This is a genomic window from Facklamia sp. 7083-14-GEN3, from assembly GCF_024742075.1.
GTDB lineage: Bacteria > Bacillota > Bacilli > Lactobacillales > Aerococcaceae > Facklamia.
In genome coordinates, this window is the sequence record NZ_JANSGD010000001.1 from 864,853 (window position 1) to 922,523 (window position 57,671).

Genomic DNA, 57,671 nt, shown 5'->3' on the forward strand with positions numbered 1-57,671 from the left:
ATTTGGCAAGAATTGTTGCGGTATAATCAATATCTTTTACGGTTTCACCTTCTGCCCAATCACCATCTAAAACAGCGTACATAGAATAAGAAGTAGTATCTATTGCAATCGGCTGACCATATTGATCATAAATCGTGCCTCTTTTTGCTTTAGCAATACTACTTCTATTATCTACTTGCATTTCTTGATTAGTTAAAGTAACACCATTTACTTTTTTTAATAGTCCTATTTGTGCCATTCGGCCAATCATTAACAAGCCTACTATTATTACAATGATGGCTAAAAAAAATAAGTTCAAACCTTGATTATTTTCTACTTTGTTATTATTCTTCATTTTGATCGATATCCTTTACGCGATCCATTTCTGTCTTCATCCCATTTGCTTCTGCTACAGCTTCAATATTTTCATACTTTAAGTTTTCAGCCTTTTCAACTATTAACATTTCAGTTTCTTTAACCAGTTCAGACTCTTCAAATTGGATTTTTTGAATCTTTTGGTTGACCTGATTGACTTGCCAGTTAACATAGAGGCTAGCAAAACAACAGCTAACTATTATAAAAATTAAAAGTATTGCAAAAATCCGATTCGTTTTAATCGGTTTTCTTATTAATTTTCTATCTTCATGATTATTTCTATATGAGTGATGGGAGGGTTCCCACTCTTCTAATTTCCGAACAGCTGACCCATCAAACATATTAGTAGATTGACCGGATAGCGATTGGTTTTGGTTTTTCTTGTAAATGTTTTTTCTATGATAATTCTCAGTCACAATTGCTACCCTCCTTAATATCTACATACTAACTCTTTCAATAATTCTTAATTTTGCTGATCTCGATCGATTATTACTCTCTAATTCTTCTTTTGAAGGGAGTATTGGTTTTCGGTTAATTAATCGATATTCTGCTTGTTGGTTGGTTAATACAGGTAAATTTCTAGGTGTTTCTGGTAAAGTGGATACTTGTTTAAACATCTGCTTTACCAGCCGATCTTCTAAAGAATGAAAGGTAATGACAGCCATCCTGCCACCTACTTTTAATAGTTTTAAACCCTGTTCAATCGAACTCTCTACTGCACCCAATTCATCGTTAACAGCTATTCGAATAGCTTGGAAGGTTCGCTTAGCTGGATGACCACCGGTACGACGTGTCGCAGCAGGAATTGCTTCTTTAATAATCTCTGCTAATTGAGTAGTGGTTTCAATAGCTTGTTTTTCACGGCTTTGTTCAATCTTTCTTGCAATTCTTTTAGCAAATTTTTCTTCACCGTATCGAAAAATAATCCGAACTAAGTCATTATAATCCCAAGTATTTACGACTTCATAAGCGTCTAAAGCTTGCCTTTGGTCCATACGCATATCCAGTCTTGCCTCTTGGTGATAGGAGAACCCTCTTTCTGCAATATCTAATTGCGGTGAGGATACTCCCAAATCATAGTAAATTCCATCAATTAAATCGATAGATTCCTTAGATAAGGCGGACTCTAACTCACGAAAATTTCTTTCAAAAAAAGTTACTTTTCCTTGTGATAATTCCTCTTTTAAAGTTATCTTAGCATTATTAATTGCCATAAGATCTTGATCAAATGCCAATAATTTCCCATTATCTGAAAGAAGGCTTAATAGGTATTGAGCATGACCAGCACCACCTAATGTGCAATCAACATAAACTCCATTAGGGTTCACTTCTAATCCATCAATTGTTTCCTTTAATAAAACTGTTTCGTGCTCAAAGGACATATTGTCACCTCTTTATTTTAAAATCCAAAGTCTATCATTTCTTCTGCAATACTTTCAAAATTCTCCTCAGCATCTTCTGCAAAATCTTTCCAAAGCTCACTGCTCCAAATCTCGATACGGTCTGATACGCCAATCACACGACATTCCTTATCAATCTTAGCGAACTCTATAAGATTTTTTGGTAAATTAATCCGTCCTTGCTTATCAATTTCTACTTCGGTGGCAGCCGAGTAGAAAAAACGGGTAAACTTACGTGCATCTTTTTTAGCTAGAGGTAATTGTTTCAGTTTCTCTTCAATTGTTTCCCATGAATTCATAGGATAACCAAATAAACATCCATCCAGTCCTCTGGTTACGATAAAACTAGACCCCAGTTCCGGACGAAACTTAGCAGGCATAATTAAGCGGCCTTTAGTATCAATATTATGTTGATATTCTCCCATTAACACGACTTAATCACACTCCTCTCCTAAGTTAAATTCATTCTACCACATACACCCACTTTTCACCACCTTATAACCAAAATTAGATAAAAAAATAGGCTTTGCTAAAAAGCAAAGCCTATTGAAGATTGATATTATAATGTTTTAGATATAACAAAAAAGTGGTGGGGATTTTAGAAAAAGATCGTCCACCATCTTAAAAGAATCATTCCCACTAAATGAAAAACCAATAAATAAAAAAGTAATTCACTTGCTGGTAAATAAAATTTATTAAAATAGAAACAATCGATTTCTTGCATATACTTATGCAATTGAACACCAATTGAAAAAGAAGAAAATAAAATAATAAATGGAAGAACATTAAAACCAAAAATTAGCCAACCAAACCCATATATTAAAACAAATAAAGTTGGTAATAAACAAATAGCTAATGTTATAGGCCAATTTTTAAAATACGTTAAATAAGGTCTACCATATTTTTTAATTAAAAAAATCATAGTTAGAGGAATGATATAAAGCAATAACTCAAATACAGAAAAATCACTTGTCTGCAAAGTATCCCTTCTTTCCCCTAATCGATATTTTCTTTTAAAATCATTCAATAAATGTCAATAAATGCAACCATGTATCTTGATTAAATACTTCCCAGTAATTTCCATCTCCTAAGACCGCATAACCAATAACTAAACCAATTATAAAGACAATCACTAAAAGGATGATAAGGAGAAGGACTTTAAGAAGGCCTTTCATAACTTGTTTTAATAGTGGATATTTTAAGTAATTCAACTTCTCTGTCATACATTCACCTCTAGTTTATTTCCAAATTGATCGCCACATTCTGATAAAGAAATTTGGCTTGCTAGACTTTTTATTACTTTTATTTGGGTCAATTAAGCCTGACTCTACCCAATCCATCATCATTCCTGTTCCTAAAGCCACTGCATTCATAGGCTGGTCTGAAGGAATAGCCGACACTTTTACATGTTCAGTAATTAATAAATCAAGATCTTGAATCATGGCACCACCGCCTGTAATAACCAGACCCTGACCATGGATATCTGCAATTATTTCTGGAGATGCTTGTTCAATCACTCTGCGTATTGTTCGAACAATTTGTTCCAATAAATCTTTTAACGCCCGATATAAATCATTTGAATCGACATTAATTGACTTTGGTAAACCAGTAACGAGATCTCGGCCCTTTAACTCTTGATTGTGGACATCTCGTCCTTCCACCTTTTTAGCACAAGCAAGTTGCATTTTTATTTTCTCAGCTGATTGGATGCCAATCAGTAGTTGGTAATGGTCTTTAAAATACTGAATAATTGCTTCGTCAAAATCATCTCCGGCTATCTTAATAGATTCTGAATGAAGAATTTCACCTGAAGCAATTATTGCAATATCAGTCGTCCCTCCACCAATATCTACAACCATACATCCTTTGGGAGATAAAACATCCAATCCAGACCCAATAGCTGCTACCATCGGTTCAGCCTCCACGCGAACATGACCCGCAGTAACCTTTTGAACCGCCTCGAATAGCGAAAGTTGTTCGATTTCACTCACACTTGTTGGAGTAGAAATTAAAACATTTGCTTTCCTTAAACCACGACGAATATGGGCGCGTTTAAAAAAGTGTAGCAACATAGCCTCTGTTAAGTCATAATCTGACACCACTCCACCCTTTAAGGGTTGGATAACTTCAAGAGAATCTGGTACTCTCCCACGCATTTCATATGCTTCTCGCCCCACTGCAATTACATCTTGAGTTGAACGATCCACAGTAATCACTGCAGGCTCATTTAATATGATTCCTCTACCTTTAAGATGAATTAATACATTAGTGGTTCCTAAATCGATACCTATATCTCTAGCCATTTTACTCATCCTTTCTGGATGATAATTAAGCAAACACAGCTGCTACAGCTGGCTTATTTTGAATTGATGGAATAGGTTGAATATTAACGCGTTCTATGTTTGCTCCTAAGCGAGCCAATTTTTCATGGAAGAGGTAATATCCACGGTCAAGATATTTCAATTCAGAAACTCTGGTCAATCCTTTAGCCGTAAGTCCCGCAATAATTAAAGCTGCAGCAGCCCGTAGATCTGTTGCTTTAACCTGTGCCCCTGATAATTCCGCAGGACCATACATTACTACTGTTTGGCGTTCAATTTTAAATTCTGCACTCATACGACGTAATTCTTCAAAGTGCATGAAACGATTCTCAAAAACTGTTTCAGAAAGTGCTGAGTCTCCGTTAGCCAACAATTGTGCAATTGACATTTGCGCTTGCATGTCCGTTGGAAATCCTGGATAAGGCATCGTTTTTATATCTGTAGCTTTTAAGGTCTTAGGTCCAATTACTCTTAAGGAAGAGTCGAACACTTCGAAGATAACTCCCATTTCTTGTAGCTTACTAATTAATGGTTTATTATGATGAGCGATTGCTCCTTCAATCATAACATCTCCATTGGTTACGGCAGCTGCTACCATAAAAGTACCCGCTTCAATACGATCCGGCATTATTTCATAATCTGTAGCAAAAAGTTCCGAAACACCTTCGATGCGAATTGTTTCTGTTCCAGCACCTGATACCTTAGCCCCCATTTTATTTAAAAAGTTAGCTAAGTCGACAATTTCTGGTTCTCTAGCAACATTTTCAATAACTGTTTCACCTTTGGCTAAAACAGCAGCCATCATAATATTTTCAGTGGCCCCCACACTAGGAAAATCCAAATAAATATTTGTTCCTATTAATTGGTCTGCTTTTGCTTCAACATATCCTGCTGCATTCTCAATTGTAGCTCCTAATGCTTCAAAGCCTTTCAAGTGCAAATCAATAGGACGTGTCCCGATGGCGCAACCTCCTGGCATGGCCACCCGCGCATGACCGAAACGGGCTAACATGGGACCCATTACAACGATTGAAGCACGCATCTTGCTGACAAAGTCATAATCAGCCATTGTTTTAACCTGACCTGTCGCATCGAGTGTCATCTGATTGTTTGCTTGATTAAAGTTAGTATCTAAATCAATATTTTTTAACAATTCACTCATTGTTAAAACGTCTGATAGTACAGGAACATTACTTAGTCGTGTAATTCCTTTGGACGCCAAAATAGAAGCTGCCAGAATTGGTAAAACTGCATTCTTAGCACCTTCGACCTTGACTGTACCCTCCAAACGGTTACCACCTTGTACAATAATTTCTTCCATTTTAAATAAATCCCCTTTTGAAGACTATCGCTTTGGAGTAGGCGACAGACTTAAACACATAATTAGAGAAACGCTGACATCAATAATAGACGTAAGGTTTCAATGATTGTTATAAAAAATGAACTAGTCAAATAGCCCAAGCCGATACTACATAAAATACAAAGATATCTTTCCATTGCTTGGTATTGAGGCTGTAAAATACTTCGCCACTTCACTTTTGACAAAGCCATATAGGCTAGGATGACAAAGAAAATGCGGAAAAACAGTACTGCCATACCATTTATAATTGCATACATTCAAATCACCCTTTCATGTTCGTAATCATAATAGCATAAATAAGAAGTAAGTAAAATAAATATAAAATAAAATACTGCCAAGAAGAACAGCTTTTACAGTGAAAAAGCTGTTCTAGTATTCTTTGACAGTAAGAAATCTATTTATTACATTTTTGAGTCATTTTGATGACTAATTTTTTGTTTGTAATAACGTCGATGATTATCAATTTTAGCTAAATAAAACTCTCCTTCGTGAACACTTGGATCAAATTCTATTATTCCATCACTTGTTTCAATCGATTTTAAATAAAGTTCTTCGTATTCCTCAATACTTAATTTACGTCGTTTCTGGAACATCGATTCAATTTCTTTAAAAAGAATAGCCTCTCTAAAGCCATCTTGTAACTCTCCAAAGAAACATTCAGCAACTGCACCTGAACCATATGAGAATAAGGAAATTTTATCTCCTTCTTTAAGACTTTGATCATAATTTAAAAGTGATATTAACCCTAAATAGAGAGATCCAGTATAGATATTGCCGATATTTCTTGAATATTCAATAGCATGTTCATAATGTTTCTCCCAAAGATCTAAAGCCTTCAACTTCTGATCAGTGTCACTGATTTTATCAGTCGAATTACTTAAATACTGACGATAATTTTTAATCGCTTTTCGTCCCATCTTGGTAAATGGCAAATGAAATAATTGTACTTGATAAGCATCCCAAAAATCCGGTTTACGCTCGCCCACTTCTTCCATGAGATTCAAGAAGGTCTGATTATATAAATCAGTAGAAAACTTGCCATCAACACGAGGATAAGTATCGTATTGCGGACGCCAAAAATCAAATTGGTTATCAGTATAGGCAATGCTTTCTTCTTCTATAGCTAAAATTGCTGGATCAGCAGTAATTAACATGGCCACTGCCCCTGCTCCTTGAGTCGCTTCTCCGGAAGATGCTAGACCATAACGAGCAATATCCGTCGTAACGACAAGCACTTTTCTTTTAGGCCTTAAACGTACATAATCTACTGCCGCTTGTAAGGCCGCGGTTCCTGCGTAGCAAGCCTCTTTTATTTCATATGAGCGCGCAAAACGGTTAATTTTTAATGCCTCGTGCAAATAAATCGAAGCGGCTTTAGAATAATCAAAAGACGATTCAGTGGCTACAATCACTTGATCAATTATGTCTCGATCTTCTTTTGAAATAATTGGTAATGCAGCATTAATAGCTAACGTTACAATATCTTGCTTGTAATCCGTGACAGCCATCTGACTTTGGCCGATTCCGATGGTAAACTTTGCAGGATCGATTTTCCTTGCTTGAGCTAACTCCTCCATGTCTACATATTGGGGTGGTATATAAAAATGAATACGGTCGATTCCAACTTTTGTTTTCATTAATTCCCTCCTCAGTTCTTTAATAATAATAGACATTATCTTATGAATTTCTCATTTTGTCTAGTAAATCCCTTGCAAGCTGAGAATTAAAGCCTTCAGTTGCTTTTAATAATTTAACTAATGGATCAATTTCATCTGATTTGGCTCCCACTTGAATAGCTAAACTACGAGCCTGTAGTCCCATATGACCCTTTTGTATACCTTCAGATACGATAGCTTTCAAGGCAGCAAAATTTTGAGCTAATCCGACGGATGCTATGACTTGAGCTAGCTCAATTGCTTTAGGATTCCCCATTAATTCTAAGGACCATTGGGCCATTGGATGAATAGATAAAGTTCCTCCCACTGTAGCAACGGGAAGAGGTATATCCATTTGTCCGATTAATTCAGCCTTCTTTGAATCATAAAACCACTGACTTAAGGCTCGGTAACGCCCTTCTTTACTTGCAAAAGCATGGACACTGGCTTCAACCGCGCGCCAATCATTACCTGTTGCTATCAAAACAGCATCCACTCCATTCATAATACCTTTATTGTGAGTTGTAGCACGGTAAGGATCTAATTGAGCGTACTCACTAGCCATTGCAATTTTTTCGGCCAAATGATGAGCTTTGTCTAAATTTATATTTAAGCGCTCTACAGGAAGGATCGTTTCCACTCTAACAAAATTTTTCGGATTAAAATTTGAAAGAATGGCCATCAAAATTTTACCTCCTGTATCATTTTTTATCTTAGTAGCTAAGGCTTCCAAAACGGTATTTAAAGCATTAGCCCCCATTGCTTCACATGGATCAAACAAAAGATAATAGGAGTGAAAGAGGTTCTTATCACTTGAAAAAGAAGAATATTCAATATCTAAAGGTCCGCCTCCTCTTTCTACCATTCGATAAGCCACTTTTTTAGTAAAGCTTAGCCAGTCTTCTTTATTTTCCTTCAGAGCTTGCCTCGCTTCAGCTTCAGTCAAATCGGTTAAGATAATTTGTCCTTTGATCGTTTTACGATCAAAACGCGCTTTAATATTCCCTAAATGTTTAGCCCCATTTGAGGCCGCTGCTATTACCGAAGGTTCTTCTGTAACCATTGGAACTACGTAGTCTTTTTGATTGACTCGAATAGTCGGTAATATTCCCATTGGGATTCCGTAAGTGTAAAGATAATTCTCAATCATTTGATTGGCTCTTTCTTCCTCAAGTATCGGGAAGTTCATCTTATTTTCTATATAATGGTTAATATTTAATCGTCTTTGATGAATTGTTTGTCGGTAAAATTTATCAAGTGTCATTAAATTCTCCTCATAAAAAAACACAGGTAGAAAAATCTACCTGTGCAAGTAATTTAAAATTATTTAGTCCCGAAGATACGGTCACCAGCATCACCAAGTCCTGGTAGAATATATGAATTCTCATTTAAGCGTTCATCCAAGGCAGCTGTGAAGATATCAACAGTTGGGAAAGCTTCTTGTAGAGCCTTCACTCCTTCAGGAGCAGCCACTAAACAAACAAAGGTAATGTGCTCCTTATCAACACCATACTTTTCAGTAAGTTGCTTAAGTGCTGATATTGCTGATCCTCCAGTAGCTAACATAGGATCGACTACAAATACTTGGCGATCCTTAATATCAAGAGGAAGTTTAGCAAAATATTCAACAATCTCTAATGTATCATGCTCACGATACAAACCAATGTGACCTACACGAGCAGCAGGAACCAGAGATAAAATCCCATCTACCATGCCTAATCCCGCACGAAGAATTGGAACGATTGCCATTTTCTTACCCGCAATTTGTTTTTGCTTAGTAATAGCTAAGGGTGTTTCAATTTCAACTTCTTCAAGCGGTAAATCGCGAGTAATTTCGTAAGCCATTAACATGGCTATCTCATTAGTCACTTCACGAAAAACTTTAGTTGAAGCATTCTTATCGCGAATAATGGTTAGTTTATGTTGAATTAAAGGATGATCAACTACCGTAAATTTTGCCATTCTTTTCCCTCCCGATCTAATGTATCTTAGTTATAAGCGTTAAGAGGCTTGTCAGCTACAATTGCTTCTGCCTGCTTACGTAATTCAGCAAGTTCAGACTCTTCAGCTTTAAGAGCTTTAACAATAATTTCAGCAATTTCACGTGCTTGATCTTCTTTAACACCTCTAGAAGTAATCGCTGGTGTTCCAACACGAATACCAGATGTTTCAACGAATGAACGTTGATCATTTGGAATTGAGTTCTTATTAACAGTAATTGCAACTTCTTCTAGGCGATTTTGTGCCCACTTACCAGAAACATCAAAGCTTGTTAAGTCTAACAACATTAAGTGGTTATCTGTACCACCTGAGATAACACGCAAACCACTTTCATTAAATACTTCTGCCATAGCAGCAGCATTCTTAATTACTTGTTGGGCATATTCTTTAAATTCTGGTTGTAAGGCTTCACCAAAGGCAACTGCTTTAGCTGCAATTACGTGTTCTAAAGGTCCGCCTTGAATTCCTGGGAAGATAGCAGAATTTAATTTCTTACCATATTCTTCTTTAGCAGTTAAGATCATACCACCACGAGGACCTCTCAAAGTCTTATGAGTAGTAGTTGTAACTACATCCGCATAAGGAAGTGGATTTGGATGTAAACCTGCCGCTACTAAACCAGCGATATGAGCCATGTCAACCATCAAGATAGCGCCAACTTCTTTAGCAATATTTGCAAATCTTTCGAAATCAATTGTGCGTGAATATGCAGAAGCACCAGCAATAATCATTTTTGGTTTTTCTTCGCGAGCAATTTTTTCTAAAGTGTCATAGTCTAATTGTTCATTTTCATCAAGACCATAAGCTAACATATGGTATGACTGACCTGAGAAGTTAACTGGCGATCCGTGAGTTAAGTGACCACCTTGAGATAAGTCCATACCTAATACTTTATCTCCTGGCTCTAAAAATGCACGATAAACTGCTAAGTTAGCTGAAGAACCTGAATGAGGTTGAACGTTAACATAAGTAGCTCCAAATAACTCTTTCGCGCGGTCAATTGCTAATTGTTCTAAAATGTCAACGTATTCACAGCCACCATAATAACGACGACCTGGATATCCTTCAGCATATTTATTAGTAAGGACTGAACCTTGAACTTTCATTACATCTTCAGATACAAAGTTTTCTGAAGCAATTAATTCGATACCATGCGTTTGACGTTGGCGTTCTTTTTCAATTACCTCAAAAACTTCTGCATTAATATTTGACATATATACACCCTCCAAAAAAATAGTTACAACATATAGTTGTAGTTTAATTATAACACAAATGATGACGCTTTCGTAACCCTATTCATGAAAGCGAGTGTTTTCTCATTATTTTCTAATCCTTGAACATAAATTTTTTCTGCCGGTCCTTCTTCCAAGATCCTCAGTCCAGAAAATAGATGTTGTGAAGCGCTCTTCCAGTTATTCGGTTGCCCCAATGAATAACTATCCACAACCTGAGGCAGTTTTTTTAAACCATCAACAATAGTATCATCAGCTAAAATACCTATCTTCAGCGGTTCTTTATTTACTAACTCAATCCATTCCTCTAATTTTCTAGGAAATGTTACCAAGTAAACGGGTTGCTTGGGACTATAATGGCGATATTTAACTCCTGGAGAAGCTACATTCAAGTTAGCCAATTGCGTTTTTTCAGAAACAAGCTGAACAGGACAGCCTATTTTGCTTTGAATCTGACTAGGCGTGATATGGCCCGGTCTTAAAACATCCACTCTATCACTATGGGGGTACACAACAGTTGATTCAACACCCACATCTGTTAAATCTTGCGCATTATTTATAATTCCAGCAATTTTGCCTTTAAAATCATGTAATACATGCGCTATACAAGTAGGGCTTGGTTTACCAGATAAATTTGCTGAGGGTCCTACTAGAGGAGTTCCCACCAAGCGAATTAATTCTAAGGTGAGAGGCTGATTAGGCATCCGAATAGCCACACTTTTTTTATCGCCTGTCACATTATCAGCAACCTTGCCTTTTGTAAGTGGAAAAATAATAGTTAAAGGGCCAGGCCAGAAACTATCCATCAATGATTGAGCGAGGGGAGAGATTTCCTCCACTAGTTCTTTGACTTGATCTTGATTAGCAACATGCACAATTAAAGGGTTGTCATTAGGTCGACCTTTGGCTTTAAATACTTTAGCCACTGCTTCAGAATTCGTAGCAATAGCTCCTAATCCATAAACTGTTTCAGTTGGAAAAGCAACCAGTTCCCCCGCCTTTAACAGTTCCGCCGCTTTCAGTAAATTTTCCTTATCAAAAATTACAGTATTCAATTTTTTTCCCCCTCTCGTATCAAAGATACATAGCGATCTTTAGCTGCAAAATCACGCTCAATTTTTATAAAAGCCATTGGAAAAGCGTCTTGCAATATCGTCTTAACAGCCAGACCTTGAGCAAAACCAATTTCAAAAAAAACACCCGCTCTTGGGTTTAAGCATGAAGGCAATTGTTTAGCTAAAGCTTTATAAATCGCTAAACCTTCATCTTCTGCAAACAAGGCTAGTTGTGGTTCGTATTTTTTTACAGAAGCATCCATTAAATCCAACTCACTTTGTGCAATGTAAGGTGGATTAGAAACGAATACATCGAATCGCAAATCAGGATTAACGGCTTTCATCAAGTCTGAATGAATAAATTGAATATCCACTTGATGATTATTGGCATTTTTCTTTGCCATTTTTAAGGCCGATTGAGAGAAATCACTAGCATAAACTTCCCAGGTTGGTAAAGCTTTCTTTAATTCAATAGCAATTGCGCCCGAACCGGTCCCGACATCAATTACTTTACCTGGGGGAAGTTTACGCATATAAGCCAGCGCTTTTTCAACTAATCCTGCCGTTTCTTCTCGCGGAATCAAGCAATCCGGACTTACTTGATATTTGTGGTCCATAAAATAAGTGTACCCACTGATATACTGTATCGGTTCATCCTTTACTATTCGGAATAGAGCAGCTTCAAATTGGCTGGCTTGACCTTGAGAAATCGGTTGATTTAAAGCATTCACAGTTTGACTTAAATCCCAATCATACAACTGCATCCAATAATGGCGTGCTAAATTTGCATCGTAGCCGTACTGATTCAAAAAAAATGAAGCCTTTTGGAGGGCTTCATTTAAAGTGATTTTGTTAAGATTCTTGACCATTGAGCTCCTCCAACTTTTGTGTTTGGTCATATACAACAAGTGCATCAATAATTTCATCGATATTACCTTGCATAATAGAATCGAGTTGCTGAATGGTTAAGCCAATCCGGTGATCAGTCACACGGTTTTGAGGATAATTATAAGTACGAATCCGTTCAGAACGATCTCCAGTACCTACTGCCAACTTTCTCTCAGAATCAAATGCTTCTTGCTTTTCAGACTGAAGAATATCGTAAACGCGTGTTCTTAAGACTTTCATGGCTTTTTCTCTGTTTTTTAGTTGAGAGCGCTCATCCTGCATAGCCACAACCACACCGGTTGGAATATGAGTCATACGTACTGCAGAAGCTGTTTTATTGACGTGCTGCCCACCGGCACCAGAAGCATGATAAATATCCACACGAATATCATTTTCATCTAAATCAAAATCGATTTCCTCTTGCTCGGGCATTACTACCACTGTGGCAGTAGAAGTATGTACTCGCCCTTGCGATTCTGTTTCTGGTACACGTTGTACTCTGTGTGCACCGTTTTCGAATTTTAATTTGGAGTAGACTTTTTCACCCGTAATCATTAAGGTTACTTCTTTATAACCTCCAATACCAGTAATATTAGCTGACATTAATTCGACTTTCCAACCTTGAGCTTCGGCAAACTTTGTGTACATTGTCAAAAGATCACCAGCAAATAGTTGAGCTTCATCCCCACCAGCTGCTCCACGAATTTCCATGATAATATTTTTACCATCATTAGGATCTTCCGGTAACATCATTAATTTAATTTCTTCTTCTAATTGATCTTTTTCTTCCTTCAAATCAGAAAGTTCTACCTTGGCTAATTCAACCATATCAGCGTCTAAATCACCCGCTAACATTTCTTCAGTATCTGACAGTTCTTCATTCACTTGTTTGTAACGACGAATTTTAGCTACCTTAGGTCTTAAATCGGACTCTTCTATTGATAACTCTCTTAATCGATCTGAATCGGAAATAATTTCTGGATCACTCATCATTTCGATTACTTCCTCAAAACGGAAGATTAATTGATCTAATTGTTCAAACATGACATTCTCCTCAATCTACTTATTAAAGTCTTTTTAAATTTTACCAGGATTCTTATAACACTTCCGACAAACAGGTAAGTATGCTTCATTACCCCCAATTTGGATTTGGTCACCTTCATAAACTGGTTCGCCATCAAGAAACCTTAAATTCATAGTTGCTTTTTTATGACAAAACCAACAAATCGTTTTAATCTCTTCGATTTTATCAGCGTACAGGAGCAAATATTTTGACCCTTCAAATAATTCATTGGTAAAATCATTTTTTAAACCGAAAGCCATTACTGGAATATTTAACTCATCGACAACTTGTGCCAATTCGATAATATGGTGCTTCCTTAAGAATTGTGCTTCATCAACCAATACGCAATACAAACGGTTTTTTTGGTGAGAAGCCTTAATCATTTCATAAAAATTATCCTCATCGGAAATAGGAATAGCTTTTCGATTAAAGCCTGTTCGTGAAGAAACAATACCTACCCCATCTCGGTTATCTATTGCTGAAGTATAGATTTGAACAGCTTTGTTTTGTTCTTCGTAATTATGAGCAACTTTAATAATTTCAATTGATTTTCCCGAATTCATTGCCCCGTATTTAAAATAAAACTTAGCCATAAACCTACTCCTCATGTTATTATTTTAATTCAACCTATTTATGATAGGTTATTTTTATTTAGAATGTCAATCCTTAGCACACAATTCTATTCTATCATATCCTATCACTTGTCAAAAGAGATTCTTTCTTCCAAATTCACTAGAGGACTGATAGAATAATATTACTTGTAAATTATAAAAATTGAGGTGGTAACATGCCATTACGTAGCCAAATCGCTCGTATTATTGGAAAGACAAGCCGTTATTTGTTGACCAAATTCACTCAAGGAGGATCTTCCTTTCCTGGAAAAATCGCTCTTACCATAGAGCCTGATATTTTAAAAGAATTAGCTAAAAACTATCAAGTTGTGGTTGTAACCGGTACAAACGGAAAAACACTCACAACCTCTTTAATTGTTGAAATTTTAAAAGAAGTAAAACCTTTAGTCATTACTAATCCCTCCGGATCAAATATGCATCAAGGAATAGTCACTACCTTCTTAGAAGCACCTCGCTTAAAAGGTGATCAAAAAGGCATAGCCATTTTAGAAGTCGATGAAGGTTCTTTAAGTCATGTAGTTAAAGCCATTCAGCCTGAGTATTTTGTTTTTACAAATATTTTTCGTGATCAATTGGACCGTTTTGGTGAACTTCACACTATTTTTGATTTATTAAAAGACGCTGCTAAAACAGTGCCTACAGCTAAAATTATTGCCAATGGCGATTTACCAATGTTCAATTCATCAGAAATAAAAAACGAGAAAATTTTCTTTGGATTTGATCATCAAAAAGATGAACTCGTTGTACCGCATCATAATACCGATGGCCTACTTTGTCCAGAATGCGACCATATCCTAACCTATAATATGATCACTTATGCTAATTTAGGTAAATATTATTGCAATAACTGTGGTTTTAAACGTCCTGAATTAACTTATACTGTCGATCAAATTAATGAGCTCGCCCTTACTCATTCTCAATTCACAATTAATGGCCAGTCTTTCACTTTACCAGTTGCTGGTAAGTATAATATATACAACGCCTTAGCCGCTTATTCACTAACTAGAGAACTGGGTTTAAGTGATGTTGAAATTCGCCAAGGCTTCGAAAAAGCTAAAAAAGTATTTGGACGCCAAGAAAGCATTCAATTGAAAAATAAAAAAGTGTTACTTAATTTGGTTAAAAATCCGGTTGGCTTAGATCAAGTACTAGAGCTGATCACTTTCGATCATCAACCTTTCACACTAGTCAACATCTTAAATAATCAATATGCTGATGGAACTGATGTTTCTTGGATTTGGGATGGTAATTATGAACGCTTAAATGCCATGCCTGTTAAAGAAGTCATCACTGCGGGTGATAAAATGGATGATTTGACAAAACGGATTATCGTTGCAGGTATTGATGAAAGTAAAATTAAAAAAGCCCACTCAATGGAAGAAATTTTCCAATTAATTGAGCAATCTAATTCAAAAAACATTCATATTTTAGCAACCTATACTGCCATGCTTAAATTAAGAGAAGAATTAAAAAAGCAAGGTTATCTTAACCACTGAGAGGAAGAAGTGTATGAAAACATTTAAAATATGTCACTTATATGGCAATTTACTTAATACATATGGTGATAATGGAAATTTACTGATGCTTCAATATCATGCTAAACAAAGAGGAATGGATGTATTAACTGAAGTAGTAACCATTGATGACACATTTGACCCTGAAGCCTACGATCTAGTGTTTTTTGGCGGTGGACAAGATTACGAACAAAAAGTAATTGCTAAGCAACTTCAATCCATTCGACCGGGTTTGCAAGAATTTATAGAAAAAGACGGTGTGGTTTTAGCTATTTGTGGTGGTTACCAGCTTTTAGGACATTATTATGTAAATGCTAAAGGGGAAAAACTACCGGGACTTGGTATACTTAATCACTATACAGAGAGACAAATTAATAACCGCTTTACCGGCGATACCAAAATCTATTCTGAATATTTTAAACGTGAATTAATTGGTTTTGAAAACCATAACGGCGTGACCCACCTGGGTGAAAATCAGAAGTCTTTTGGGAAAGTCATTCAAGGATATGGAAATAATGGTAAGGACCAAACCGAAGGTACTCACTACCGCAATACTTTTGGTAGCTATTTCCATGGACCTCTATTAGTAAAAAACGATTGGTTGGCCGACGAGCTCATTGATTTAGCTCTTTCCAATAAATAGATTCTAAAAGTTGAAGCTTAAAGCTTCAACTTTTTTAGTTAGCTTTAATAATCTTCACTTTCATGTTAAACTAAATGATAATGATTCTAAAAAGGAGTATATTATGTCGAATATTCTGGAAGTCAAAAATCTTACCATTCAAAGCTCAGAAAAAACAATTATTTCTGACTTATCTTTTAATGTTGAAAAAGGTGATTTTGTTTCTATCAATGGTCCTTCTGGATCCGGAAAATCCACCCTCTTAAAAGAACTTGTTTACTTAAATGTCCCTAACCTCAGTCGATCAGGGTCTATTTTTTTTGAAGAGAAAGAAATTAACCAGTATCCACCAATTGAACTGAGACAAAAAATTTCCTACTGCTTCCAAACAGCTCAATTGTTTGGTCGAGATGTATGGGATAACTTGTCCTTTCCCTATGAAATTCGCGATTTATCCGCTAACAAAGATCACATTGTTCAATTGTTGCAAGAAGTAGAACTTTCAAGCGATTATTTAAGCAAGGAAATTAATAGCCTATCTGGAGGAGAAAAACAACGGGTTGCTCTTATTCGAAATTTAATTTTTCCACCGGAGATATTATTATTAGATGAAATTACCTCTGCTCTTGATCAAAGAACCAGAGAAATACTATGGCATTGGTTACTCAAATATATCGACAAAGAGGGTATTACCACTCTATTAATCAGTCATTTAGATAAAGACCACCGGCCAGCTAATCGTGAAGTTTATATTTCAAACAATATAGATGAAAGTGAGGAAGAATAATGACTCAGAACCTTCAAGTTAGTCCTCTTTCTTTAGGCCTTTCCTTTTCACTTGTCTTAATAACCTTTTATATTTCATACAGAGAACAACTGGAGCTTTGGAAAGATTTATTGATTGCCATTGTAAGGGTTATTTTACAATTATTAGTTGTAGGCTATGTCTTAGAACAAGTCTTCTCTGTCAATAATATTTGGCTTACTTTAGCCATGGTTGCTATTATTATCTTTAATGCTTCTTGGAATGCTTCTAAACACGGTAAAGGCATCAATAAAGCCTTCGCCATTTCTTTATCAGCAATCGGAATTGGATCACTCACTAGTTTAGCGATACTCGTCTTATCTGGTTCTCTAAAATTTACCCCTTCACAGGTGGTTCCAATTACTGGAATGATTGCCGGAACGGCCATGACGGCTCTCGGTTTGACCTTTAGAAACTTGAAACAACTTTTTGAAGATCATAGACAGGCATTCCTAGAAATGCTAGCCTTAGGAGCAAGTCCGAAGCAAGCAAGTACTCATATTAAGAAACTTGCCGTTAAATCTGGTATTCAACCAACTGTCGATAGCGTGAAAACGACAGGAGTTGTTACCTTACCGGGTATGATGTCTGGTTTAATTTTTGCCGGTGTCGATCCTACCAAAGCGATTATGTACCAAATTATGATCTCCTTTACTTTATTAGGCACCACTTCTCTAGTCTCAGCAACTGCCGCTCATTTAGCTATTCGGACCTTTTTCAATGATCGCTATCAATTAACCTTCATGCCAGAAAATAATAAAAAGTAAACAAAAACTCCCAAGAAAATATTTCTTGGGAGTTTTTATTATGCTTGATACCTTAATTGGCCATCTAAGAATGTTGCTTGTAGGTCAGCTTTTTGATTAAGCACTATAAAATCAGCTGCTAAACCTTTTCTTATTGATCCACATTCTGATTGAATCCCAACAGAACGAGCAGGGTTTAGACTCGCCATCCGAACCGCTTGATCGATTGTTGCTAGATCCCATTTTACAATATTTTGAACACCTTGTATTAATTCTAAAATAGATCCGGCTAAGTTTCCTCCATCCACTAATCGAGCTGCACCTTCACTTACTTTCACTTCAAATTCGCCTAAGCTTGAAATACCTTCTCCCATACCACCAGCCCGCATGCAGTCTGTAATCAAGACTGTCTCATCTAGTCCCCTGGCTTTAAGAGCAATATCTATAGCAGCTGGATGAACGTGATGACCATCAGCTATAATTTCAGCAAAGACATCTTTAAGACTGAGTGCTGCGCCAACCATTCCAGGATTTCGGTGGTGTAAACCAGACATTCCATTATATATATGAACAAAAATATTAGCGCCAGCTTGTACAGCAGCTTTTGCTTGGTCATAACTAGCGTCTGAATGTGCAAGCGCAGTGTGTACTCCTTGTTCTTTAGCATATTCGATGAATGGAATGACACCTTGGCGTTCTGGTGCGATAGCAATTTTATTGACTAAGCCCCCTGACAAGTCTATCCATTCGCTTAAAGCATCAATTGAGGGATCACTCATATATTTTGGATTTTGTGCGCCTTTATATTTTTCGGTAAAGAAAGGTCCTTCTAAGAAAATACCTTTAACTTTAGCTCCTTTACAAGTTTGATAATTTTTTTTAATCATCGAACAGACTGCATTTAAATTCTCAATCGAATCGGTTAAAGTTGTTGGTAAAAAGGATGTCACTCCGCAAGTCAGCAGTTGGTCAGAAATATGTCGTAGACCTTCTGGATCATTATCCATAATATCGTACCCTTGATAGCCATGAATATGTGTATCCACTAAGCCTGGAGCAATTATCAGATTCTCATAATCTTTTATTAGCTCTACATTTTCTGGCAAGTCACTGACAATTTCGCCAAATTTACCCTCATCTGTGACTTCAAGAAAGGCTTCTTCAACTACCGAACTATCTAATATAATTTGCTTTGTTTTATAGTATTTACTCATACCATCACTCCTCTTACTACATATTATACTTGTTTTTTGAAAATTATAGAATAATTTAGCCGATAACTATGCTATGATTGGATAGATAAAATTTATAAAGGAGCTTAAAATTGATTAAAGCAATAGGTTTTGATTTAGATGATACACTCTATGATCGCAATGCCGTTTATCGTAAGGTATATGAAGCCTTTCAATCTGAAACCCCTTGCAACACCCTTTTTGAATCCTTTAATCCTGTCTACCAGGATTGTTCGAAAAAACATTACCAATCCTTTATCGCCGGCAACTGTAGTAAAAGCCATTATCAATTGCAGCGAACAATTGATGCTTTTAGAACTTTCGAATATGAAATCAACTTAAATCAAGCCCAAAGATTTTTTGATTTATACAACGATTTCAAAAATCGTTTAACGCTTCGTCCAAATTTTCATGAATGCTTACTCCACCTTAAAGAAAGTTCTGTAGAACTCTTTTTACTGACCAACGGAGCCAATTCTGGTCAAAGAAGCAAAATTGAAGCCCTTGAATTAAATCAATACTTTGATGAGGACCGAATTTTCATATCTGAAGACTTAGCCTGTTCCAAACCTGATATTGAAATTTTTAATAAAATTACTAGCTCACTTGGATGTGAGAAAGATGAAATTATCTATATCGGAGATGAATGGAAAAATGACATCGAAGGGTCTTTAAGCGTTGGATGGCAAGCTATTTACTTTAATGTCCATAATAAGCCAATCCTTTATAAACATCCCTTTCTAAAAGAAATACATTTTGAGAAGGATCTTTGCAATCTACTTTATAGTCTATAAAAAAAGTCCGAGCAATTGCCCGGACTTTTTTTATAATGTTTTACCTCAAATTATTTTTCAGCATCTGTTTTTTCAGAATCATCTGTTTTTTCAGAATCATCTGTTTTTTCAGAATCATCTGAATTTTCAGTATCTTCTGATCCTTCTGTATCTTCTGACCCTTCTGTATCTTCTGATCCTTCAGTATCTTCTGATCCTTCAGTATCTTCTGTGGTTGTTGCTTCATTTTCTTCGTTAGAAGGAACATCTTGACCACCATTATTTGACTCTTGAGGAGTAGTTACTGCATTTCCTTCACTATCTACTGCTTCCTCATCTTCACTACCTTCAACTTTAAGAACTTCTAGAGTTGTAGCATCTAGAGTAATAGTCATCATTTTACCTTCAGTTGGTTCCTCTGTATTTTCATAAACAAAAACTGAAACTTCAGTAAGATCTGATTCTTCATTGAAGTAATAAACAAATTCTAAAGCTTCACCCATACCAGCTTCTTCTTCTGCAGCTTCTTTAATTTCATCAAAACCTGCTAAATCTTCAAACTCAATAGTAGGTAATGGTTCTTCAGAAATTTCTTCTTCTGTATCAGATTCGTTCTCTTCTCCGTCTGACATCATATCGTCCATTGCATCTTCAGCTTCTGTCATCATATCATCCATTGTATCTTCTGCCTCAGACACCATGTCATCCATTTCGTCTTCAGCTTCTGTCATCATATCCTCTTCTTCGTCTTCAGGAATTTCTTCTTGAGTACGAGCATCATAAGATACAGTAATATCTTCTAACGCTTCTTCGTCTGTACCTTCAATCGTAATCTCAAATGGATCTACTTCATCCATCTCGTCTTCTGACATTTCTTCATCTGACATCTCATCTTCAGTCATTTCATCATCTGACATTTCCTCTTCGGTCATTTCTTCTTCAGATTCCTCATCAGACATTCCCATTTCTGATTCGACTTCGACAGATAAATCCTCTTCTTCGTCTTCATCTTCTTCTAATGGTTGGATAGTAATACGATTAATTCCGACTTCAGGATAATCCTCTTGATACTTTTGAACGATATCTTCCAAAGCTTTTTGCATTGGACTTACTTCTTCTTCATCTTCTTCAACTGTTGTTTCATCCATTGCATCTTCAATCATTGAATCAACTGTTGTTTCACTATCTTCTTGGGCAAAAATAGAAAGGGTTGGTGCTACAGCACCTAAAGTAATAGCGCTCATTGAAACTAAAACTAATTTTTTAAAAGATTTTTTCATTGTAAAATCGCTCCTCTGTTCTTTTAGTATATATTAATCATACAACCTAAATCTTATTTAAGCCAGTAATTTGCTTGGAAAAAATTTTGATTTTTTTTAGAAGATTATTTTCACACAGTTTATTGATAGCTTTGTAATAATGAATGTGAAGCTATAGATACATATAATAGTTTATAACTTTTTTAATTTTGTTCACAATTTTTTCATATTTACCACGCTAACATTAAAAAAAGCGTTGGCAATATTGGCCAACGCTTTTTTAGATTATAATTTTTCTTTTAGCTTTTCAAGCATATCAACTGTCATCTTATCCAGATCATATTCTGCTTTAAAATTCCATTCTTCCTTAGCAGCTGAAATATCCATTTCATCTGGCCAAGATTTAGCGATACGTTCTAGAGTTGGATTAACATCATAAGTCATTTCAAAGTCTGGCATCACTTTACGAATCGATGCAGCAATCTCTTCGGGCTCAAATGACATACCTGAAATATTGAAAGCATTACGGTGAACTAATTTATCAGCATCTGCTTCCATTAAATCAATGATAGCTTGAATAGCGTCTGGCATATACATCATATCCATTTTAACACCTTGAGGAATGTTGCAGACATACTTACCGTATTTAATGGCATCATAGTAGATTTGTACTGCATAATCAGTTGTTCCGCCTCCTGGAGGTGTTACATAAGAGATTAAACCAGGGAAACGCACACCGCGTGTATCTACACCAAAGCGAGTATAGTAGTAGTCACATAATAACTCACCAGCAACTTTAGTTACTCCATACATGGTTGTTGGTCGTTGAATTGTATCTTGAGGTGTTCCAACCTTTGGAGTATCTGGACCAAAAGCTCCGATAGAAGAAGGTGTAAAGAATTGTAATTTTAAGGTGCGTGCTACTTCTAACCCATTAATCAATCCTTGCATATTAATATCCCATGCTGCTAAAGGTTTCTCTTCAGCTACAGCAGAAAGTAAAGCTGCCATATGGATTAATGTGTCTACCTCGTGTCGCTTGGCTACACTAATAAAAGCGTCCATATCTAAGACATCTAGAACTTCGAAATTAGGATGATGACATACTTTGTTTTCTTCTACCATACGAATATCGGTAGGTACAACATTTTCCTCACCATAAAGTTCATTTAACTTAACGACTAATTCTGATCCAATTTGCCCTAAAGATCCGGTAATTAAGATTTTTTTCATGATATCCTCCTAGATTACACCTAATTCTTTACCAACTTTTTCATATACGGCGATTGCTTGATCTAGCATTTCTTTAGTATGTGCAGCTGTTGGCATGTTTCTCACACGACCTGTTCCTAATGGAACAGTTGGGAAAACGATTGATTTAGCATAAACACCCTCTTCTCTTAAACGTTTAGAGAAAGCTTGAGCTAATTTTTCTTCGCCTAGAATAACCGGTGTAATTGGCGTTTCCGAGTTACCAATATTAAAGCCTAGTGCTTTTAACTCCGCTTTAAGGTAGTTTCCATTTTCCCATAGACGATCATGTAATTCTGTTGATTCCATTAAGATATTAATAGATTCAGTAGCAGCTGCAGCATCGCCTGGTGTTAAAGAAGTTGAGAATAGGAATGGACGTCCAGCTACTTTTAACCAGTCTATCAATTCTTGAGTACCAGCTACATATCCACCCACAACACCTAGCGCTTTTGAAAGCGTTCCAATTTGTAAGTCAATCTTATCAGATAGACCGAAGTGCTTAACTGTACCGGCACCTTTACCCATAACTCCTGAACCATGCGCATCATCCACATAAGTAATTAAGTTGAATTCTTCTGCAATTTTTACGATTTCTGGAATTTTAGCTACGTCGCCATCCATAGAGAATACACCGTCAGTAATATACATTACCTTTTTGTATAATCCAGATTCAGTTGCTTCTTTAGCCTTAGCGCGTAAATCATCCATATCTTGGTGTTTTACTGGAATAATTTTAGCACGTGATAAACGACATCCATCAATGATTGAAGCGTGGTTCAAAGCATCTGAAAGAATAGCATCTTCTTTGTTCATGATGGCAGAAATAGCAGCCATGTTACAGTTGAATCCTGATTGGAAAGCAATTGCAGCTTCTGTCTTCTTAAATTCTGCAATTTTCTTTTCTAGAGTATTATGGACATCCATCGTACCATTAATTGTACGAACCGCACCTGCACCTACTCCATATTTATCAACAGTTTTTTTAGCTACTTCTTTTAAACGTTCTGAAGTTGCTAACCCAAGATAGTTGTTTGAAGATAAGTTGATAAGTTCTTGTCCATTAATTTCAATGATCGGTCCGTTTGCAGAAGTTAAGGCCTCAATCTCGTTATAGAGATTCTTTTCTTTTTTTTCTGCAATTGCCGCTGATAAAAATTCGTGTAAACTTTGTACCAATTATATTTCCCCCTTAATTCATTTCCTATATTATAAAACGCTTCCAGATTTAAAGCAAATACAATCTCAATTATGATTAATTCCTTATTAATTTCTCATTATTTTCTTATTCTAAAGGTAAGTAGACTAGTTCTGATTGTTACTAAAATATTGAGTCGACTGAACAGCCTTTCTCCAACCTTTATATAAATTTTCACTTCGATTTATTGACATTTGCGGTTTAAAAGTTTTAGCAGGTTTAACTAATCGTTGAATTTCTTCAATGGACGACCAATAGCCGACCGCTAAGCCTGCTAAAAACGCAGCTCCCAATGCAGTAGACTCCAGATTAGATAGACGCGTAACTGCTGTGTTTAAAATATCTGCTTGAAATTGCATCAAGTAATTGTTTTTACAAGCCCCTCCATCGACTTTTAATTCTGGAATGACTACCTCGGTTTCATCCTTCATCACATCGATGATATCACGTACTTGATAAGCTAAAGACTGTAAAGTCGCTTTAACGAAATCGGTCTTGTCTGTCCCACGAGTCAAGCCAAAAACCGCCCCTCTAGCTTGAGAATCCCAATAAGGTGCTCCTAATCCTGTGAAAGCTGGCACCACATATACTTCATCCTCATTCTCAGATTGACGAGCGAGTATTTCGGATTCAGAAGATTTGCCTATCATTTCTAATCCATCCCGGAGCCATTGAATAGCTGAACCTGCTACGAAAATAGACCCTTCTATACAATAAACCGGAGGTTGATCAGGGAATTTATAAGCAATGGAAGTAGCGAGTGCATGTTGAGACAGCTTCATTTCGTGACCAATGTTCATCAAAATAAAGGCACCTGTTCCGTAGGTTGATTTGACTTGACCTTTTTTAAAAGCTAATTGCCCTATCAGTGCTGCTTGCTGATCTCCAGCCATGCCAGCTAATGGTATTTCGTGACCGTAAAAATGATAGGTAGCTGTTTTTCCGTATATTTCTGAATTTGATACTACTTTTGGTAATATTTGAGCAGGAATATTAAATATCTTTAATAGCTCTTGATCCCATTCAAGTGTATTAATATTAAATAAAAGGGTTCGTGAAGCATTTGAATAGTCAGTTATATGATGGCTTCCTCCTGATAACTTCCACATTAACCAACTATCTATTGTACCGAAGGCTAACTCACCTCACCTGCTTCAGCTCTTACTTGAGCAGTTGGGATGCAATTTAAAATCCAGCGAATTTTACTCGCTGAAAAATAAGGGTCAAGCGGTAAACCTGTCTTTTTCTTAATAACGTCTTCATAACCACTCTTTTTAACCGCTTGACAAATTTCACTTGATTGCCGCGATTGCCAGACAATCGCGTGATAGATAGGCTCTCCGCTTTCACGGTCCCAAATGACTGTCGTCTCCCTTTGATTAGTGATTCCGATTGCTACTATTTGCTTAGGTTGAATATCACCATTAATCAAAGCTTGAGAAATAACGGATTGAACGGACTGCCATATCTCATTGGCGTCTTGTTCTACCCAACCAGATTGAGGAAAAAATTGTTTAAATTCTTTTTGAGCACTGGCTATAAACTCACCTTGGTGGTTTACTATGACTGCTCGAGTGGATGTCGTCCCTTGATCGATTGCCATTACATATCGGTCGTCTAACAAAATTAAGCACCTCTCTTTAATCGTGTAAATAAGTGATTGTATTATAATTCTTGTCAAAAAACTTCTCAAGTTTCTCTAAAATAAGACTTGTATTCTATTATTTTAAAGGTATAATTAAGACAAGAATCTTAAATAAGGACAATTGTTGTCGGTAGGAGGTATTATCATCGGACTCAATTCTAACGAAAAGCGTGTTTTAGATTTAATTAAACAAGACCCTTTTCTTACTCAGGCCAAACTTGCTGAAATTTTGAGCATTAATCGGTCTACTCTAGCCAATATTGTGTCTTCACTTACACAAAAACGCTACTTGCAAGGTAGAGCCTATATTGTTAATGAACCAGCTGATATTTTTTGTATTGGGGCTATGAATATTGATCGTATCTTTCAGTTAAAAACAACTTTACTTAAAGCCACATCTAATCCTGTTAACTCAACAGTGACCGTTGGAGGAGTGGCACGGAATGTAGCAGAAAATCTTGGTAGGATGGAACTCTCAGTGAGTTTACTATCTTTAGCGGGTATCGATGCTGATTTTGAAGAAATTAAGGCTGTTACCCAGCCCTTTGTGAATTTAGACCATGTGAAAGCTTTAGAAAATCACAATACATCCTCCTACACTGCCATTCTCGATGAAACAGGACAGATGGAAGTAGCCTTTGCTGATATGGAGATTTGTGATCAAATGAATGCAGAATGGATTACTAATTACCATCTGCAAATTGAAAATTGTCAATTCATTGCTATGGATCTTAATCTCACTCAATCTGCTGTTGAACAAGTCATGAATTTAGCGAGAAAGCAACAAATACCTCTGCTGGTTATTCCCGTTTCTGGACCAAAAATGAACCATCTGCCAGAGAATTTAAAAGGAATCACATGGTTAATTGTTAATCAGGATGAATCTGAAGAATACTTTAATCATAAAGTTAAGACGGAGGATGATTTTTTAACTGTCGCTAACCTTTGGATTGATCGTGGAGTGGAAAATGTCATTATCACTCGTGGTACTAAACCATTACTGTATTTGAATCAAACGAAAGAGGCTTTATACTACCAACCTCCTAATAACCCTAGGTTAGTGGATGTAACAGGGGCTGGCGATTCCTTTGTAGCAGGATTAATATATGGTCTCAAAAAAGAATACGCTCCAAGTGAAGCCATTCACTATGGTATCACTAACTCTTATTACACTGTACAATCTCCTTCCACGGTTAGAAAAAATCTTAATGCTCAGCTGATTGAAGAAGAACGCCAAATGATCGGAAATTGTCAAATAAATTAAAAGAAAGAGGAATATAACAATGAATCAAATTTATAATAAAGAAACTAGTAACGCTATGAGTCATCCCCTACTATCTATCTCTCAAGAAGTTCAAGCAGCAATTATTCAACAAAAACCGATTGTGGCTTTAGAATCTACGATCATTTCTCACGGAATGCCCTATCCACAAAACGTTAAAATGGCACAACAAACTGAACAAATTATTCGTGATCACGGAGCCGTACCAGCAACCATTGCCATTATGAATGGCCAATTTAAAATTGGTCTAGAAGAAGAAGACTTGGAAATCTTAGCTACAGCAAAAAATGTAGCTAAAGTATCCAGAAGAGACTTAGCCGAAGTAATTGCCAATAAACAATTAGGTGCAACGACAGTAGCTACAACCATGATTGGTGCGCACCTAGCTGGTATTAAAGTATTTGTAACAGGCGGTATTGGTGGGGTTCACCGTGGATACACTGACCACATGGATGTATCTGCTGACCTTGAAGAATTAGCACAAACCCCTGTCACAGTAGTATGTGCTGGCGCTAAAGCTATTTTGGACTTACCAAGAACCTTGGAATACTTAGAAACTAAAGGTGTTCCCGTTACTGGTTATCAGACTGATTATCTTCCAGCCTTTTATTCTTCCACCTCACCTTACCGTTTAACGAGTCGCGCTGATTCTGCAGAAGAAATTGCTCAAAGGATGATGGCTGCCGACCAATTAGATTTAAAAGCCGGCTTATTGATTGCAAACCCTATTCCTAAGGAACATGAAATCCCTAATGATGAAATCAATGCTATTATTGATCAAGCTCTAGCTGAAGAAAAAGAAGCTGGCGTCCATGGTAAGGAATCTACCCCTTTCTTATTAGCAAAAATTGTTGAATTGACTGAAGGTCGCTCATTAGAAACTAATATTCAATTGGTTTATAATAATGCTAAATTAGGTGCAGAAATTGCGGTTCAGTATCAAATGAAAAACTAATTAAACATATAAGCCTCTAATTCGGATTATTTCCGAATTGGAGGCTTATATATATTATAATAAATTATTAACTAATAAAGGAAACGCTTGCTTTATCGACCTTATAAAGGTATATTATAGTTAAAACAAATGGAGGTATTCTATGAAAAAATTATTTACATTATCGGCAGCTGCTTTAGCACTTGGTGCAGCTACTTTACCCGCAGCATCAGTTGCAGCTCAAGGCCAAATTTCACCAGTTATTATCACAGACGTTGGTGGAGTGGACGACAAATCTTTCAACCAATCAGCTTGGGAAGGTTTACAAGCTTATGGTGAAGAAAATGAATTAGAAGAAGGTCCTGGTGGATTCTTCTATCTTGAATCTAAATCAGATTCAGATTATGTAACAAACATCAATACGGCTATCCAAGGTGGATCAAACCTTATCTTTGGTATTGGTTATAAATTACAACCCGCTATTGATGAAGCAGCAGGACAAAATCCAGACGCTAACTTTGTTATTGTAGACTCTGTGGTTGAACAAGATAACGTAGCTTCTATTACCTTTAAAGATAATGAAGCAGCTTTCTTAGCAGGTGTTGCAGCAGCTATGACTACTAAGACAGACCACATCGGTTTCATCGGTGGAGTTGAGTCTGAAGTAATTGACCGTTTCGAAGCTGGATTCGTAGCAGGTGCTAAAACAGTTAACCCTGATATCGAAATCTCAATCGAATACGCTGGTCACTTTGCAGATGCTCCTAAAGGAAAGCAATTAGCAGCTTCAATCTACTCTAGTGGCGCTGACATCATTTATCACGCTGCGGGTGGAACTGGTCAAGGAGTCTTCTCAGAAGCTAAAGACCGTGTATCAAATGATCCTTCTCAAGAATTATATGTCATTGGTGTAGACTTAGACCAAGACGCTGAAGGTTTAATTGAAATTGATGGTGAAGAACGTCACTTAACTTTAACTTCTACTTTAAAACAAGTTGGTGAATCAGTGAAAGCATTTACTGAAAAAACACAAGCTGATGGTTTTGAAGGTGGAGTTCAAACATTAGGTTTAGCTGACGGTGGTGTAGACCTTACAACTGAATTCTTAACTGACGAAGTTAAGAAAGCCGTTGAAGATTATAAACAACAAATCATTGATGGAGATATCGTTGTTCCTGAAAAACCAGGTGAAGAAATGACTTCTAATGAAGATGCTGACGCTGAAAAAGCTGAAGACGAAACAGAAGAAGAAACTGCTGAAGAAGCTGAAGAAACTGAAGAAACTGAAGCAGAATAATAATTAAAAGTTAATTATAAAAAGAGCAAGCTTGATTTATCTTAAGCTTGCTCTTTTTTATTTGAATCTAGCCAACATTTTCTCTTTTAGGAATATTATGACAAAAGTTTCTTATAATATTAAATTATTCTAAAATGAAAGTAAAAATTTATTTTATTAATAAATGTCAGAAAATGATTTCTTTTGGTGTATTAAGGATAAGAAAGGAGGAAATACTTTGGACTTAGATAATAAAATTATAAAACTAATTAGAAAGAGAAACGAAAAAGGCATTCGCTATCTGATTGAGAAATATGGCGGTCTTTTATATGCTGTTATTCGAAAACACTCACAAGGTTATTCTGCTTATCATGAGGAATGTTTTAATGATGTTCTTCTAGCCGTTTGGAAAAATATTGAACAGTTTGATCCCAAAAGATCAACCTTTAAGAACTGGATAATGGCAATTGCTCGCTATCGCGCTTTGAATTTAGTAAGGAAAAATCAGCAAGACTACTCTAACTTAACAATAAATGAAGAGATTATCTCAGAACAAGAAGATACTATCGACGGATTTATTCTAAGAGAAGATGTGAATCAAATGATACAAGCACTTTCTCCTCAAGATCAAAAAATATTTATTAAATTATTTTTCCAAGGTTTAACGACAGATGAAGTCGCTCAAGACTTAGATACAAATAAAAATACTATTTACCAACATTTGTCACGTGCTAGAAAAAAATTAAGAAAGGAATTTAATTATGACAAATATTTATGATTTATTAAATGATACCGAAGTCGAGATGAATGATTATCAAGAATTAGAGTTGGATGTGCAAACCAAAAAAAATCTTTGGCATAACTTTCGTAAATTGGATCCTTCCAATCATAAACCAGTAGCGTTCAACTCTACTCTTGCTATTATTACTGCTTCTTTTTTACTAATGATCAGTCCACTTGGAGGATCTATCCATGCCTTAACTATTAAATTAGTGGATGAGATCAGTTTTTCAATGGGCCAGTCCCTAGGTCTATCCTACCAAGGGAAGACATTTTCCATCAATCAAACAGCTAAAATAGGCGACTACACAGTCAAAGTCATTGATCTTATCCTAGATCAAAAATCAATGACGATCAATTATTTACTTGAAGGTGACGATTTAACTGTTGAAAACCCTCCAATAGAAATTAATCAACAATTACTAATCAATGGCGAAGAAGCAAGTATCTCTTCATATAGTGGTGGTACAGGAAAGGTGCAAGGTCATGTTCTCAATAATGTTACTACTTATACTTTTGATAAACCAATTAAATTAGAAAAGCAAAATGAGATTGTATTTCAACTGACTGGTTGGTTTGATCCTTGGAATAAAAAAGTTATTAGTCAGGAAAGCGCACGATTTACTTTCCAAGGAGATCCTGAAGCCTTATCTGGAGACTCCCTTTACCTCGAGAAAGATCAAATCATAGAAACTGATAGGGGCGAATTACGGCTAACGCAAATCCGACTCCATCCCTATGCCACAAATTTTGTTTTTAAAGAAGAAATTAATGATTCCAACCCTCGAGGATTTTATGAGTTAGAACTTGAAGATAAAAAAGGTCGTAAAATTACTTTTTATGAATCTGTTACCGTGTCTAGTCCGGATAATAAAACAGTTGAAAGTACTTTTGACTTCAAAAATTATGAGGCTGAATTCACTCAGGAAGATTTATTAAAGATGGACGAAGTTAAAGCCAGATTATTATTTACAGAAATGGGCGACACAATTAAAGATAAAAATAGTTTATCCATTTACGATGGAAATAAAAAACCAACAGAAATTGTCAGCGATACTTTCACAATTAAATTAAAATAAGATTTAAAGTCAAAAGAAGAGAAGGTACTCTACCTTCTCTTCTTTTGTAATTTTTAGTTAAATATATTGATTAAAAGTAAGTAACATATTGACTTAAATGTTAGAATTGGATAGAATACATTTATATCTTTGTATGGGGGGCGTAGCTCAGTTGGGAGAGCGCTACAATGGCATTGTAGAGGTCGTCGGTTCGAGACCGATCGTCTCCATTTCATATATCAGATAATTATAACCACCACTAGAAACCTTGATATTAAGGCGTTTCTAAGGGTGGTTATTTTGTTTGATATCGAATTTTCTGAATCAGAACGTGTGACTTTTCGTGAGACTTTTTAAATCTCACTAAAACTAAAAATCCCCCTACTCTTTTAAGAGTAAGAGGGTTATTAGTATTTATTCCACCATATCGACGCGAATAAGGTCATCAATTAGAATATATAAGTAATCACCTTGAGCCTTGACTGCTATCTTGTCAAAATCAAAGATATCAATCACTCCATCAATGAAAGACGTTTTCTTTTTAGAATCGAGGTAAGTAAACCTTATCTCTAGCTTTTGAACGTAAGCCTAATTGAGCAGCATAAGCTTTTACTGCGGGCTTTGACGCTTGTAAACGTCCTCTCCCGTGTTGTATTCTTTCTTGAGCGTCGCTGTGTGCTCAGATAAGAAGAAGCCCATTCACTTGGCCATCTTCCGGTCTTGATACTCCCGTGCTGCTTTTGATTTTAAATAAGAACGATCTACGCCCATATAATCACTTCCTTAAGAACAATTATACGGACATACGTTCTTTCTGGTGAAGTAGGTTATTAGTGTAAGTTATCACTACTTTGCAGATTAACCGTAGCTGTACTTTCATCAAATGGCATAAAATAATGTTCTTTTTGATTTATCAAACAGTCATCATTTAGCTATGGTCGGCAGGCGGTGACTGTTTTTATTCTTCAATTGAAATAATGTCATTATTTTTCTGGCTATATGCCAATAGGTAAATGGTATCAACTTCAGTAATGTAATCAGTAACAACTGCATCTGAATTATTGTCTAAGTCTTGTACTAATTCTTTAGTCTTTTCTCGGAGGTCACGTATTTTATCTTGATCCTCTTCTGTTCCTTGACCACTTTTAATGCGATCGTTTGCTTCTGCGATAGAAAAATCCGTCAACGTAATTCTATACTCTGTGTGAGGTTCAGCAATATCATTAGTTGAGACTCCTTCGTTTATTTCAAAACGAATATCATCTCCAAAGAGTTCTTTTGCTTTAGATTCCATATCCTTCAACTCAATGGTTGTAGTTACTTCAAATGGTTCTTCAGTAGTTTCATCATTATCGGCAAGATTTTTTGAATTCCCACAAGCCGACAATACAAAAACCATCGATAATAATAAGATTGATTTTTCATAATAGACCTCCATTGATAGATTTATACTTACTTGAAATTTTGCATCCAATTAAAATACATAGCGACAAGATTTTCTTTTAATAATAGTATAGTATAAATATAAGAAATATAAAAAAATAACCACCACTATTAAGCGATGGTCATTCTCCTACTTTCAAACACCTCACCTACATTTTAATCTGAAAACATTTATTCTAGTTTGGTTTATCTGGCATATAAATATCCAAGCCACTATCATCAAAGCTAGGGTCTACTTTCCTATCTTCCTTGTAAACTAAGTCAATATAATAACCACAATCTTTGTAGTTTCTATTTAATAGGTATTTATAAATCCTTTACACTTGAGACAAGCGAAGATGTCGTCCAGTGCATAATAGGTATTTAGCTTGTAACACTTGCTACAGCACAACGGGCAAATAAACCAGTATCTAAAGCACCCATAGTTTCTTGGTGTCTTAATTTATAATCACCGATTATAATCAACATATTCGCGCTTTTAAGTCAATAGAATATTCTGCAATATAAATGTCGCTTTTATGCTTAGTCGTAATTGTTTTACTTTTATTTATATATTGATTCAATAAGTTAATTGGTATTAAAAATGAACCTACTCTTCACTTGTTCATCTTTTAATTATCCAAATAATTAAAAAATTTAAGATTTTAAACTTACATATTGTTAAATAAATGAATAAAAGAGTCTACTGTAATTTCAGTAGACTCTTTATATATTTATTGAATTTGAATTTACCAGTTAGATTATTTAATTACAACTTTATCTTGCTCTAATTCTCTTTCTGCACCCATTTTACCAGCATAGGCAGAAATTACTAAACCTAAAACTGCTCCAATGAAAGCGTAGATTGAATATTTAGAAGCTTCATTCATGACATCGTTAGTAGTTTCGACACCTTCATCGATAGCTTCTTTTGCATCATTCTCAAGACGATTGATTTCTGTTTCAGCATTAGCTAATAAATCTTTAGCTTGTGCTTGAGCTTCTTCATATGATTCCATGATGTTAGTAGTTGCTTCTTCAGCTTCTTCATCATTTAAATCAGTATTTTCATCAATTGCATTTGATAAAGCATCTTCATCTAAACCTTCATCAATTGCAGCCATACGATCTTCGATATTGGCGTAAACTTCATTCATCGCTTCATCGACAGGCTTACCATCAACTACGACACTCTTAGCTGCATTTTGAATATCAGTTACAGTATCATCTAATTGATTTTGTAAATAATCTGGTTGTAATTGCTCAATTTCAGTATCTTCCAATACATCTTGTACTTCTTGGTCTAAGTTGGATGTATCGAGCTGTAGATTTTCTGCTACAGCATTAAATGCCTCTTCGGTTAAATTACCTGCAGTTTCTGAAACATTTCCTACTGCATCTCCAACAGTACTAGTTGTTGCACCAAACATAGCTCCAATTGTATTGAAAGTTCCCGTCACTGCTGATGAAGCCAATACTACAGCTACTATTAAACCTGTAGCCCATGTTAAGAAACCATGAACCATACCCGCACGGTGTGCTGTATAACCAGCGATAAATCCACCACCAGCTAAACTTAATACCAATGAAACGATTGTCCATATAATTAAGCCCATTCCAACACCATCTAAAGGATCAGCAGCGGTTAAATCTGTAACTCCAAGTCCGATAGCTGCCCCAATTAAAGAGAACAACATGCTTAAAGCAACGAAAGTAACTAAACCAGCTAAAACGGCACGCCATGATAAGTTTTCTCCTATACGATGATGGCGTCCATGAAGATGTCCTAATCGATGATCATGATGTGAAGTATGAGCGTGGTTGTCATAATCCTTAGTAGAATCCTTTACTACAACTTTACCTTGTCCCCCAACAGTAGACTCAACATTCTGCTTATCTAGTTCATTATTCATATAAATCCCTCTTTCTTAAAGTTTTAACACACAAGGTGTTTTAAAGCACTATTTATCTTTATAGTAGTGATAGTTACTATATAATAATTGCATTGACAAATAGCTCTTATAAAACTCTCCTTATCCTAAGCATACTAGCTTATGTGTAAAAATTCAAATATAAAGCTTCATAAAGGCCCATTTAATCATATTCTCATAAAAAAATAAGAAAAGGGTTAGCTTTAAAAGCTAACCCTTTTAATTTATATAGGTTTATTCAGCAGTAACTTCTTTAGATAACTCAATGGCGGTATCTGTAGTATCTTCTATATCGTGTTTCAAATTAGTGAAACTTTCAAGGATTTCTTCAAATGATTGCCCAATTTCTGCTTTTAATTCGTTAGCTGAATGAGCTAAAACTTCTTTAAAATCAGAATCATCATTCTGATTAGCAAGAGAATGCTGAGTTTCTTCAATTGAACTAAATAATTGATCTTTCAAGTTTGTAAGAGAAGATCTTAGCTCCTCCGCTGTTTCTGAAAAAGATACCTTAGCATCTTCACTTGCTAAAGCAGCAACATCAGATAACTCTTGTCCTTTTTTAAGAGCAAGCTCCTTATAAGCAGCCAATTGGTCGCGCGCTTCCACACTCGATTCTGATAATTTCTTTCGATATTCCTCTGTTTTTTCAGGGTATAGATAATTAACTACCGCATAGGCTCCTGCAAGGCCTGCAACCATACCGATAACTGTTTTTAATTTGGCCATATTTTTTCCACTCCTTAAATCTTTTTTAAGAAGAATTCATTTAAAGACCTTCTTAATAGTTAAATATTAACAGATAAAGCCTTTTCACTCAAGAAAAGTGCTTAATAAAAGACACCTCAACCAATACAAGGTGTCTAGGGTGTATGTAAGTCAGGGTATTATTTTTTCTTTTTGCCATCATATATCATTGCAAGACCACCAATTAAGGCAACCACTGCAATTACAATTAAAAACCATGTAGCCATTTCTCCTGTTTGTGGTAACATTTTTCTACCTCTTTCCTAAATAATACATTAATTTTACATCAAATAAATTTAAAAGAAAAGCCAAGACACATGTCTCGGCTAAATGATTAATGATACATTTTTTTATACTCAGCTAATTCAGCTTCATTACAATAAACATAGTGTTCTGGTAATACTTCGCGAATTTTTGGTAAATCTGATGAATAATCATGCATATCAGGATCATAAACTTTAAGCTTAACTTTACGCGCTAATTCTGGATCAGGAATTGGAACAGCGGATAATAGTGCTTGAGTATATGGATGAATTGGATTGCGGAATAATTCTTCAGTTTCAGCAACTTCCAAGATACGTCCATTACGAATTACAGCAATACGATCTGAAATATATCTTACTACAGATAAATCGTGAGCGATAAAGATGTAAGTTAAACCTTTTTCGCGCTGGAATTTACGCAATAAGTTAAGAACTTGATCCCGAACAGATACATCAAGTGATGAAATAGGCTCATCAGCAATAACTAATTCTGGCTCCATAATCAAAGCACGAGCAATCCCAATACGTTGACGTTGTCCGCCTGAGAACTCATGAGGATAACGGTACATATGCTCAGATAATAGCCCAACTTCTTTAAGCATATTCTCAACTTTTTGTAATCGATCTTCTTCATCTTTAAATAAATTAAAGTTATAAAGTCCTTCTGAGATAATATACTCAACTGTTGCACGATCATTTAAAGAGGCAGATGGATCTTGGAAAACCATTTGAATACTTTCAATAAGTTCTTTACGTTCTTTTTCTGATAACTTAGTATTAATGCGTTTACCCTTAAAAAGAATTTCTCCTCCAGAAGTCTTATTTATCCCGTTAATAGCTCGACCAATAGTCGTTTTTCCAGAACCAGATTCACCTACTAGGGAAAGAGTCTCACCTTTGAATACATGAAAGGTTGCATCTTTTACAGCAACAAACTTGTCTTTACCTTCTCCAAAAGTAATCTCAAGATCGTTTACTTCAACTAATTTTTCTCTATTTTTCTCCATTTGCTAACTCCTCTCTAAGAGCTGCATCTGCTCCGTGTACTTTCTTCAATTTCTCATGAAGATTGTGAATAACAGATGGTTTTTCAGCTTCCGGTGCTCGAGGATCTAATAACCATGTTTTTGCATAGTGAGTATCCGAAACTTTAAACATAGGTGGTTCAGCTTCATAATCAATTTTCATTGCATAAGGACTACGTGGAGCAAAGGCATCACCTTCAATCTTAGTGTAAAGAGAAGGTGGTGTTCCTGCAATTGAGAATAGATCTTCTTCCGGATTAGATAATTGTGGTAATGATGATAAAAGTGCCCATGTATATGGATGTCTTGGATCATAGAAAATATCTTCTACAGTTCCAGTTTCAATTACTTGACCGGCATACATAACTGCAACACGATCTGCAATTTGCGCTACTACACCCAAATCATGAGTAATAAAGATCGTTGTAAAATCATACTCTTTTTGCAAATCTTTTAACAATCTTAGTATTTGAGCTTGAATCGTTACATCTAAAGCAGTTGTTGGTTCGTCACAAATTAAAACTTTCGGACGACAAGCTAAGGCAATAGCGATAACAATACGTTGACGCATTCCGCCTGAATATTCAAACGGATAATCATCAAAACGTTTTGCAGAATCTCGAATACCAACTCTTTCCATTAAATCAATTGCTATTTCTTTTGCTTCTTTTTGCGAAACATTGCGATGTTTTGTAATTACTTCGGTTATTTGAGTACCTATTGTTAATACTGGGTTTAACGAAGTCATTGGGTCTTGGAAAATTGTCGCCATTTCTTTACCACGGTATTTTAACCATTGTTTGTCTGAAGTAAAGTTTTGTAATTCATCGCCTTTATATATAACTTGACCCTCAGGAATACTACCATTTTTTTCAAGCATTCCTGTAAAAGTTTTAGTCAAAACAGATTTTCCAGATCCAGATTCTCCTACTAAAGCAAGAACCTCTCCTTCATAAAGATCTAAGTCGATACCACGAATAGCAGTCAATTCAGAGTCACGAACCTGAAATTTAACAACCAGATCTTTTATTTCTAATATCTTTTTCTTTTCTGTCATTTCAATTGCCTCCTATATGTGATTCTTAGGGTCAGTTGCATCAGCTAATGCTTGACCCACAATGTAAAGAGAAACTGAAATCAAAGCAAGAACAGATACAGGAATCCAGAATAAATAAGGTTTTGAAGCGATGTTAGTGGAATACTTCTGAATTAATCCACCTAAAGAAACAATATCAGCTGATAATCCAACCCCAATAAAGGATAAGAACGTTTCTGTCGCAATAAATCCTGGTAAAACCCTAGAAACATCAGTAGTTATAATTGATGTTAAATACGGCAAAATGTTTTTAAAAATCATTCGTCTTGCTGGTGTCCCAAGCGTTTTTGACGCTAAATTATACTCCCGATCACGCATAATCATTACTTGTACACGAATAAAGTAAGCCGTAAAAATCCAAGAAGTTAAAGTCATTGCAAATAGTAAATTCCAAAAGCCATTTCCTAAAGAATAAGCTAAGACCATAATAATTAATAGTGGTGGAATATTAGCAAAAATATTATAAACTTCTAGCATAAAAACGTCTATTTTTTGTGACATTCCCCAGAACGCACCAACTATTACTCCAACCGTTATAGTGACTAAAGTCGCTAAAACTGTTATCGAGATTGATGTTTTTGCACCAGACCAAGTAGCATCAAATAGTGATTGTCCATTAGCATCAGTACCGAACCAATGCTCTGCATTCGGTTCAATGTAACGAGCTGATAAATCATTAATATTAGCAGTATCCATTGGATCATAACCAGAAAAAATAGGTTGAATAAATGACATTAAGATGATTGCTAACATTAGAATCAAGAAAAAGATAGCTACTTTATTCTTACCAAAAGTTCTCCAAACTGATTGCCAATAAGAGTACTTTGGTGAATCAATTTTTTCAGCTTCTTTTTCATTTGTTTCTACGAAATGAAAAGAAGCATCATTAATATTTGGTTGTACTTCCATTATTTATCCTCCTTCACTTCTAGGCGGATACGTGGATCCACAAGAGTCATCGCGATATCACCTAACATGATTGAGATAACCCCTAAAACTGAGAATATAAAGATTAAGCCCACGGTAATTGGATTATTATGTGAAAGAATTGCATCTGGCAACATTTTACCCATTCCAGGAATAGCAAATACTTGTTCAGTGATTGTCGCTCCAGCAATTGAGAAAATAATTGCTCCAGGAACACCATTCACAATTGGGATAATTGCATTTCTAAATATATGTTTGCGGGATATTTCCGATTGAGTTAAACCTTTTGCCTTAGCAAATTTAACGTAATCAGATGACTGCTGGTCTACCATATAGCGTCGAATCCACATTACTGAACCAGATAGGGCTAGTAAAGCTAAAACAATAACTGGCATTATGTAGGATTTAATATTTCCTGGTCCAAAAATCGGGAATATATCTGGTAATCCGAAGAATTTATTACCAACATAACGACCAAAGAAAATGAAAGCAACTGAAGGAACAGAAATCAATAATGTGATAATTGCCGTTCCTAACTTATCTACCCACTGACCTTTGTATCTTGCCATAGCCATTGCCATTGGAATAGCAATGATATACATTAAAGTAATTGATGCGATACCATTTCTAAAGGAAATCATCATCATAGATGGATCTTCATTATTTGAATCTGCACCAGCATAATTAGATCCTTCAAACATACGCTTTTCTGTTAAAGAAAGCTCATTAGTTGGTTTATAATAACGTGTATATGGATTAATTGCTGATTTAAACTTTTTACCATCTGGCATTGTAATTTCTTCTGTTACTGAACGACCTTGTTTGTTTGTAATAACATCAACAACAGGTTTTCCAGCAAACGTTGGATAAGAAACACCTAAATTGATTTTAAGGATATTCTGGTGTATAAAAGGGAATTTATTATTGAAATAAATTTGATAATAGTATTTTGTACCTGAAGCGGTTAATGCCCAACCAGCTGTTGCGTCGTTAGTAATTTTATATCCACGTTCTAGATCAGGATTTTCTGGATCCTTAATACGCCAAGGGTGATCAACCTCAATCAGATTTGTATAAAAATTCAAGACCCTTGCACCGATTGAAACTTCATCGGTAGCAAAATAGCCTCCGCTTATCGGAAGTTGACCTACTTCCCAATTTCGGTTTTGTTCTTGCCATTTGTCAATAATTGCTTGATTCTCAGGACTTTCTTGATTTGTAAATTCTGGAAAGTCTTTTTGAACTTCCTCTTGAAAGTCACGTTGATTTAAATAATTTATGTAACCCATTCGGTCAAAAGCGCTATTTTGATATTCTAAAAGTTGATCAGGTTGTGATTTTAATTTAGCAATTGCAGGGTCATCTTTGAAGATTGAATTTCTCGGCACCAGTGAAAAAATGGCTAAATACACTAAAGTAGTAACCATAAAAATCGAAAAAAGTGACCGAAGAATTCGTTTGAATAAGTATTTTTTCATTTGAATCCTCCTATAATAAATGAAAAAGGCCAATTTCTCAGCCTTTTTCATCTAAGATTACATTTTTTTGACTATTCAGCCGCTTCTTCAGTTTCTTCAGCTGAATCTTCTTGAGTTTCATCAGCTGATTCTTCTTCAGTTTCTTCAGCTGATTCTTCCATCATTTCTTCTTCAGAAGCAGACTCATCAGTATCACTTCCACTAATTTCACTTGAGATACTTGATCCGTCTAATTTGTTAGCTGACCAATTATCATAAGCTGCTTGCCATTGTTCAAACGAAACAGGTTCAGATTGAACTTTTACGAATTTGAATCTACGTTGACCAGTACCAGCAAATGAGTAAGGACCAGAGAAAGGAACAACATTTGTAACACGTAGATTTGATCCTAAAGTGTTAAATGGAATTGCGATTGCAGCATCAGTCAACCAAGCTTGTGCCTTAGCATAAGCGTCATAACGAGCATTTAAGTCATCATTAATAGCGTCAGCTGCGTTTACTAATTCAGCATATTCATATAAACCTGAAGCTTCGCGCGCTTCTGCATATGGATCTTCTTGGCCTTCTTTAAGAATTGGGTCGAAACCAATTGGAACTAAGAAAGTACCATTAGTAGGTAAATAAATATCTAAGAAAGTAGATGGGTCTAAATAGTCAGGAATCCAACCAGATTCATTGGTGAAGTCATAGTCAACTTCAGCTGCTACAGTAGCATTAAATGTAGCATTCAAGTATGTATCTTGATTTAGAAGTACTGGATTAACTACAACATTTTCAGAACCTAAAACATCTTCTAGAGAAGCTTTTAAAGATTTAGCTGTATTAACAGCCTGAGGAACTGTTTCTAAAACTGGAATATCTAATTGAATTGGGTAATCTACACCCTCTAATTCAGATTTTGCTTGTTCCAATAATTTCTGAGCTTTTTCTGGATTGAAGAATGCATCTTGTCCATCTTCTAAGTTAATTCCCTCATAAAGTTCTGGGTTCATTTCTTCGAGATGGCGTGCTACTGCTTCTCCAAATGACTCATCATCTAACATAACAAATTCTGGAGCAACTAATAAGTTACGGATATCAGTGTCCGCAAATTCTTCACCAAATTTTTGAGTCATGTAAGTATGCTTATCAAAAGCAAACATAATAGCTTGACGGAAAGCTTTATTTAAAACTGCTTGATGTGTGTCTTCGTGTTGTTTATCAGTAGTTTTACCAGTTGCTTCATGCTTCAAGCGATTTAAGTTAAACTGTAATAAGAATGCAGATCCAGTACGTTGTTGTTGTGTGATATAACCATCAAATTCTTCTTTAACATCGTCATAGATTGGTAAAGTAGGATTTACTAAGAAGTAAGAAACAGCTCCATCTTTGTATAAACGATAGAATACTTCCGGGTCAGAACCATCATTGTATGTATATTGAACTGTATCTAAGAATACATTATCAGCGTCCCAATAGTTTTCGTTCTTAGTATATTCAATTTCTGATTTAGCAGTTAAGTTAGAAAGTAAGAAAGCTCCATTGTATAAAATTGAATCTGGAGTTAATGAACCGAAATCATCTCCAACAGAATCTAAAAACTCCTGATTGATTGGATATAAGATACCATAAGTTGTTTTTGAGTTAAAATATGGTTCTGGCTCTTCAAGAGTATATTCTAGGGTATAATCATCAATGGCCTTAACCCCAACCTCTTCAAAATCAGTAATTTTACCATTTACATAGTCGTTAAGACCCTTAATAGATGATTGTACAATAGGTAACATTTCTGATTGAACATCAACCGCATGTTTCAATCCAGTTACAAAGTCATGCGCTGTTGTTTCAGCCACTTCGTTACCATTGTTATCATACCACATGATACCTGGACGGATTTTATATGTGTAAACTAATCCATCTTCAGAAACTTCATGAGATTCTGCAACTGATGGAATGTAGTTACCGAATTGATCGTTTTCATACAATCCATCGATAAAGTTAACTGTGTGACTAGTGTTGGAGTCACGCATAGAGAATGTATAGTCCAGTGAAGTAGGGTCTCCTAAATAAGTAGCCTTATATTCTGGAACTAAGTCTCCAACAATTTCATCTTGTGCTGAAGCCATTAAAGGTGATACAGCGGAACCTAAAGTCAAAGCAGTAACAAAAGAAACAACTACTTTTCTTAATGATTTCTTCATTAATTTTCCTCCTTATAATTGAACAGAGCAACTAACAATAATGTTTTTTCTAGATACTTCCCTCACTTTCAACAACTGTAATTGCTTACATTTTACCAAGTGGTGAAAACGCTGTCAAGGCAATCAACTTTTTAGTTTAAGATTCGCAGCGATTGTAAGTCAGTTTACTTTGTTTTTGTATGAATCAGAAAGAGTATAAGGTTAATTCTTTCTAATCATTCTTAAGAGAGCTTAGAAATTGTTATCGTTTTCTTACTCCTTTCCCTAATATTAAACAATCTTCAAAACAATTTCTATATCAATTTGATTAGAATTTGATTTGAAAAGCGAGTGTTTTTCTAACTTTCGGGGGCATGATTAGCTATAGTTAGCGTTTTAATAGTCTTTAATAACAATATATTCTCACAAATCAATAGAATGATACCTATAATAATATAATCTATAAAAATTAAGTTGCTACTATACTTTTTTTGTTATTATATCTTCTTTAATTGACGTGTATAGTTAAGAAGAAAAGCTGATACCATACTGCCTGTTAACCAAGAAATAATGTATAGGATTGGGTTACTTACTCCACCTGCTGCTATCGCAAAAACACCTCCGTGAGGAACTAAGCTAACACAGTCAAAGGCCATTGAAAGTGCACCTGCTAGACCTGCACCTAAGGCTAGACAAGGAATGACGCGTAAAGGGTCAGCCGCTGCAAAAGGTATTGCTCCCTCGGTAATAAAGCTTGCGCCCATGGCATAATTCACATAGGCTGAAGATCTTTCTTGTTTTGACCACACTTTTGGTTTAATGGTGGCGGCTAAGGCAATAGCCATAGGCGGAACCATTCCACCAACCATTACTGCTGCCATCACATCTGAACCTGCTCCTTGAGCTTGGGTAACTAGAGCTGTTCCTGTAACATAAGCAGCCTTGTTAATGGGACCTCCCATATCAATAGACATCATAGCTGCTACTACAAACCCTAATACAATACTCCATTCTCTTGGAATTGATTCAATCGCATTCATTAATCCCGTCATCACTGCACCCATCGGACCATTCACTACAAATAGCATTAGGAGACCTATTATTAGAATTCCCAGAACTGGGAATATGAAGATTGACTTCATACCCTCAAGGGATTTAGGCATCCAATTGAAGGCGATTTGCAGTCCTCTTATAATAGCGCCTGCTAAAAATCCTGCTATTAGTGCTCCAAGAAAGCCTGAAGGTACTAGATTTTCAAATGTACCTTGCGGTGCATAAGCAGCTAAGACACCAGGATTAGCAAAGATTCCTCCCATTAATCCCACAATCAACCCTGGACGGTCCGCAATTGATTGTCCGATGAATCCAGATAATATCGGTAACATCATGGCAAAAGACATTCCACCGATTGTTTTTAAAATTTGAGCGAATACGTTATAGTCTGAACTAGTTGGATCAGCAGAGTTTATACCCCAGAAGAAAGAAAGTGCAATCAAAATACCTCCGGCCACAACGAATGGAAGCATATGAGAAACACCATTCATTAAATGTTTATAGAATTGACGACCGACAGATTCTTTCTCCCCAGAATCTTCTATCTCATTCATCTTTTCTCCCTTAGCGTGAAAGATAGGTGCATCGAGACGAAGGGCCCTATTTATTAACTCGTCGGCCTTATTAATTCCATCTGAAACTTTAGTAATAATAACTGGCTTGCCATCAAATCGATTCATTTCAACCTGTTTATCTGCTGCTACGATAATTGCATCGGCCTTTTTAATATCCGCTTGATTAAGTTTGTTACCGATACCGGCTTGGCCATTTGTTTCCACTTTAATAGTGACCCCTGCTTTTTTAGCCGCTTCTTTTAACTTTTCTTCAGCCATAAAGGTATGTGCTATCCCTGTGGGACAAGCGGTAACTGCTAAAATATAAGAATCTGATAATTCCGAATTTGTATCTTTTTCATTTTTAGCTTGAGCTGTTTCTTTTAAATCTGATCCTTCAGAAAATAAATCAACCACTTCTTGGGCATTCTTAACCGACATCAGTTGATCAATCATCCCCTCTTCCATCAATTTTTTTGACAAGGAAGCAATTGCCTTGAGATGCTCATTTGAAGAGTTTTCTGGCATCAAAATCATAAAAATTAGATGAACATCTTTTTCATCCAGAGACTTCCAATCAATGCCTTTATGAGAACGCGCAAAAACAATAATGGGTGTTTTTACCGTTGATGACTGAGCATGAGGCATGGCCACTCCGTTACCAACTCCAGTGGTAGAAAGTTGCTCTCTTGCTTGCAGTGATTGAAATAATTCTTTTGAGTCCGTAACTCCCCCGACTTGATCGAGATTATTAACAAGACTCTTTAAAGCCTCTGATTTGTTGCGAACAATTAGATCAAGATCCATCACTTCAATATTTAATAATTCCGACAGCTGCATAACTTTTCCTCCTAAAGTTCATGTATTTTAATTTTATCCATTAAAGAATCAATTAACTTCCGTTCAGCTATACCTAATGAAAAAGCTGTTGCCGCACCAGCAGCTGTTCCCAACTTTAAGGCATCTTTAAACGACTTTGAAGATTGATACTCGGCCATAAAGCCTGCTAACATTGAATCGCCTGCTCCCACGGAATTAACCAATTGTCCTGGAGCTGACTTGGATCGATAAATTTTTCTATCGCTAGTTAATAAGATCGCTCCGTCAGCCCCTAGGGATACTAGGACATTTTGCGCACCTTGTTGCTGTAAACGTTTGGCATATTTTATGACATCCTTGTCTGTGATGATAACTGTATTAAAAATATCAGCCAATTCTTGTTGATTGGGTTTAATTAAAAATGGTCGATAGCTTAAGCATGATGTTACTAATTCACGGTTCGAATCTAATATAAAATTCACCTCGTTTTTTTGGCACAGTTCAGCTATCTTCTCGTAATCTTTTGAATCCATTCCTTGAGCCAAATTCCCTGATAAAAAAACGGTGTCATCTTTCTTTAACTTTTGTTTTAGTTGATCGAAAAAATTTTCATATTGAACTCTTTGTATTTTTGGACCGCTAGCATTGAGTTCTGTTTCTTTTTTACTTTTTAGTTTTACATTTATCCGTGTTTGACCTTCCACTTCAATGAAATCATGTTGAATCGATTGTTTTTCTAGTAAATCTTTTAAATAATTTCCAGTGAAACCACCAATAAATCCCAGTGCACAAGATGGTATTTCAAACTCTGATAACAAAAGTGAAACATTTAAACCTTTGCCTCCGATTAGGAAAGTTTCAGACTCTATACGATTCAACTCTCCTTCCTCGAAATCATTTGTCTTCACAAAATAATCGAGAGCCGGATTAAAGGTGATAGTAAAATTCATAGACTCCTCCTGAAAATTGATAAATAAAGTAATAATTATAACATAACTTTAAGCAAGCGTTTTCTATTAATGCTTTTATTATAGAAAATATTTACTGTTGTTTCAATATATTAAATAGCCACAATCCGGATTTAACCAAATTCTTTCTAACAGAAATAAATAGTAATTTTACATGGCCTATTATTTAAATTTTAAACATTATTGCTCATTAATAGATAAATCCGCTTCTAAATCCAACTTATAAAATCAAACAGACCGATTTATTTAGTTTCTATAGGTAGCCGATTATTCTAATGACTAACCATCAAAATCTTATTTCCTAAAGTTTATTAATTTCAACTGTAAAAATAAAGTTTAAAGTCAGAAACATTTGTCTCTGACTTTTTATGAACTATATAAATTTAACTTAAAACTGTTTGAACCAGTATCATATACAAAGCAGTTCCACCCAAAATGGACAAGACAGCAGAATGGCGCCATTTATGCAAGATAAAAACCAATAAACAAGATATTATAGCAGCCACAGCTCTTTGAGAAGAATAGGAAATGTCTTTAAATGAATAAATTAATAAGATTGTCATAATGGCATAAGGAAAAACTTGCCCTAAATAAATAATCCAAATGGGAGTTTTTCTTTTGAAAATAATAAACGGAGTAGCTCGGATAGTGATCGTTACTATGACCATAACGATAATCAAAAAGATAGAATGTAAGTTAGACATAATCTGGATTTCCTCCTTTAAGTCTATTTTCTACCAATAGAAAAGCGATGACAACAAACATTGAGGGAAGCATAAAATTGTCCGGCCCAAATATTATGAAAAATATAACCCCAACAGACATCCCTAAAAGGGCAGGCTTGTGATTATTGGTTGCTTCCCACTGATTGAGAACGACGACAAAAAATAATGCAGTTAAAGCAAAATCAATGCCCTCCGTTGAAAAAGGTAACAGATTCCCTACTAAACTACCCGCTACACTACCAACGGTCCAATACATATGATTGAGTACTGTGACATAAAGGGAATACTTTTCACGTTCAATTCCTTCGGGCAAATTGTCTATTGAAACCAAAGAAAAAGTTTCGTCGGTAAGGCCATGAACTAGATAGAGTTTACGCCATCCTTTTATCTTTTTGTATCTTTCTAACTGACTAATACCATAAAATAACAAGCGAAAATTGACCATAAAGGTCAAAATCACTGTCGCAAATATTCCAGTTGATGAAGAAAGAATAACTGGTGCTAAGAACTGGATCGACCCTGAGTAGACAAAAAAGCTCAAGCATAATGCCCAAATCCAATTAAAGCCTTTAGACTGCATCATAATACCAAAACCTAAGGCTAGCATTAGATAGACGATACCAATTGGTAATGTCTTTTCAAAGGCATATCTCCAATGTTTTTTATCCATTTTCTAACTCCTTTAACTTAATGACGTAAAGTAGCTTTAATACGCTCAGACTTAAGTAAAATGTTAAGCGCTGAATGAATATTGGGTGCAATAATATCGGCTTTACGAATACAGGCAGTGGATAGCCCTTCATTTCCTATAACTGCTATGGATAAAGCAGCTATACTCATCATTTCTCCATCGTTATAACCATTCCCTATGCAAGCACAGCTTTTACAGTCTAATTCTTCAAGCAATAATTTCTTGGAGATAGCTGCTTTACTTGAAGGAAAGGTAGCCGGTTCTACTTGAAGTTTTTGACACTGTTGTTTAACAGTTCCATAGGTATCCGCAGTGGCGATAAAAATTTTAACGTTTTCTGAAAGAGTCGATAGAAGCTCTTGTACTCCTTCAATCAATATTCCATCTTCAGCGATCGTTCCATTAAAATCAATAACTACATTTGATATTTCAATAGTTCTATTGCCTGGAATCTCATATTTTATCATCTCTATCTCCTTAAAATAATTTGAATGACCATTGTATATGCAAGCGTTTTCTTAAAAGGGTCTTAAAAATGAAATTACGCATTTAAAATCAAAACGGTTTCACTTAGTATACTACTATTAATTTAAATATCCGTTAAGTTTGAATGAAAAGTCCCTAAGAAAGTTCTCATATACTATCGTTAAACGAATTAAACTACCTCTACTATTTATGATAGAGGTAGTTTAGTTTTCGATAACCGTTTAAAAAGTTTATATTTTTTCAGTATGAATATGTTCGTGTTAAGGCATATTCGACAATTAAATAAAAAATGAATAAGGCTATTACAACCATACTTCCTTTTTTAAGCACAATTTTCACTTCCGGATCCGTTCTAAAATAACGTGCTCGACTTACTATATCTTTCTCTACACTATTTAATTTATTTTCTGGTAATTGTTCCATATAATCTAATTTTGAATCAATATCATCTTCTCCTTTATAACCATGTACTTTAGACAGCACAGAAATGGTTGAATAATCGTTTTCTTTATAAATAATGTAAGAATCATATATAGGTTTCATTAGTAAGTACGCAAGTGTACTAATTATTATTAAGAAAAATAAAGCTCTAAACTTAAATTTTGAAAAATACTTCATTTTTTTCCCTCTTTATATCAATTTTTTAGTTTCAATTAGCTATTAGAATAAAAAGCCCGATTTACCTACTATGTACTCAAGAAGTAAATAAGGAATTATTAACACTGAGATCAGTATCCCACCTCGTTTTAAAATAATTTTTTCTTTAGAAACCTCATGAAAATAATGAGCTAAATCAATTTTATCTTCTTGGTCATATGTGAAATTTCTTGTCGGTTGCTTGTCAATAAATTCAAGTATAGGATCTGATTCCTCTTCCCCTTCATAACCATAAGCCCTAGCGATTAATGTGACAGTTTCTAAATTTTTTTGTCTATATTCTTCCATCTGCCGTAAGTGTCGATCCACATTTTGATATGCAAACAAGAAAATTAAGATTGAGATTAAAGCTATTCTTATTTTTGTGTTTTTTAACAATTTCATAAAAACGCCTCCAAATTTATTTGATACTATCCTACCAAATTTGTAAGCGCTTTTCAATCAAAATTATTCCTTCTCAATTTTTAATAAAATAATTTTTTCATTGAAATGTTCTGTCGCTATTTATTATTTTTTCTAATAAATTCAAAGCCCATCTTTCTAAACTATTGACACACATGCTTTGTTTAAGGCTATAAATAAATTTATTAGAATGATTTCCAATTTGAACAGCGATGTAAGCTTACGTAAAATAGGTATGTTGACTAATTTTTAATTTTATAAATTTATAAGAGAGGATTATCCAATATGTTAATCGACCTACATATGCACGAAAAGACATTTTCACCTGATAGCTTTATGAAAATTGAACAGATTGTCGAAAGAGCGAAACTAATCGGACTTGATGCCGTTTGTATTACAGATCATGATTCAATTGGTTTCATGACTTTGGTTGAAGAGGCTCAACAACGTCTCAATTTTCCCATTTTTGTAGGAGTGGAATATCTAACTACTGAAGGCGACGTCTTAGCCTATGGAATTGACGAATTACCTGAACCCGGATTATCAGCTCAGGAATTCATTGACTACGTGAATGAAAGAGGAGGAGCTTGTACAGCCGCTCACCCCTATCGTAATAATAACCGAGGCCTTGGAGACCATATTTATAAAGTTAAAGGCCTTCATGCAGTGGAAGTGTTAAACGGTAATTCAACTCTAGAAGAAAATCAACATGCCTTTATTACAGCTAAAGAACACGGTCTACAATGTGTTGGCGGAAGTGATTCTCATAATTTTGGCCAAGTTGGCGTTTATGCGACATATTTCCCTAACAAGGTTTCAACTATCCATGAACTCGCTCAAGAACTAAAAAAAGGAAACTGTCAACCAGTGATGGTTAAGGGACATCAAATTATCGAAAAAGTAACTGCATAAGCATAAAAAGAGCTACCTAAATCGGTAGCTCTTTTTATGACCATTCTTGTCTTAAAACACCATACATCAAACTATCATAATAGATGTCTTGCCAATACCTGACTTTACGAATGCGACCCTCTTGCTGCATCCCTAACTTTTCTGCCAGTCGCATCATTCCTAGATTACCTGACCAAGTGGTCAGACCGATATGCTCTAACTTGGAATAATCCTCAAATGTTTTGTTAATCCATCTTTTAAGGGCTAAGTAGCCTATCCCTTTATTCAGTAGTTGTCATCGTAAATAACAATTCCTACTTCCAACCATAAAGTTTTCTCATCTATCCAATATCGACATACCATGCCAATCGGTTTGTTTTCGATAAAAATCCCTTGAACTTTCTGTCCATTACGCAAAAATTGACCCTCTTTACTTGAGAGAAAATTCTCAAAGTTTGAAAAACTTTGATATTCTTCAAAATAAGGACCATTATATTTCGACCATTCCGGATTTTCTCGAGTAAAGCCAATTTGCCAAATAGTATGCAGATCTTTTTCAGTTAGTTTTTTAATTTGTATGGCTGGCATGAAAACTTATCCTTCTCTGTCTTCAAATTAAACGAAAGCTAGAAAGGCTGGACTTAAAAAGAGAGATAAAATGATTGAAACAAAAGTTAGTTTAGAAGCTAGAGCGACATCGAGATCATATTTAGCTGCCAAAATAGGCGTCGTTGCCCCAGCGGGCATGGTCGCCATCACCACACACATACCTGTTACTTGCTCATCTACTTGCAGAAGTTTTAAGCTCAGTAAAACGATTAAGGGTATAAGTAACATTCTAACACCTACAAAGCGCATAACTGCTTTTTCAAAAAGAGCTTCCATTTTAACTGAACCAATAATTGAACCGATAGTAATCATGGATAAAGGAGTAACTGTGCGACTCAAACCATCAAAACTATTCATTATGAAGCTTGGAATAGGTGCATTACTTAGACCCATTATCAGTCCAAACACAACCGCTAATATCATTGGATTTTTTATAAAAGAAAGAAGCGTATCTTTAAAATTTTTTTCTTGTTTTACTAATAAAGAAATACCAATTGTATAGGTAAAAATGCGGTGAGGTATTAAATAAACTGCGGCTAAAATAGCGCCTAATTCACCAAATAAGGATGTAACGATTGGTAATCCAGCAAAGCCTGCACTATTGCAAAGAGTCGCATAATGTAAAATTTTTGCCTGTTTTTCTGGCAAATCCCGAAAAAAGAAGCCACCGAAAAGGGTTATAGTAGTATAAATAACGGTAGCAATGATTAATGTTTGAAAGCTAAGCTCAATTATATCCCAAGTTATATTAAAGAATGACTTAAAAATAAGTGCGGGAACAAGAATCTCAACAATCAACTTAATTAATCCTTGACGATTTTGAGCGGTAATCAGCCCTTTTTTATAAGCTATAACACCTACTAGCACATAAATAATTAAAACTAATTGGATGTTCAGCATCTCGAAAAAAGTTGACATTAACTATCCTCCATCTACCTTGTTTAATTATTATCTTACTAATCTTAACATAGTTGATTTACAAACAAAATAGTCTTAAGGTTTGCTTGTTTAAATTATGTTTACTTCAGTTTTGACATAAAACGTTCGATATTCACCACCGCTCTTTGATGGTTTGCTTGACCAATTAGTTGGTCGTCTTGATAGGCTTCGATTACTAAACTTAAAATTTTATTGTCCTGTTTTATGTCAATAATTTTAACCTCAATTTGACTGCTTATCGCACTCGCTTTTAAATGTTTCACTTCAAGAGAAATCCCCACTGTGGTTTCTGAATTTGTATCTTCAATATTTTCCTGACAGAGCTCATAAGCTGCATTCTCCATAAAAGCAATCATCGAAGGTGTCGATAAGACTTCTAGCGCACCTGAACCAATTTTAGCAGCTGAATGTTCTTTTTTTACAGAATATTTTTTAGAAAATTTTGCTTTCATTTTATTCCTCCTAAATTATTATCGGTAAAATTATAGCATACAGATAGGACTTTTTTTATAAAAGAAAAAATGTAGGTTCCATACTTTATATTTGCATCTAGCTTCATTTATGATAATCTTTTAAAGATTCTATTATTACGAAAATAAGCGAAAGGAGTCCAAAACTATGCCACAAAACTTTTGGCAAACTCTACCCAAACCCTTTTTTGTTTTAGCTCCTATGGAAGATGTAACCGATGTTGCCTTTCGACATGTTATTGCTAAAGCTGGAAGACCTGATGTTTTCTTCACTGAATTCACTAACTCTGAATCATACTGCCATCCCCTAGGCAAAGAATCTGTACGAGGTCGTTTAATAAAGACTGATGACGAACACCCCATAGTCGCTCATATATGGGGAGACCGGCCAGAATTCTTTGAACAAATGGCGCATGGTATGGAGGAAGAAGGCTTTGCAGGTGTCGATATTAATATGGGCTGTCCTGCACCTAATGTCTTCAAACATGGTCGTGGGTCTGGTTTAATTTTAAGGCCGCAAGTAGCTGCTCAACTAATCCAAGCCAGTAAAAAAGCCAACCTTCCTATTTCAGTTAAAACACGTTTAGGCCATCATCAAGTTGAAGAATATAAAGAATGGCTGAAACATTTGTTTGAACAAGATGTTGCTAATCTTTCCATTCACCTAAGAACAAAAACTGAAATGTCTAAAGTAGCCGCTCATTGGGAACTAATTGGTGAGATTAAGAATTTGCGTGATCAATACGCCCCACATACCCTTTTAACTGTAAATGGTGATATTGCTGACCGTCAACAAGGAATGGAACTATTCAACACTTATGGTATTGACGGTATCATGATTGGCCGGGGTGTTTTTCAAAATCCATTTGCTTTTGAAAAAGAGCCACGTCATCATTCGGCTAATGAACTGATTGATCTTTTCCGCTATCATTTAGACCTTTTTGATCACTATCAACTTCATCCCTTCCCTGCTCTGAGGAGATCTTTTAAAATTTATTTGAGAGAATTCAAGGGGGCTCATGAATTAAGAATTCAATTAATGGAAGCAGAAGACTCTATTCAAGCGCGTGAAATCCTAAATCAATTTGAAGAACAACATTTATCCTAGAAAACACCTGTTTTACAGGTGTTTTTTTGATCTTAAATAGCTTATCATTCAAATTTGTCATAAAAAATGTTAAACTAATCTGCAAAGGAAGGTGTCTTATATGTCAAAGAAAAAATGGATAGTTATCGCTTTTGCACTTATTTTAATTGCCGCTTCTAGCTTATCGAAAGTTTACAATGAACCCGCCGATATTGCCTCTAGCGAAAAATGGGCGAATGACAGGCTAAACTCTATGTTAGGAATCGGAAAAGATTATACGGAGGAAATTCGTGAAGAAGGCTCTATGGACCAACGTATTCTAGTTATCCCAATTGAAGGAGTTATTGGAATGGCTTCTCCTACCTATGATCAGCAACTTATTATGGATACCATTGAGCAAATTCGCACGGATGAATCAATTAAGGCTGTTTTATTTGAATTGAACACTCCAGGTGGGGGAGTTTATGATACCCGTGAAGCTTATGACCTATTTAAGGAAGTCATTGCTGAAAGAAAGATTCCTGTGTATGCTTCTATGGGTCAAGTAGCTGCATCGGGTGGCTTCTATTATGCCATGTTAGCCGATAAAGTTTATGCCACTCCTGAAACAATCACTGGATCGATTGGTGTAATTATGTCAGGCTATAATATGGAAGAACTTTATGACAAAATAGGTGTTGAACCCTATGTTTTTAAATCTGGAAAAATGAAAGATTTAGGTTCGAGCGCTCGTAAAATGACCAAGGAAGAAGAGGAAGTATTCCAAGAATATATTGATGAAGCTTTTGATCGTTTCGTTCAAGTGGTTGTTGATGGTCGTGATATGTCAGAAGAACGTGTGCGTGAACTAGCAGATGGTCGTATTTATACCGCTAAGCAAGCTAAAGAAAATGGATTGATTGATGATATTCTATACTATCGTCAAGTAATCGATCTTATCCGAGAAGAAAACAACTTAGAAAATGCTCAAGTTTTTGAAAAAACGGCCCCTCAAGACCAATTTTCTTCATTCTTCCCTTCATTTATGAAATCAGAAGATAATTATGCAGAACAATTTGATCAAGTACTTAACCGTGTAAAAGAAGAAGTTCTTCCTCAGATTGAGTACCGCTGGGAAGGTGGTAAGTAATATGACCTCAGTAAAATTAGATAAAGAGGAACTTAAGGCGCTTTTAAATCATTCAAAAGAAGATAAAAATGCTTCAACAGTGATTGAAGAAGTTCCCCAAGATAGTGCAGTCGTTACCGAAAAGCAAACTGACCACTCTAAGGACGATAATATAACAAAAAATAACTCGTCTTCTTTAAATACTAGTCAAGCAAACCATTCCGGTCTTAATCCTTTCAGCAACGATGCAGAAAGAGAAGAAGCTTTTAAAGAAACTAAACAGTCTGACATTGATCCTGTTCGTATAAAAATCGCCGATCAGCAATTGAGAGAAAATGGCTACGATCATCTTCCCAAGGAGGTTTATGCTGGCTTTTGGGTTCGTTTAGCAGCTTATATCGTAGATTACCTATTTATTCTTCTCCTAACTAACCTTATCACAAATATTGTGGGCGAAATAGATAGAGAGATATTTTGGGGAATTTTACCCATGTTCTTTAATTTAGCTGTATTTTGTCTTTACTTTTTCTTAATGACATTAGCACTGAATGGCCAAACCCCTGGAAAAGTTTTATTTAATTTAAGAGTTGTACCAATTAACAACCAGTCGAATAAGTTGAATCTTTCTACTTTAGTAATCCGTGAACTATTTGGAAAAGTTATTTTTTACTATGTACCAATTATTGCTGTCATTCTTATCTTCACAAGTAAACATCAGCATCCTTTAGATATGCTGAGTGACACAGCAGTTATAAATGAACGTTATCTAAATGCTTTTGCTAAGTGGAAACTTGCTTAATAAAAAAAGCACTACGCTATCTTTAGCGTAGTGCTTTTTTGTTAACGAATTTCTACATTCTCTACTTTTTCTAATGCTTTAATAACTTGCTCCATTGCCTCTTTTACCTCTTCATCTTTTAATGTTTTATCTGGATTTTGGAAAGTTAAATGATAAGCTAAAGATTGTTTATCAGCTGCTATATTTTTTCCGGTATATCGGTCGAATAATTCGACATTTTTTAAATTGTCACCAGCATTTTCATAGATTAAATCTACCAAGCTTTGATGACTAGTTGATTGGTCCACTAAAAGCGCTATATCACGAGAAGTTGATGGATATTTTGCTAAAGGAGTCTGAAGCAATATTTCTCTGTTAAATGCGACTAAAGCATCAAAATCTAACTCTGCAAAGAACGTCTCCTTAGCTAAGTCAAACTCTTGCGATAATTGAGGATGCAATTGCCCAATAAAACCAATTTTTTGACCATCTAATAAGATATTGGCTGTTTGACCTGGATGCATAAAGTCTAAGTTTTCCAAGCGTTCAAACGATAAATAAATACCTAAACGCAATTGGTCCATAATTTGTTCAACTATACCTTTAAGGTCATAAAAATCATAATTTTGACTTGCACTTTCCCAATTGGAGGAACTCTTTTCACCAGATACAAAGAAACTGAGCATTTCTTTCTCTTGAGGTTGTTGATTGATATCCTTCGCTAAGAAAATCTTGCCCATTTCATAGAAAGCTAAGGGCTTGTTGTGACGCGCTTTATTGTAACGAGCAATCTCCAAGAAAGACGGTAACATTGATTGTCTTAGTAGTGATCTTTCCTCAGACATTGGTAAAAGCAATGAAACATAGCGATCTTTATTTGCATTTAATTCAGCAAATTCAGGTGAGATTAGAACATAAGATACCGTTTCATTTAAGCCTAACCCTTCAGCTAAAGAGCGTGTTGCTCTTTTTAATTTTTGGCGGCTATCTAATTGAGCGGGACGATTAGGAACCGCAGGTAAAGTAACAGGAATTTGATCATAACCATAAATACGTGCGACCTCTTCTAAAATATCAGCTGGAATAGTAATATCCCAACGACGTGGGGGAATCGTTACACTCATCTGGTCATTTGAGAAGGCGACTTCAAAACCTAAGCGGTCAAAAATTGTTTGAAGCTGAGATTGATTCACTTGAATGCCTAATTTGTCTTCAATCATTTGCATTGACAGTTCAACCACTTGATCTTGCGCATCATTGGCTTTTACTTCTAAGACTCCCTTTTCGATTTGACCTTGTGTCAATTGTGCTATCATTATGGCAGCTTGATCCCCTGCTTCTGAAAGCGTTGCTGGATTAATTCCTTTTTCAAAGCGGGCGGATGATTCTGATCTTAAGCCTAGGCGTCGAGAAGTTAAACGAACGGCCTGAGGGTTAAAAACAGCTGTTTCTAACAAGATATCTTGAGTTTTTTCCGTAACATGAGAATCTAACCCACCCATGACACCTGCTAAAGCAATTGGTTGATCGTTAGAAGTAATAACAATATCTTTATCTGTTAACTTCCTTTCGATTTCGTCTAAAGTAGTAAGCTTTTCATCTACTCTAGCATAGCGCACACCAATCTTTTTACCTGGTAATTGATCCAAATCAAAAGCATGCATGGGCTGACCATAAAGCATCAAATAGTAGTTGGTCACATCCACCAAATTGTTAATAGGACGAATGTTAGCTTTCATCAGACGGCTTTGCATTTGAATCGGACTGGGTTTTACTTCAATCCCCTTCAACAGCCTTAACTGGTAGTGACTACTTAAATCATGTTCTGCCATATCCAATTCTAAATTTTGTAGCTCATCAATTGAAACTAATTGATTTTCATTGATTTTTAAAGGTTTAAAATGAGGAGTCTGAGAAACAATTGCTCCCACTTCATAAGCTACTCCATGCATTGACAAAGCATCTGCTCGGTTAGGAGTAATGGATAATTCTAAAATCGGATCATCGAGCTCCATATATTCAACGATATCTTTACCGATAGGGGCATCTTCAGCTAAAAGATAAATCCCATCCACGAATTCTTTAGGAACTACTTTATCGGGGAAACCAATTTCTTGTAATGAACATAGCATTCCCTGAGAAATCTGACCTCTAAGCTTCGACTCTTTAATTTTAAAGTCTCCTGGCAAAATACAGCCTTCTAAAGCAGTGATTACTTTAGCACCTTGCTTAACATTAGGCGCTCCACATACGATTTGCTTTTTACCATAATCTCCTACATTGACTTGAGCAATTTGTAAATGATCAGAATCGGGATGCTCTTTTAATTCTTCAACTAGACCAACTACTAAAGGACCCTGAATAGAATCGGAAAGATTTTCAACCCCTTCAATTTCAATCCCGGTTCGAGACATTTTCTCTGCTAATTCCTTAGCCGGCATCTTTCTTAAATCTAAAAATTCATTCAACCATTTATAAGAAACATACATTAGTTTTGACCTCCTTTGAATTGTGTCAAGAAGCGTAAGTCGTTTTGGTAAAAATGACGGATATCATCGACATTATGTTTTAGCATGGCTACACGGTCAATCCCTACTCCGAATGCAAAGCCGCTATACTTATTTGAATCGATACCTGACATTTCTAAAACATTTGGATGAACCAGTCCTGCTCCTAAGACTTCAATCCAACCTGTCCACTTACAAATATTACAACCTTTCCCTCCACATTTGAAACAAGACACATCGACTTCAACCGAAGGCTCTGTGAAAGAGAAGAAAGAGGGTCTTAATCGAATCTCACGCTCTTCACCAAAGAAGGCTTTAGCAAATTGTAAGAGCGTTCCTTTCAAATCAGCCATAGTAATTCTTTCAGCAACGACTAAACCTTCCATTTGATGAAATTGATGTGAATGGGTCGCATCATCATTATCTCTTCTAAAAACCTTACCTGGTGAGACCATTTTTAAGGGCCCGTCTTTTACAAAGTCATGCTTTTCCATTGTTCGAGCTTGCACCGGTGAGGTGTGTGTTCTTAATAAAACTTCTTCAGAAATATAAAAAGTATCTTGCATATCACGGGCAGGATGGTTTTTAGGTAGATTCATTTTCTCAAAGTTATATGAGTCTAATTCTACCTCTGGGCCTTCAATAATTTGATAACCCATTCCTAAGAAAAGATCTTCTAATTCTTCTCGCGTTTGCGTTAATAAGTGGCGACTACCAAAGTTCTGCCGTCTTCCAGGCAAGCTAACATCGATGGTTTCACTAGCCAGTTGAGCAGCTAATTCTTTCTGCTTTACTTGCTCTTGTTTTTTATCAATATGTTCATTAAAAGATTGATGGAATTGATTAATTAGCTGACCTAAAATCGGCTTTTCATATTTTTCTAAATCTTTCATTTGTTTAGAAATTTGAGTCAATTCACCTTTTTTACCGGTATATTTCACGCGAATATCCTGAATCATTTTACTTGATTCAGCTTGTTTGATTTCTTCAATTGCCTGTGCAATCAAACCATCAACTTGTTCTTTAATGACTTGTAATTTATCATTCATAATAATCCTCCTAGCAATTAATACTTCAACACTCAATCCAACAAAAAAAGCCCGTCCCTAAAAGGGACGCGCTACCGTGGTACCACCCTTATTCTTGAAAAAATTTCAAGCACTCAAGCCATTGTTAACCCCAATGAAGGTATCTTTTTCTAGTTTCAAACTATTTAAGGATCGACTCCTAGGATGAAAATAATTGAAAAGTAACATCATTTGCTCTCAGTCCATGACAAATTTCCCTGTCTATGCACCTTTCAATTAGGTCCTGATCATAGTCTTTAATTATCTTTATCAAGTATAGCCTGTAATTAGTTTTTCGTCAATCTTGCTCTTTAGCGAACTAAATTTTTATCCTTATTATTCGCTAAACTCGATGGTTCGCACTTTCTTATATAGAGAGTCTTTTAGCCAATTTTTAAAACCTTCTGCTAATTCGCAAACAGCTGATTGCTTATCCATCAAAGTCACAATTAATGACTCACCATAGCGCGGAATGT

General features: G+C 35.6%; 56 protein-coding genes, 1 tRNA gene and 2 pseudogenes (2 of these 59 only partly in view). 15 read left to right on the forward strand and 44 right to left on the reverse strand.

The annotated features are described in order from the left end of the window. The 17 genes from NW240_RS04010 to NW240_RS04090 form a co-directional block, all read right to left on the reverse strand. Nucleotides 1–334: the start of a penicillin-binding protein 2 gene (locus tag NW240_RS04010; RefSeq protein ID WP_258436175.1), read on the reverse strand. It extends 1,367 nt beyond the left edge of the window; 334 of the gene's 1,701 nt are visible here — the first part of the coding sequence; it begins with the start codon at nucleotides 332–334; the stop codon falls past the left edge of the window. Next, nucleotides 324–770, reverse strand: a complete 447-nt coding sequence (gene ftsL / locus NW240_RS04015; protein ID WP_258436176.1) for a cell division protein FtsL — start codon at nucleotides 768–770, stop codon at nucleotides 324–326. Before ftsL ends, NW240_RS04010 begins: the two co-directional genes overlap by 11 nt. Nucleotides 771–791: 21 nt before the next feature. Beyond that, nucleotides 792–1,736, reverse strand: a complete 945-nt coding sequence (gene rsmH, locus NW240_RS04020) for a 16S rRNA (cytosine(1402)-N(4))-methyltransferase RsmH (RefSeq protein ID WP_258436177.1) — start codon at nucleotides 1,734–1,736, stop codon at nucleotides 792–794. 17 nt (nucleotides 1,737–1,753) lie between these two features. Further along, nucleotides 1,754–2,179 (reverse strand): division/cell wall cluster transcriptional repressor MraZ, encoded by a 426-nt coding sequence (gene mraZ / locus NW240_RS04025; protein ID WP_396134548.1) that lies wholly within the window; start codon nucleotides 2,177–2,179, stop codon nucleotides 1,754–1,756. A gap of 173 nt (nucleotides 2,180–2,352) precedes the next feature. Next, complete coding sequence (locus NW240_RS04030; protein ID WP_258436179.1) at nucleotides 2,353–2,733, reverse strand: hypothetical protein; 381 nt, start codon at nucleotides 2,731–2,733, stop codon at nucleotides 2,353–2,355. 40 nt (nucleotides 2,734–2,773) lie between these two features. Continuing rightward, a complete protein-coding gene (locus NW240_RS04035) occupies nucleotides 2,774–2,977 on the reverse strand; it encodes a DNA-directed RNA polymerase subunit beta (protein ID WP_258436180.1) in 204 nt (67 codons plus the stop codon). Nucleotides 2,978–2,992: 15 nt separating this feature from the next. Next, nucleotides 2,993–4,057 (reverse strand): rod shape-determining protein, encoded by a 1,065-nt coding sequence (locus tag NW240_RS04040; protein ID WP_258436181.1) that lies wholly within the window; start codon nucleotides 4,055–4,057, stop codon nucleotides 2,993–2,995. Between the two features lie 25 nt (nucleotides 4,058–4,082). Then, nucleotides 4,083–5,396, reverse strand: coding sequence for a UDP-N-acetylglucosamine 1-carboxyvinyltransferase (gene murA / locus NW240_RS04045; protein ID WP_258436182.1), 1,314 nt, complete (start codon nucleotides 5,394–5,396; stop codon nucleotides 4,083–4,085). 62 nt (nucleotides 5,397–5,458) lie between these two features. Beyond that, nucleotides 5,459–5,692: a DUF1146 family protein gene (locus tag NW240_RS04050; protein WP_309302393.1), complete on the reverse strand. Its 234-nt coding sequence runs from the start codon at nucleotides 5,690–5,692 to the stop codon at nucleotides 5,459–5,461. A gap of 144 nt (nucleotides 5,693–5,836) precedes the next feature. Then, nucleotides 5,837–7,072, reverse strand: coding sequence for a hydroxymethylglutaryl-CoA synthase (locus NW240_RS04055; protein WP_258436183.1), 1,236 nt, complete (start codon nucleotides 7,070–7,072; stop codon nucleotides 5,837–5,839). A 40-nt stretch (nucleotides 7,073–7,112) separates the two neighbouring features. Continuing rightward, nucleotides 7,113–8,354, reverse strand: a complete 1,242-nt coding sequence (locus NW240_RS04060) for a hydroxymethylglutaryl-CoA reductase, degradative (protein WP_258436184.1) — start codon at nucleotides 8,352–8,354, stop codon at nucleotides 7,113–7,115. A 59-nt stretch (nucleotides 8,355–8,413) separates the two neighbouring features. Continuing rightward, entirely contained in the window at nucleotides 8,414–9,052 is a 639-nt protein-coding gene (upp, locus tag NW240_RS04065; RefSeq protein ID WP_258436185.1) for a uracil phosphoribosyltransferase, read from the reverse strand. Nucleotides 9,053–9,078: 26 nt separating this feature from the next. Beyond that, nucleotides 9,079–10,305, reverse strand: coding sequence for a serine hydroxymethyltransferase (gene glyA, locus NW240_RS04070; protein WP_258436186.1), 1,227 nt, complete (start codon nucleotides 10,303–10,305; stop codon nucleotides 9,079–9,081). 47 nt (nucleotides 10,306–10,352) lie between these two features. Beyond that, nucleotides 10,353–11,378: an L-threonylcarbamoyladenylate synthase gene (locus tag NW240_RS04075; RefSeq protein WP_258436187.1), complete on the reverse strand. Its 1,026-nt coding sequence runs from the start codon at nucleotides 11,376–11,378 to the stop codon at nucleotides 10,353–10,355. After that, nucleotides 11,375–12,247, reverse strand: coding sequence for a peptide chain release factor N(5)-glutamine methyltransferase (gene prmC / locus NW240_RS04080; protein ID WP_258436188.1), 873 nt, complete (start codon nucleotides 12,245–12,247; stop codon nucleotides 11,375–11,377). Before prmC ends, NW240_RS04075 begins: the two co-directional genes overlap by 4 nt. After that, complete coding sequence (prfA, locus tag NW240_RS04085) at nucleotides 12,231–13,310, reverse strand: peptide chain release factor 1 (RefSeq protein WP_258436190.1); 1,080 nt, start codon at nucleotides 13,308–13,310, stop codon at nucleotides 12,231–12,233. Before prfA ends, prmC begins: the two co-directional genes overlap by 17 nt. 33 nt (nucleotides 13,311–13,343) lie before the next feature. Beyond that, nucleotides 13,344–13,922, reverse strand: coding sequence for a thymidine kinase (locus tag NW240_RS04090; protein WP_258436191.1), 579 nt, complete (start codon nucleotides 13,920–13,922; stop codon nucleotides 13,344–13,346). A gap of 194 nt (nucleotides 13,923–14,116) precedes the next feature. Here NW240_RS04090 and NW240_RS04095 point away from each other — a divergent pair, with 194 nt between their 5' ends. From NW240_RS04095 to NW240_RS04110, 4 genes are all read left to right on the forward strand, one after another. Next, nucleotides 14,117–15,457 (forward strand): Mur ligase family protein, encoded by a 1,341-nt coding sequence (locus tag NW240_RS04095; RefSeq protein ID WP_258436193.1) that lies wholly within the window; start codon nucleotides 14,117–14,119, stop codon nucleotides 15,455–15,457. Nucleotides 15,458–15,470: 13 nt separating this feature from the next. Continuing rightward, nucleotides 15,471–16,118, forward strand: a complete 648-nt coding sequence (locus NW240_RS04100; RefSeq protein WP_258436194.1) for a type 1 glutamine amidotransferase — start codon at nucleotides 15,471–15,473, stop codon at nucleotides 16,116–16,118. 103 nt (nucleotides 16,119–16,221) lie between these two features. Beyond that, nucleotides 16,222–16,884 carry an ATP-binding cassette domain-containing protein gene (locus NW240_RS04105; RefSeq protein ID WP_258436195.1) on the forward strand — a complete coding sequence of 221 codons (663 nt, stop codon included), beginning with the start codon at nucleotides 16,222–16,224 and terminating at the stop codon, nucleotides 16,882–16,884. Further along, nucleotides 16,884–17,669, forward strand: a complete 786-nt coding sequence (locus NW240_RS04110) for an ABC transporter permease (protein WP_258436196.1) — start codon at nucleotides 16,884–16,886, stop codon at nucleotides 17,667–17,669. The genes NW240_RS04105 and NW240_RS04110 overlap by 1 nt, the downstream gene beginning before the upstream one ends. 38 nt (nucleotides 17,670–17,707) lie before the next feature. Here the strand turns inward: NW240_RS04110 and nagA are convergent, their stop codons facing one another. Continuing rightward, on the reverse strand, nucleotides 17,708–18,862 hold the full coding sequence (gene nagA, locus NW240_RS04115) for an N-acetylglucosamine-6-phosphate deacetylase (RefSeq protein ID WP_258436197.1): 1,155 nt from the start codon (nucleotides 18,860–18,862) through the stop codon (nucleotides 17,708–17,710). Nucleotides 18,863–18,972: 110 nt separating this feature from the next. Here nagA and NW240_RS04120 point away from each other — a divergent pair, with 110 nt between their 5' ends. Next, complete coding sequence (locus NW240_RS04120; RefSeq protein ID WP_258436198.1) at nucleotides 18,973–19,674, forward strand: HAD family hydrolase; 702 nt, start codon at nucleotides 18,973–18,975, stop codon at nucleotides 19,672–19,674. Between the two features lie 50 nt (nucleotides 19,675–19,724). Here the strand turns inward: NW240_RS04120 and NW240_RS04125 are convergent, their stop codons facing one another. The 4 genes and pseudogenes from NW240_RS04125 to glpK all read right to left on the reverse strand — a co-directional run bounded on the left by NW240_RS04125 (nucleotide 19,725) and on the right by glpK (nucleotide 24,985). Then, the gene (locus tag NW240_RS04125) at nucleotides 19,725–20,933 is read right to left on the reverse strand and encodes a hypothetical protein (RefSeq protein ID WP_258436199.1); all 1,209 of its coding nucleotides are present in this window, start codon (nucleotides 20,931–20,933) and stop codon (nucleotides 19,725–19,727) included. 264 nt (nucleotides 20,934–21,197) lie between these two features. Further along, nucleotides 21,198–22,145, reverse strand: coding sequence for an L-threonine 3-dehydrogenase (locus tag NW240_RS04130; RefSeq protein WP_258436200.1), 948 nt, complete (start codon nucleotides 22,143–22,145; stop codon nucleotides 21,198–21,200). Nucleotides 22,146–22,154: 9 nt separating this feature from the next. Beyond that, nucleotides 22,155–23,342 (reverse strand): glycine C-acetyltransferase, encoded by a 1,188-nt coding sequence (locus NW240_RS04135; protein WP_258436202.1) that lies wholly within the window; start codon nucleotides 23,340–23,342, stop codon nucleotides 22,155–22,157. A 126-nt stretch (nucleotides 23,343–23,468) separates the two neighbouring features. Next, nucleotides 23,469–24,985, reverse strand: a pseudogene (gene glpK / locus NW240_RS04140) (glycerol kinase GlpK). 145 nt (nucleotides 24,986–25,130) lie between these two features. On the opposite strand from glpK, the gene NW240_RS04145 reads away from it, so the two are divergent. The 6 genes from NW240_RS04145 (at nucleotide 25,131) to NW240_RS04170 (ending at nucleotide 30,566) form a co-directional block, all read left to right on the forward strand. Next, a complete protein-coding gene (locus NW240_RS04145) occupies nucleotides 25,131–26,270 on the forward strand; it encodes a PfkB family carbohydrate kinase (protein ID WP_258436203.1) in 1,140 nt (379 codons plus the stop codon). A 55-nt stretch (nucleotides 26,271–26,325) separates the two neighbouring features. Then, a complete protein-coding gene (locus NW240_RS04150) occupies nucleotides 26,326–27,243 on the forward strand; it encodes a pseudouridine-5'-phosphate glycosidase (RefSeq protein ID WP_258436275.1) in 918 nt (305 codons plus the stop codon). 142 nt (nucleotides 27,244–27,385) lie between these two features. After that, entirely contained in the window at nucleotides 27,386–28,519 is a 1,134-nt protein-coding gene (locus NW240_RS04155; protein WP_258436204.1) for a BMP family protein, read from the forward strand. 163 nt (nucleotides 28,520–28,682) lie between these two features. Continuing rightward, nucleotides 28,683–29,276 carry a sigma-70 family RNA polymerase sigma factor gene (locus tag NW240_RS04160; RefSeq protein WP_258436205.1) on the forward strand — a complete coding sequence of 198 codons (594 nt, stop codon included), beginning with the start codon at nucleotides 28,683–28,685 and terminating at the stop codon, nucleotides 29,274–29,276. Continuing rightward, nucleotides 29,260–30,357 (forward strand): hypothetical protein, encoded by a 1,098-nt coding sequence (locus tag NW240_RS04165; RefSeq protein ID WP_258436206.1) that lies wholly within the window; start codon nucleotides 29,260–29,262, stop codon nucleotides 30,355–30,357. The genes NW240_RS04160 and NW240_RS04165 overlap by 17 nt, the downstream gene beginning before the upstream one ends. Before the next feature lie 136 nt (nucleotides 30,358–30,493). After that, a tRNA-Ala gene (locus tag NW240_RS04170) sits at nucleotides 30,494–30,566 on the forward strand. Nucleotides 30,567–31,294: 728 nt separating this feature from the next. On the opposite strand, the gene NW240_RS04175 is transcribed toward NW240_RS04170, so the two are convergent. The 16 genes from NW240_RS04175 to NW240_RS04250 all read right to left on the reverse strand — a co-directional run bounded on the left by NW240_RS04175 (nucleotide 31,295) and on the right by NW240_RS04250 (nucleotide 47,721). Further along, the gene (locus NW240_RS04175) at nucleotides 31,295–31,810 is read right to left on the reverse strand and encodes a hypothetical protein (protein ID WP_258436207.1); all 516 of its coding nucleotides are present in this window, start codon (nucleotides 31,808–31,810) and stop codon (nucleotides 31,295–31,297) included. Nucleotides 31,811–32,519: 709 nt separating this feature from the next. Then, nucleotides 32,520–33,671 carry a TIGR04086 family membrane protein gene (locus NW240_RS04180; protein ID WP_258436208.1) on the reverse strand — a complete coding sequence of 384 codons (1,152 nt, stop codon included), beginning with the start codon at nucleotides 33,669–33,671 and terminating at the stop codon, nucleotides 32,520–32,522. 252 nt (nucleotides 33,672–33,923) lie between these two features. After that, nucleotides 33,924–34,418, reverse strand: a complete 495-nt coding sequence (locus tag NW240_RS04185; RefSeq protein WP_258436209.1) for a YtxH domain-containing protein — start codon at nucleotides 34,416–34,418, stop codon at nucleotides 33,924–33,926. Nucleotides 34,419–34,576: 158 nt separating this feature from the next. Next, a complete protein-coding gene (locus NW240_RS04190; RefSeq protein ID WP_258436210.1) occupies nucleotides 34,577–34,684 on the reverse strand; it encodes an LPXTG cell wall anchor domain-containing protein in 108 nt (35 codons plus the stop codon). 86 nt (nucleotides 34,685–34,770) lie between these two features. Then, nucleotides 34,771–35,706, reverse strand: a complete 936-nt coding sequence (locus tag NW240_RS04195) for an ATP-binding cassette domain-containing protein (RefSeq protein ID WP_258436212.1) — start codon at nucleotides 35,704–35,706, stop codon at nucleotides 34,771–34,773. Next, nucleotides 35,693–36,781: an ABC transporter ATP-binding protein gene (locus NW240_RS04200; RefSeq protein WP_258436213.1), complete on the reverse strand. Its 1,089-nt coding sequence runs from the start codon at nucleotides 36,779–36,781 to the stop codon at nucleotides 35,693–35,695. The genes NW240_RS04195 and NW240_RS04200 overlap by 14 nt, the downstream gene beginning before the upstream one ends. Nucleotides 36,782–36,793: 12 nt before the next feature. Further along, nucleotides 36,794–37,729, reverse strand: a complete 936-nt coding sequence (oppC, locus tag NW240_RS04205; protein WP_258436214.1) for an oligopeptide ABC transporter permease OppC — start codon at nucleotides 37,727–37,729, stop codon at nucleotides 36,794–36,796. After that, nucleotides 37,729–39,225, reverse strand: coding sequence for an ABC transporter permease (locus tag NW240_RS04210; protein ID WP_258436215.1), 1,497 nt, complete (start codon nucleotides 39,223–39,225; stop codon nucleotides 37,729–37,731). The genes oppC and NW240_RS04210 overlap by 1 nt, the downstream gene beginning before the upstream one ends. 71 nt (nucleotides 39,226–39,296) lie before the next feature. Continuing rightward, entirely contained in the window at nucleotides 39,297–41,405 is a 2,109-nt protein-coding gene (locus tag NW240_RS04215; RefSeq protein ID WP_258436216.1) for a peptide ABC transporter substrate-binding protein, read from the reverse strand. Nucleotides 41,406–41,881: 476 nt separating this feature from the next. Next, nucleotides 41,882–43,831, reverse strand: a complete 1,950-nt coding sequence (locus tag NW240_RS04220; protein WP_258436217.1) for a fructose-specific PTS transporter subunit EIIC — start codon at nucleotides 43,829–43,831, stop codon at nucleotides 41,882–41,884. A gap of 11 nt (nucleotides 43,832–43,842) precedes the next feature. Next, on the reverse strand, nucleotides 43,843–44,760 hold the full coding sequence (pfkB, locus tag NW240_RS04225; RefSeq protein ID WP_258436218.1) for a 1-phosphofructokinase: 918 nt from the start codon (nucleotides 44,758–44,760) through the stop codon (nucleotides 43,843–43,845). Nucleotides 44,761–45,161: 401 nt separating this feature from the next. Next, on the reverse strand, nucleotides 45,162–45,482 hold the full coding sequence (locus tag NW240_RS04230; RefSeq protein ID WP_258436219.1) for a branched-chain amino acid transporter permease: 321 nt from the start codon (nucleotides 45,480–45,482) through the stop codon (nucleotides 45,162–45,164). After that, nucleotides 45,475–46,173: an AzlC family ABC transporter permease gene (locus NW240_RS04235; protein WP_258436220.1), complete on the reverse strand. Its 699-nt coding sequence runs from the start codon at nucleotides 46,171–46,173 to the stop codon at nucleotides 45,475–45,477. Before NW240_RS04235 ends, NW240_RS04230 begins: the two co-directional genes overlap by 8 nt. A gap of 17 nt (nucleotides 46,174–46,190) precedes the next feature. Continuing rightward, complete coding sequence (locus NW240_RS04240) at nucleotides 46,191–46,661, reverse strand: HAD family hydrolase (protein WP_258436221.1); 471 nt, start codon at nucleotides 46,659–46,661, stop codon at nucleotides 46,191–46,193. Between the two features lie 259 nt (nucleotides 46,662–46,920). After that, a complete protein-coding gene (locus NW240_RS04245) occupies nucleotides 46,921–47,223 on the reverse strand; it encodes a hypothetical protein (protein WP_258436222.1) in 303 nt (100 codons plus the stop codon). Between the two features lie 117 nt (nucleotides 47,224–47,340). Continuing rightward, on the reverse strand, nucleotides 47,341–47,721 hold the full coding sequence (locus tag NW240_RS04250) for a hypothetical protein (protein WP_258436223.1): 381 nt from the start codon (nucleotides 47,719–47,721) through the stop codon (nucleotides 47,341–47,343). A 321-nt stretch (nucleotides 47,722–48,042) separates the two neighbouring features. Between NW240_RS04250 and NW240_RS04255 the strand changes: the two genes are divergently transcribed. Continuing rightward, a complete protein-coding gene (locus NW240_RS04255) occupies nucleotides 48,043–48,651 on the forward strand; it encodes a PHP domain-containing protein (RefSeq protein WP_258436225.1) in 609 nt (202 codons plus the stop codon). Between the two features lie 34 nt (nucleotides 48,652–48,685). Here NW240_RS04255 and NW240_RS04260 read toward each other — a convergent pair. The 3 genes and pseudogenes from NW240_RS04260 to NW240_RS04270 all read right to left on the reverse strand — a co-directional run bounded on the left by NW240_RS04260 (nucleotide 48,686) and on the right by NW240_RS04270 (nucleotide 50,630). Continuing rightward, nucleotides 48,686–49,218, reverse strand: a pseudogene (locus NW240_RS04260) (GNAT family N-acetyltransferase). Nucleotides 49,219–49,245: 27 nt separating this feature from the next. Then, nucleotides 49,246–50,157: an AEC family transporter gene (locus NW240_RS04265; protein WP_258436227.1), complete on the reverse strand. Its 912-nt coding sequence runs from the start codon at nucleotides 50,155–50,157 to the stop codon at nucleotides 49,246–49,248. Between the two features lie 101 nt (nucleotides 50,158–50,258). Further along, entirely contained in the window at nucleotides 50,259–50,630 is a 372-nt protein-coding gene (locus NW240_RS04270; protein ID WP_258436228.1) for a thioesterase family protein, read from the reverse strand. 166 nt (nucleotides 50,631–50,796) lie between these two features. Here NW240_RS04270 and NW240_RS04275 point away from each other — a divergent pair, with 166 nt between their 5' ends. The 3 genes from NW240_RS04275 to NW240_RS04285 all read left to right on the forward strand — a co-directional run bounded on the left by NW240_RS04275 (nucleotide 50,797) and on the right by NW240_RS04285 (nucleotide 53,642). Further along, nucleotides 50,797–51,756 (forward strand): tRNA-dihydrouridine synthase, encoded by a 960-nt coding sequence (locus tag NW240_RS04275; protein ID WP_258436229.1) that lies wholly within the window; start codon nucleotides 50,797–50,799, stop codon nucleotides 51,754–51,756. Between the two features lie 100 nt (nucleotides 51,757–51,856). After that, nucleotides 51,857–52,864 (forward strand): signal peptide peptidase SppA, encoded by a 1,008-nt coding sequence (gene sppA / locus NW240_RS04280; protein ID WP_258436231.1) that lies wholly within the window; start codon nucleotides 51,857–51,859, stop codon nucleotides 52,862–52,864. Between the two features lies 1 nt (nucleotide 52,865). Beyond that, the gene (locus NW240_RS04285; protein ID WP_258436232.1) at nucleotides 52,866–53,642 is read left to right on the forward strand and encodes an RDD family protein; all 777 of its coding nucleotides are present in this window, start codon (nucleotides 52,866–52,868) and stop codon (nucleotides 53,640–53,642) included. A 41-nt stretch (nucleotides 53,643–53,683) separates the two neighbouring features. On the opposite strand, the gene pheT is transcribed toward NW240_RS04285, so the two are convergent. The 3 genes from pheT to NW240_RS04300 form a co-directional block, all read right to left on the reverse strand. After that, nucleotides 53,684–56,110 (reverse strand): phenylalanine--tRNA ligase subunit beta, encoded by a 2,427-nt coding sequence (pheT, locus tag NW240_RS04290; RefSeq protein ID WP_258436233.1) that lies wholly within the window; start codon nucleotides 56,108–56,110, stop codon nucleotides 53,684–53,686. Further along, entirely contained in the window at nucleotides 56,110–57,177 is a 1,068-nt protein-coding gene (gene pheS / locus NW240_RS04295; protein WP_309302394.1) for a phenylalanine--tRNA ligase subunit alpha, read from the reverse strand. The genes pheT and pheS overlap by 1 nt, the downstream gene beginning before the upstream one ends. A 354-nt stretch (nucleotides 57,178–57,531) precedes the next feature. Further along, on the reverse strand, nucleotides 57,532–57,671 hold the end of the coding sequence (locus NW240_RS04300; RefSeq protein ID WP_258436235.1) for a phosphohydrolase. The gene runs 370 nt beyond the window's last position; only the last 140 of its 510 coding nucleotides appear in the window; the start codon falls outside the window, past its right edge — the gene reads right to left on this strand; its stop codon occupies nucleotides 57,532–57,534.

Coding starts and splice junctions, on each gene's coding strand:
- rsmH (WP_258436177.1), bottom strand. CDS start 1,736: ATGTCCTTTGAGCACGAAACAGTTTTATTAAAGGAAACAATTGATGGA.
- mraZ (WP_396134548.1), bottom strand. CDS start 2,179: ATGGGAGAATATCAACATAATATTGATACTAAAGGCCGCTTAATTATG.
- NW240_RS04035 (WP_258436180.1), bottom strand. CDS start 2,977: ATGACAGAGAAGTTGAATTACTTAAAATATCCACTATTAAAACAAGTT.
- NW240_RS04040 (WP_258436181.1), bottom strand. CDS start 4,057: ATGGCTAGAGATATAGGTATCGATTTAGGAACCACTAATGTATTAATT.
- murA (WP_258436182.1), bottom strand. CDS start 5,396: ATGGAAGAAATTATTGTACAAGGTGGTAACCGTTTGGAGGGTACAGTC.
- NW240_RS04050 (WP_309302393.1), bottom strand. CDS start 5,692: ATGTATGCAATTATAAATGGTATGGCAGTACTGTTTTTCCGCATTTTC.
- NW240_RS04055 (WP_258436183.1), bottom strand. CDS start 7,072: ATGAAAACAAAAGTTGGAATCGACCGTATTCATTTTTATATACCACCC.
- NW240_RS04060 (WP_258436184.1), bottom strand. CDS start 8,354: ATGACACTTGATAAATTTTACCGACAAACAATTCATCAAAGACGATTA.
- upp (WP_258436185.1), bottom strand. CDS start 9,052: ATGGCAAAATTTACGGTAGTTGATCATCCTTTAATTCAACATAAACTA.
- glyA (WP_258436186.1), bottom strand. CDS start 10,305: ATGTCAAATATTAATGCAGAAGTTTTTGAGGTAATTGAAAAAGAACGC.
- prmC (WP_258436188.1), bottom strand. CDS start 12,247: ATGGTCAAGAATCTTAACAAAATCACTTTAAATGAAGCCCTCCAAAAG.
- prfA (WP_258436190.1), bottom strand. CDS start 13,310: ATGTTTGAACAATTAGATCAATTAATCTTCCGTTTTGAGGAAGTAATC.
- NW240_RS04090 (WP_258436191.1), bottom strand. CDS start 13,922: ATGGCTAAGTTTTATTTTAAATACGGGGCAATGAATTCGGGAAAATCA.
- NW240_RS04095 (WP_258436193.1), top strand. CDS start 14,117: ATGCCATTACGTAGCCAAATCGCTCGTATTATTGGAAAGACAAGCCGT.
- NW240_RS04100 (WP_258436194.1), top strand. CDS start 15,471: ATGAAAACATTTAAAATATGTCACTTATATGGCAATTTACTTAATACA.
- NW240_RS04105 (WP_258436195.1), top strand. CDS start 16,222: ATGTCGAATATTCTGGAAGTCAAAAATCTTACCATTCAAAGCTCAGAA.
- NW240_RS04110 (WP_258436196.1), top strand. CDS start 16,884: ATGACTCAGAACCTTCAAGTTAGTCCTCTTTCTTTAGGCCTTTCCTTT.
- nagA (WP_258436197.1), bottom strand. CDS start 18,862: ATGAGTAAATACTATAAAACAAAGCAAATTATATTAGATAGTTCGGTA.
- NW240_RS04125 (WP_258436199.1), bottom strand. CDS start 20,933: ATGAAAAAATCTTTTAAAAAATTAGTTTTAGTTTCAATGAGCGCTATT.
- NW240_RS04130 (WP_258436200.1), bottom strand. CDS start 22,145: ATGAAAAAAATCTTAATTACCGGATCTTTAGGGCAAATTGGATCAGAA.
- NW240_RS04150 (WP_258436275.1), top strand. CDS start 26,326: ATGAGTCATCCCCTACTATCTATCTCTCAAGAAGTTCAAGCAGCAATT.
- NW240_RS04155 (WP_258436204.1), top strand. CDS start 27,386: ATGAAAAAATTATTTACATTATCGGCAGCTGCTTTAGCACTTGGTGCA.
- NW240_RS04160 (WP_258436205.1), top strand. CDS start 28,683: ATGTCAGAAAATGATTTCTTTTGGTGTATTAAGGATAAGAAAGGAGGA.
- NW240_RS04165 (WP_258436206.1), top strand. CDS start 29,260: ATGACAAATATTTATGATTTATTAAATGATACCGAAGTCGAGATGAAT.
- NW240_RS04180 (WP_258436208.1), bottom strand. CDS start 33,671: ATGAATAATGAACTAGATAAGCAGAATGTTGAGTCTACTGTTGGGGGA.
- NW240_RS04185 (WP_258436209.1), bottom strand. CDS start 34,418: ATGGCCAAATTAAAAACAGTTATCGGTATGGTTGCAGGCCTTGCAGGA.
- NW240_RS04190 (WP_258436210.1), bottom strand. CDS start 34,684: ATGTTACCACAAACAGGAGAAATGGCTACATGGTTTTTAATTGTAATT.
- NW240_RS04195 (WP_258436212.1), bottom strand. CDS start 35,706: ATGGAGAAAAATAGAGAAAAATTAGTTGAAGTAAACGATCTTGAGATT.
- NW240_RS04200 (WP_258436213.1), bottom strand. CDS start 36,781: ATGACAGAAAAGAAAAAGATATTAGAAATAAAAGATCTGGTTGTTAAA.
- oppC (WP_258436214.1), bottom strand. CDS start 37,729: ATGGAAGTACAACCAAATATTAATGATGCTTCTTTTCATTTCGTAGAA.
- NW240_RS04210 (WP_258436215.1), bottom strand. CDS start 39,225: ATGAAAAAATACTTATTCAAACGAATTCTTCGGTCACTTTTTTCGATT.
- NW240_RS04215 (WP_258436216.1), bottom strand. CDS start 41,405: ATGAAGAAATCATTAAGAAAAGTAGTTGTTTCTTTTGTTACTGCTTTG.
- NW240_RS04220 (WP_258436217.1), bottom strand. CDS start 43,831: ATGCAGCTGTCGGAATTATTAAATATTGAAGTGATGGATCTTGATCTA.
- pfkB (WP_258436218.1), bottom strand. CDS start 44,760: ATGAATTTTACTATCACCTTTAATCCGGCTCTCGATTATTTTGTGAAG.
- NW240_RS04230 (WP_258436219.1), bottom strand. CDS start 45,482: ATGTCTAACTTACATTCTATCTTTTTGATTATCGTTATGGTCATAGTA.
- NW240_RS04235 (WP_258436220.1), bottom strand. CDS start 46,173: ATGGATAAAAAACATTGGAGATATGCCTTTGAAAAGACATTACCAATT.
- NW240_RS04240 (WP_258436221.1), bottom strand. CDS start 46,661: ATGATAAAATATGAGATTCCAGGCAATAGAACTATTGAAATATCAAAT.
- NW240_RS04245 (WP_258436222.1), bottom strand. CDS start 47,223: ATGAAACCTATATATGATTCTTACATTATTTATAAAGAAAACGATTAT.
- NW240_RS04250 (WP_258436223.1), bottom strand. CDS start 47,721: ATGAAATTGTTAAAAAACACAAAAATAAGAATAGCTTTAATCTCAATC.
- NW240_RS04255 (WP_258436225.1), top strand. CDS start 48,043: ATGCACGAAAAGACATTTTCACCTGATAGCTTTATGAAAATTGAACAG.
- NW240_RS04265 (WP_258436227.1), bottom strand. CDS start 50,157: ATGTCAACTTTTTTCGAGATGCTGAACATCCAATTAGTTTTAATTATT.
- NW240_RS04270 (WP_258436228.1), bottom strand. CDS start 50,630: ATGAAAGCAAAATTTTCTAAAAAATATTCTGTAAAAAAAGAACATTCA.
- NW240_RS04275 (WP_258436229.1), top strand. CDS start 50,797: ATGCCACAAAACTTTTGGCAAACTCTACCCAAACCCTTTTTTGTTTTA.
- sppA (WP_258436231.1), top strand. CDS start 51,857: ATGTCAAAGAAAAAATGGATAGTTATCGCTTTTGCACTTATTTTAATT.
- NW240_RS04285 (WP_258436232.1), top strand. CDS start 52,866: ATGACCTCAGTAAAATTAGATAAAGAGGAACTTAAGGCGCTTTTAAAT.
- pheT (WP_258436233.1), bottom strand. CDS start 56,110: ATGTATGTTTCTTATAAATGGTTGAATGAATTTTTAGATTTAAGAAAG.
- pheS (WP_309302394.1), bottom strand. CDS start 57,177: ATGAATGATAAATTACAAGTCATTAAAGAACAAGTTGATGGTTTGATT.